The sequence below is a fragment of the Achromobacter sp. UMC46 genome (genome assembly GCF_014170335.1).
Classification (GTDB): Bacteria; Pseudomonadota; Gammaproteobacteria; order Burkholderiales; family Burkholderiaceae_B; genus Achromobacter.
Genome location: NZ_LZZS01000038.1, coordinates 171236 through 226784, shown reverse-complemented (window position 1 = coordinate 226784; position 55549 = coordinate 171236). Strand labels below are relative to the sequence as shown.

54 protein-coding genes and 2 tRNA genes (2 of these 56 cut by a window edge) are annotated in these 55549 nt (G+C 66.3%); 13 read left to right on the top strand and 43 right to left on the bottom strand.

The genetic code is table 11. The features are described 5' to 3' along the window. The 3 genes from A9973_RS28290 to A9973_RS28280 form a co-directional block, all read right to left on the bottom strand. Positions 1 to 687: the 5' portion of an ABC transporter ATP-binding protein gene (locus A9973_RS28290; protein ID WP_183016919.1), read on the bottom strand. It extends 369 nt beyond the left edge of the window; only the first 687 of its 1056 coding nucleotides appear in the window; it begins with the start codon at positions 685 to 687; its stop codon lies beyond the left edge, outside the window. Between the two features lie 149 nt (positions 688 to 836). Continuing rightward, entirely contained in the window at positions 837 to 1634 is a 798-nt protein-coding gene (locus tag A9973_RS28285; protein WP_183016918.1) for a phosphodiesterase, read from the bottom strand. A 30-nt stretch (positions 1635 to 1664) separates the two neighbouring features. Then, complete coding sequence (locus A9973_RS28280) at positions 1665 to 2678, bottom strand: LacI family DNA-binding transcriptional regulator (protein ID WP_183016917.1); 1014 nt, start codon at positions 2676 to 2678, stop codon at positions 1665 to 1667. 321 nt (positions 2679 to 2999) lie between these two features. On the opposite strand from A9973_RS28280, the gene A9973_RS28275 reads away from it, so the two are divergent. Continuing rightward, on the top strand, positions 3000 to 4328 hold the full coding sequence (locus A9973_RS28275) for an amidase (RefSeq protein ID WP_183016916.1): 1329 nt from the start codon (positions 3000 to 3002) through the stop codon (positions 4326 to 4328). A gap of 187 nt (positions 4329 to 4515) precedes the next feature. Here the strand turns inward: A9973_RS28275 and leuA are convergent, their stop codons facing one another. The 3 genes from leuA to A9973_RS28260 form a co-directional block, all read right to left on the bottom strand. After that, positions 4516 to 6228, bottom strand: a complete 1713-nt coding sequence (gene leuA / locus A9973_RS28270) for a 2-isopropylmalate synthase (RefSeq protein WP_183016915.1) — start codon at positions 6226 to 6228, stop codon at positions 4516 to 4518. Between the two features lie 394 nt (positions 6229 to 6622). Beyond that, positions 6623 to 7600, bottom strand: a complete 978-nt coding sequence (locus tag A9973_RS28265; RefSeq protein ID WP_183016914.1) for a tripartite tricarboxylate transporter substrate binding protein — start codon at positions 7598 to 7600, stop codon at positions 6623 to 6625. Positions 7601 to 7783: 183 nt separating this feature from the next. Further along, complete coding sequence (locus tag A9973_RS28260; RefSeq protein ID WP_183016913.1) at positions 7784 to 8431, bottom strand: hypothetical protein; 648 nt, start codon at positions 8429 to 8431, stop codon at positions 7784 to 7786. Between A9973_RS28260 and rpoN the strand changes: the two genes are divergently transcribed. The 4 genes from rpoN (at position 8430) to bfr (ending at position 12252) form a co-directional block, all read left to right on the top strand. Then, positions 8430 to 9875 (top strand): RNA polymerase factor sigma-54, encoded by a 1446-nt coding sequence (rpoN, locus tag A9973_RS28255; RefSeq protein WP_183016912.1) that lies wholly within the window; start codon positions 8430 to 8432, stop codon positions 9873 to 9875. The two genes, A9973_RS28260 and rpoN, sit on opposite strands and share 2 nt — an antisense overlap. Positions 9876 to 9998: 123 nt before the next feature. After that, a complete protein-coding gene (locus tag A9973_RS28250) occupies positions 9999 to 10280 on the top strand; it encodes a bacterioferritin-associated ferredoxin (protein WP_105559369.1) in 282 nt (93 codons plus the stop codon). Between the two features lie 204 nt (positions 10281 to 10484). Further along, complete coding sequence (locus A9973_RS28245) at positions 10485 to 11399, top strand: DMT family transporter (protein WP_183016911.1); 915 nt, start codon at positions 10485 to 10487, stop codon at positions 11397 to 11399. Between the two features lie 376 nt (positions 11400 to 11775). Beyond that, a complete protein-coding gene (bfr, locus tag A9973_RS28240) occupies positions 11776 to 12252 on the top strand; it encodes a bacterioferritin (protein ID WP_183016910.1) in 477 nt (158 codons plus the stop codon). Positions 12253 to 12759: 507 nt separating this feature from the next. On the opposite strand, the gene A9973_RS28235 is transcribed toward bfr, so the two are convergent. The 4 genes from A9973_RS28235 to A9973_RS28220 form a co-directional block, all read right to left on the bottom strand. Then, positions 12760 to 13446 carry a hypothetical protein gene (locus A9973_RS28235; protein ID WP_183016909.1) on the bottom strand — a complete coding sequence of 229 codons (687 nt, stop codon included), beginning with the start codon at positions 13444 to 13446 and terminating at the stop codon, positions 12760 to 12762. A 24-nt stretch (positions 13447 to 13470) separates the two neighbouring features. After that, a complete protein-coding gene (locus tag A9973_RS28230; protein ID WP_183016908.1) occupies positions 13471 to 15078 on the bottom strand; it encodes a peptide chain release factor 3 in 1608 nt (535 codons plus the stop codon). 109 nt (positions 15079 to 15187) lie between these two features. Then, a complete protein-coding gene (locus A9973_RS28225) occupies positions 15188 to 15817 on the bottom strand; it encodes a LysE family translocator (protein WP_183016907.1) in 630 nt (209 codons plus the stop codon). A 59-nt stretch (positions 15818 to 15876) separates the two neighbouring features. Then, a complete protein-coding gene (locus A9973_RS28220; protein ID WP_183016906.1) occupies positions 15877 to 17412 on the bottom strand; it encodes a DEAD/DEAH box helicase in 1536 nt (511 codons plus the stop codon). A gap of 304 nt (positions 17413 to 17716) precedes the next feature. Between A9973_RS28220 and A9973_RS28215 the strand changes: the two genes are divergently transcribed. Further along, positions 17717 to 19189 (top strand): YdgA family protein, encoded by a 1473-nt coding sequence (locus A9973_RS28215; protein ID WP_183016905.1) that lies wholly within the window; start codon positions 17717 to 17719, stop codon positions 19187 to 19189. 80 nt (positions 19190 to 19269) lie between these two features. On the opposite strand, the gene A9973_RS28210 is transcribed toward A9973_RS28215, so the two are convergent. The 8 genes from A9973_RS28210 to A9973_RS28175 all read right to left on the bottom strand — a co-directional run bounded on the left by A9973_RS28210 (position 19270) and on the right by A9973_RS28175 (position 30117). Continuing rightward, positions 19270 to 20478 (bottom strand): amidohydrolase family protein, encoded by a 1209-nt coding sequence (locus tag A9973_RS28210; RefSeq protein ID WP_183016904.1) that lies wholly within the window; start codon positions 20476 to 20478, stop codon positions 19270 to 19272. 25 nt (positions 20479 to 20503) lie between these two features. Further along, positions 20504 to 22234: an ABC transporter ATP-binding protein gene (locus A9973_RS28205; RefSeq protein WP_183016903.1), complete on the bottom strand. Its 1731-nt coding sequence runs from the start codon at positions 22232 to 22234 to the stop codon at positions 20504 to 20506. A 7-nt stretch (positions 22235 to 22241) separates the two neighbouring features. Further along, complete coding sequence (locus A9973_RS28200; RefSeq protein ID WP_183016902.1) at positions 22242 to 23168, bottom strand: ABC transporter permease; 927 nt, start codon at positions 23166 to 23168, stop codon at positions 22242 to 22244. A gap of 10 nt (positions 23169 to 23178) precedes the next feature. After that, positions 23179 to 24150: an ABC transporter permease gene (locus tag A9973_RS28195; protein WP_183016901.1), complete on the bottom strand. Its 972-nt coding sequence runs from the start codon at positions 24148 to 24150 to the stop codon at positions 23179 to 23181. A gap of 158 nt (positions 24151 to 24308) precedes the next feature. Next, positions 24309 to 25916: an ABC transporter substrate-binding protein gene (locus A9973_RS28190; RefSeq protein WP_183016900.1), complete on the bottom strand. Its 1608-nt coding sequence runs from the start codon at positions 25914 to 25916 to the stop codon at positions 24309 to 24311. 355 nt (positions 25917 to 26271) lie between these two features. Further along, positions 26272 to 27660: a GTPase/DUF3482 domain-containing protein gene (locus A9973_RS28185; protein ID WP_183016899.1), complete on the bottom strand. Its 1389-nt coding sequence runs from the start codon at positions 27658 to 27660 to the stop codon at positions 26272 to 26274. After that, positions 27653 to 29125, bottom strand: a complete 1473-nt coding sequence (locus tag A9973_RS28180) for a DUF2868 domain-containing protein (RefSeq protein ID WP_255469326.1) — start codon at positions 29123 to 29125, stop codon at positions 27653 to 27655. Before A9973_RS28180 ends, A9973_RS28185 begins: the two co-directional genes overlap by 8 nt. A 101-nt stretch (positions 29126 to 29226) precedes the next feature. Next, positions 29227 to 30117, bottom strand: coding sequence for a helix-turn-helix domain-containing protein (locus A9973_RS28175; protein WP_183016898.1), 891 nt, complete (start codon positions 30115 to 30117; stop codon positions 29227 to 29229). A gap of 175 nt (positions 30118 to 30292) precedes the next feature. On the opposite strand from A9973_RS28175, the gene A9973_RS28170 reads away from it, so the two are divergent. Further along, entirely contained in the window at positions 30293 to 31186 is an 894-nt protein-coding gene (locus A9973_RS28170) for an EamA family transporter (RefSeq protein WP_183016897.1), read from the top strand. A 15-nt stretch (positions 31187 to 31201) separates the two neighbouring features. Here the strand turns inward: A9973_RS28170 and A9973_RS28165 are convergent, their stop codons facing one another. From A9973_RS28165 to A9973_RS28145, 5 genes are all read right to left on the bottom strand, one after another. Then, positions 31202 to 32398: an aminotransferase class V-fold PLP-dependent enzyme gene (locus A9973_RS28165; protein WP_183016896.1), complete on the bottom strand. Its 1197-nt coding sequence runs from the start codon at positions 32396 to 32398 to the stop codon at positions 31202 to 31204. An 11-nt stretch (positions 32399 to 32409) separates the two neighbouring features. Continuing rightward, complete coding sequence (locus A9973_RS28160; RefSeq protein WP_183016895.1) at positions 32410 to 32883, bottom strand: RidA family protein; 474 nt, start codon at positions 32881 to 32883, stop codon at positions 32410 to 32412. 105 nt (positions 32884 to 32988) lie between these two features. Next, positions 32989 to 33933 (bottom strand): transcriptional regulator GcvA, encoded by a 945-nt coding sequence (gene gcvA / locus A9973_RS28155; protein ID WP_183016894.1) that lies wholly within the window; start codon positions 33931 to 33933, stop codon positions 32989 to 32991. Positions 33934 to 34095: 162 nt separating this feature from the next. Beyond that, a tRNA-Asn gene (locus tag A9973_RS28150) sits at positions 34096 to 34171 on the bottom strand. 66 nt (positions 34172 to 34237) lie between these two features. Continuing rightward, a complete protein-coding gene (locus tag A9973_RS28145) occupies positions 34238 to 35032 on the bottom strand; it encodes an IclR family transcriptional regulator (RefSeq protein ID WP_183016893.1) in 795 nt (264 codons plus the stop codon). A gap of 133 nt (positions 35033 to 35165) precedes the next feature. On the opposite strand from A9973_RS28145, the gene A9973_RS28140 reads away from it, so the two are divergent. The 3 genes from A9973_RS28140 (at position 35166) to A9973_RS28130 (ending at position 39116) form a co-directional block, all read left to right on the top strand. Further along, on the top strand, positions 35166 to 36587 hold the full coding sequence (locus A9973_RS28140) for an amidase (RefSeq protein WP_183016892.1): 1422 nt from the start codon (positions 35166 to 35168) through the stop codon (positions 36585 to 36587). A gap of 30 nt (positions 36588 to 36617) precedes the next feature. Beyond that, the gene (locus A9973_RS28135) at positions 36618 to 37583 is read left to right on the top strand and encodes a tripartite tricarboxylate transporter substrate binding protein (protein WP_183016891.1); all 966 of its coding nucleotides are present in this window, start codon (positions 36618 to 36620) and stop codon (positions 37581 to 37583) included. A 144-nt stretch (positions 37584 to 37727) separates the two neighbouring features. Next, positions 37728 to 39116, top strand: coding sequence for a GntP family permease (locus tag A9973_RS28130; protein WP_183016890.1), 1389 nt, complete (start codon positions 37728 to 37730; stop codon positions 39114 to 39116). An 81-nt stretch (positions 39117 to 39197) separates the two neighbouring features. Here A9973_RS28130 and A9973_RS28125 read toward each other — a convergent pair. The 6 genes from A9973_RS28125 to petA all read right to left on the bottom strand — a co-directional run bounded on the left by A9973_RS28125 (position 39198) and on the right by petA (position 43678). After that, positions 39198 to 39273 (bottom strand) — tRNA-Thr (locus A9973_RS28125). Positions 39274 to 39461: 188 nt separating this feature from the next. Beyond that, positions 39462 to 39911 carry a ClpXP protease specificity-enhancing factor gene (locus A9973_RS28120; RefSeq protein WP_183016889.1) on the bottom strand — a complete coding sequence of 150 codons (450 nt, stop codon included), beginning with the start codon at positions 39909 to 39911 and terminating at the stop codon, positions 39462 to 39464. Positions 39912 to 39924: 13 nt separating this feature from the next. Then, a complete protein-coding gene (locus tag A9973_RS28115; RefSeq protein WP_006388039.1) occupies positions 39925 to 40536 on the bottom strand; it encodes a glutathione S-transferase N-terminal domain-containing protein in 612 nt (203 codons plus the stop codon). A gap of 152 nt (positions 40537 to 40688) precedes the next feature. Further along, positions 40689 to 41549, bottom strand: coding sequence for a cytochrome c1 (locus A9973_RS28110; protein ID WP_183016888.1), 861 nt, complete (start codon positions 41547 to 41549; stop codon positions 40689 to 40691). Between the two features lie 24 nt (positions 41550 to 41573). Further along, positions 41574 to 42962 carry a cytochrome bc complex cytochrome b subunit gene (locus A9973_RS28105; RefSeq protein ID WP_006224519.1) on the bottom strand — a complete coding sequence of 463 codons (1389 nt, stop codon included), beginning with the start codon at positions 42960 to 42962 and terminating at the stop codon, positions 41574 to 41576. Positions 42963 to 43036: 74 nt separating this feature from the next. Continuing rightward, a complete protein-coding gene (gene petA, locus A9973_RS28100; RefSeq protein WP_183016887.1) occupies positions 43037 to 43678 on the bottom strand; it encodes a ubiquinol-cytochrome c reductase iron-sulfur subunit in 642 nt (213 codons plus the stop codon). A 140-nt stretch (positions 43679 to 43818) separates the two neighbouring features. Here petA and mscL point away from each other — a divergent pair, with 140 nt between their 5' ends. After that, complete coding sequence (gene mscL, locus A9973_RS28095; protein WP_175175747.1) at positions 43819 to 44268, top strand: large conductance mechanosensitive channel protein MscL; 450 nt, start codon at positions 43819 to 43821, stop codon at positions 44266 to 44268. Positions 44269 to 44341: 73 nt separating this feature from the next. On the opposite strand, the gene A9973_RS28090 is transcribed toward mscL, so the two are convergent. Next, the gene (locus A9973_RS28090) at positions 44342 to 45103 is read right to left on the bottom strand and encodes an aldolase (protein WP_183016886.1); all 762 of its coding nucleotides are present in this window, start codon (positions 45101 to 45103) and stop codon (positions 44342 to 44344) included. Between the two features lie 141 nt (positions 45104 to 45244). Between A9973_RS28090 and A9973_RS28085 the strand changes: the two genes are divergently transcribed. Then, positions 45245 to 46273: an AraC family transcriptional regulator gene (locus A9973_RS28085; RefSeq protein WP_183016885.1), complete on the top strand. Its 1029-nt coding sequence runs from the start codon at positions 45245 to 45247 to the stop codon at positions 46271 to 46273. A gap of 35 nt (positions 46274 to 46308) precedes the next feature. Here A9973_RS28085 and A9973_RS28080 read toward each other — a convergent pair whose 3' ends face one another. The 3 genes from A9973_RS28080 to A9973_RS28070 form a co-directional block, all read right to left on the bottom strand. Then, positions 46309 to 47640 carry an MFS transporter gene (locus tag A9973_RS28080; protein WP_183016884.1) on the bottom strand — a complete coding sequence of 444 codons (1332 nt, stop codon included), beginning with the start codon at positions 47638 to 47640 and terminating at the stop codon, positions 46309 to 46311. Between the two features lie 68 nt (positions 47641 to 47708). After that, positions 47709 to 48335, bottom strand: coding sequence for a glutathione S-transferase family protein (locus tag A9973_RS28075; protein ID WP_183016883.1), 627 nt, complete (start codon positions 48333 to 48335; stop codon positions 47709 to 47711). 184 nt (positions 48336 to 48519) lie between these two features. Next, positions 48520 to 49296, bottom strand: a complete 777-nt coding sequence (locus A9973_RS28070) for a Nif3-like dinuclear metal center hexameric protein (RefSeq protein ID WP_183016882.1) — start codon at positions 49294 to 49296, stop codon at positions 48520 to 48522. 19 nt (positions 49297 to 49315) lie between these two features. On the opposite strand from A9973_RS28070, the gene A9973_RS28065 reads away from it, so the two are divergent. Further along, positions 49316 to 50482, top strand: a complete 1167-nt coding sequence (locus A9973_RS28065; protein WP_183016881.1) for a trypsin-like peptidase domain-containing protein — start codon at positions 49316 to 49318, stop codon at positions 50480 to 50482. Between the two features lie 4 nt (positions 50483 to 50486). Here A9973_RS28065 and A9973_RS28060 read toward each other — a convergent pair whose 3' ends face one another. From A9973_RS28060 to A9973_RS28015, 10 genes are all read right to left on the bottom strand, one after another. Next, positions 50487 to 50888: a helix-turn-helix domain-containing protein gene (locus A9973_RS28060; protein WP_183016880.1), complete on the bottom strand. Its 402-nt coding sequence runs from the start codon at positions 50886 to 50888 to the stop codon at positions 50487 to 50489. 82 nt (positions 50889 to 50970) lie between these two features. Then, positions 50971 to 51765 (bottom strand): twin-arginine translocase subunit TatC, encoded by a 795-nt coding sequence (tatC, locus tag A9973_RS28055; RefSeq protein WP_183016879.1) that lies wholly within the window; start codon positions 51763 to 51765, stop codon positions 50971 to 50973. Next, on the bottom strand, positions 51762 to 52238 hold the full coding sequence (gene tatB / locus A9973_RS31300; RefSeq protein WP_255469324.1) for a Sec-independent protein translocase protein TatB: 477 nt from the start codon (positions 52236 to 52238) through the stop codon (positions 51762 to 51764). Before tatB ends, tatC begins: the two co-directional genes overlap by 4 nt. 72 nt (positions 52239 to 52310) lie before the next feature. Further along, the gene (gene tatA / locus A9973_RS28045; protein ID WP_006216828.1) at positions 52311 to 52538 is read right to left on the bottom strand and encodes a Sec-independent protein translocase subunit TatA; all 228 of its coding nucleotides are present in this window, start codon (positions 52536 to 52538) and stop codon (positions 52311 to 52313) included. A gap of 14 nt (positions 52539 to 52552) precedes the next feature. Then, positions 52553 to 52921 (bottom strand): histidine triad nucleotide-binding protein, encoded by a 369-nt coding sequence (locus tag A9973_RS28040; protein ID WP_006224531.1) that lies wholly within the window; start codon positions 52919 to 52921, stop codon positions 52553 to 52555. A gap of 16 nt (positions 52922 to 52937) precedes the next feature. Then, positions 52938 to 53288, bottom strand: a complete 351-nt coding sequence (locus A9973_RS28035; protein ID WP_183016878.1) for a phosphoribosyl-ATP diphosphatase — start codon at positions 53286 to 53288, stop codon at positions 52938 to 52940. Beyond that, entirely contained in the window at positions 53285 to 53689 is a 405-nt protein-coding gene (gene hisI, locus A9973_RS28030) for a phosphoribosyl-AMP cyclohydrolase (protein WP_183016877.1), read from the bottom strand. Before hisI ends, A9973_RS28035 begins: the two co-directional genes overlap by 4 nt. 1 nt (position 53690) lies before the next feature. After that, complete coding sequence (gene hisF / locus A9973_RS28025; RefSeq protein WP_183016876.1) at positions 53691 to 54512, bottom strand: imidazole glycerol phosphate synthase subunit HisF; 822 nt, start codon at positions 54510 to 54512, stop codon at positions 53691 to 53693. Beyond that, positions 54509 to 55249: a 1-(5-phosphoribosyl)-5-[(5-phosphoribosylamino)methylideneamino]imidazole-4-carboxamide isomerase gene (gene hisA, locus A9973_RS28020; RefSeq protein ID WP_046805342.1), complete on the bottom strand. Its 741-nt coding sequence runs from the start codon at positions 55247 to 55249 to the stop codon at positions 54509 to 54511. The genes hisF and hisA overlap by 4 nt, the downstream gene beginning before the upstream one ends. A gap of 57 nt (positions 55250 to 55306) precedes the next feature. Continuing rightward, positions 55307 to 55549 carry the 3' portion of an imidazole glycerol phosphate synthase subunit HisH gene (locus A9973_RS28015; RefSeq protein ID WP_183016875.1) on the bottom strand. 456 nt of this gene lie beyond the right edge of the window, so only the last 243 of its 699 coding nucleotides appear in the window; the start codon falls outside the window, past its right edge; its stop codon occupies positions 55307 to 55309.

The window sequence follows — 55549 nt, the reverse complement described above, 5'->3', positions numbered from 1 at the left end:
GAATTCGCTGGCCGGGCGCGCGTACAGGCCGTCGGGCGTGTCGTGTTGTTCGATCTGGCCGCCACGCAGCAGCACCACCTGGTCGGCCATGCTCATGGCTTCGGTCTGGTCGTGCGTCACGTACACCATCGTGATGCCCAGGTCTTGCTGCAGGGCGCGGATCTCGCGCCGCATTTCGTGGCGCAGCTGCGCGTCCAGGTTGGACAGCGGCTCGTCCATCAGGCACACCGGCGCTTCGGAGATCACCGCGCGTCCCAGTGCCACGCGCTGTTGCTGCCCGCCCGACAATTGCGACGGCTTGCGGTCCAGCAGATGGCCCAGGCCCAACAGGCCCGCCACGCGTTGCAGGCGGCGGTCGAAGTCGCGCGCCGGCTCCTTGCGCACCCGCAGCCCGAACAGGATGTTCTCGCGCACCGACAGGTGCGGAAACAGCGCATACGACTGGAACACCATCGAGATGCGGCGCTTGGCCGGCGGCAGGTCGGTCACGTCGCGGTCGCCGATGCGGATCGTGCCCGACGTGGGCGTGTCCAGCCCGGCGATCATGCGCAGCGTGGTCGACTTGCCGCAACCCGACGGGCCCAGCAGCACCGTGAAACTGCCAGCCGGCACAGTGAAGCTCACGCCGTGGATGGCGGCCGCGCCGCCGTACTGCTTGGTGAGGTTATCCAGAACGATGGATGACATGCTGTCTCGACGATCTAATAGTTAGATCCGCATTGTTGCCTGTTATGAAAACCTTTTCATTGTGCAGCGCAAACATGACGGATTCGTGGCAATGCCCGGGGCGCTCAAGCCCCGGCGTACGGGTCAGGCAAAAGATTCAAGCAAGCGATTCAGGCAAACGGATACGGGCCGGGGTATTCCCCGATGACGGCGTGGTGCGTGACCAGGTTCTTGCCTTGCCACCAATGCAGCTGGTAGCCCGGTGGTTCCATGATGTATTGCAGGGTCGGACGCGGCCCCAGCTCCAGCGCCAGCTGGTGTGCGGTGCCGGGACAGGTCGACGCGATCGTGCCGCCGAAGCGCTGGAAGATGGTGCGGTGCAAGTGGCCGCACAGCACGCGCTCCACATTCGGAAACCGCGACACGATGCGTTCCAGCTCGGGCGCGCCGGCCAAAAGGCCGATGGCGTCCATGTGCTCGATGCCGGTCAGAAAAGGCGGATGGTGCATCAGTACCAGCGTCGGCCGGTCGGGCTGTTCGGCCAGCCGCGCGGCCAGCCAGTCCAGGCGGTCCTGGCACAGTTCGCCATGGCTCTTCATCGGCACCACGGTGTCCAGCGCCAGCATGCGCAGCGGATAGGTCTCGACCGCGTACTGGATGAACGGGCCGCTGCCTTGCAGGTACGCGTGGTCGGGGAAGGCGGCGCGTAACTGCGCGCGGTCGTCGTGGTTGCCGGGCAAGAGGAAGTACGGGATCTCCAGCGCTTGCAACTGGTCGCGCAGCGCCTGGTATTCGTGCGGGCGGCCCAGGTCGGTCAGGTCGCCCGTGATCAGCACGCAGTCGGGGCGCGGCGTCAGGGCATTCAGGGCGCGCACGGCCGGGCCCAGGAAGGCCGCCGGATCGATGATGCCGTAGGCCTTGTCGCCCGGGGTACGCATGTGCAGGTCGGTGATTTGTGCGATGAGCATGATGCGGATCAGGAGTCTGGATGGGAAGGATCAGCGGCGCACGGATGCCGCCGTGCCGCCGACCACGATGCAATGCGGCAGCCGGTTCGACTGCGGCGGCTGGCCGTGGATCTGCGCCAGCAGGTTCGAGCAGGCCGTCTGGCCGATGCCGTCGCTAGGCTGCGCCACGGTAGTCAGCGGCGGCGTCAGCAAGGCGCCGAAGCGCATGCCGTCGAAGCCGCAGACCGAGATGTCAGCGGGCACGGACAGGCCGAGCGCCACCAGGTCGGCGATGACGGCGGTGGCCAGCAGGTCGTTGGAGCAGAACAGCGCGGTGGGCGCCTGCTTGCCCCGCAGCGCGGATTTCAGCGCATCGGCGTCGCTGCCGGTGTGGGAACTCATGGCGATATGCTGCACCGCTTCCAGGCCCAGCTTCTTGGCGCAGGCGCGCGCGCCCGCCAGGCGGCGCCGCGCGCGGTCCGACGCGGTCAGCGGGCCCGTCACAAGCGCGATGCGGCGGTGGCCCAGCGAGGCCAGGTGCGCGACCATGTCGCTGGCGGCGGCGCGGTTGTCGACCGAGGCGAACGGGTGCGAACCGGACTCGTTGTAGACCAGCACATATGGCATGCCGGCGCTGTCCAGGTCGTCCAGCGTGGCGCTTTTGTTCACGTCCGCCACCGTCAGGATCAGCCCGTCGACCTGATGGTCCATCAGCCCCTGCACCGCCGCGGATTCCACGGCGGGGTCGTAGCCGGTGGCCGTCAGCATGACGCTGTAGCCGGATTCGCGGGCGCGGCGCTCCGCGCCTTCGAAGCACTCGGCGAACACCGGATTCGACAGCGTGGGCAGGATCAGACCGATGGTGCGGGTGCTGCCCGAACGCAGGCTGCGGCCCACGCGGTTCGGCCGGAAGCCGGCCCGCTTGGCCACGTTGCGGATGTGCGCCAGCGTGTCGGGATGGACGATGTCCGGCTGGTTGAACGCGCGCGAAACCGTCGCCGGGGATACCCCGGCCTTGCGGGCCACTTCGATGATTGAAAAGCGGGGCGACGGGCGCGTTGCCATATCTATATTGCTGTCTGTTTACTGAAAACGATTTCATCTTACAAGACAAATATGACCTTTGTATTGCACGGGTTTGCGCTATGCTGATAACGACGCAACAACACAAAGCCATGGCGCGGCACAGTCGGATTACCCGGGAAAACATGATGTTTTCGGTGTTTTTCCTAATTGACGCGGCGCGCACAATGGCTGGGATCGGTCCGCTGGAACTCGTGGCAAATAGGTCACGGGATCAGCAAGGGCAGACCCTCGGTCAAGGGGACCGGGTGCGTAGTTCAGCTGCCGCGCGTGATGCGCGACTCCGGTAAAGAGGAAAGGATCATGTCTACTGCCTTAAACAGACTTGGCGCGCTTGAAGCCGCGCACAAGCTGCAACGGCGCGAATTGACCGCGGTGCAACTGGTGCGGGCCTGCTTCGCCCGTATCGAGCAACGCGAAAACACCATCCACGCCTGGACGGCGCTGCAGAAGCAGGCGGCGCTGGACCATGCGGCCGTCCTGGACGGCGGCGCGCTGCGCGGCCTGTTGCACGGCCTTCCCATCGGCGTGAAAGACCTGTTCGACACCGTCGACCTGCCCACGCGCTACGGCTCCCCCATCTATGAACGCCACCGTCCCGGCCTGGACGCCGCTTCCGTGGCGCTGTGCCGCGGCGCGGGCGCCGTCGTGGTCGGCAAGACCGTCACCACCGAATTCGCCACCTATCAGGCCGGCCCCACGCGCAACCCCCGCAACGAGGCCTACACGCCGGGCGGCTCGTCCAGCGGCTCGGCCGCCGCGGTGGCCGACGACATGGTGCCCTTCGCGCTGGGTTCGCAAACCGCGGGCTCGATCATCCGGCCCGCGTCGTACTGCGGCATCGTGGGATTCAAGCCCACGTTCGGCGCCGTGCCGCGCGCGGGCGTGAAAAGCCTGGCCGAATCCCTGGATACGGTCGGCGGTTTCGCGCGGTCGGTGCCGGATGTCGCGCTCTTCGCCTCGGTCATGATGCGCGACGCCCGCATGCTGGACCTGGCCTATGACGGCAAGCCGCGCATCGGCATGTGCCGCACGCTGCAATGGCGGCATGCGCAGGCCGAAACCAAGGAAGCCTTCGCGCAAGCCGCCGCCACGCTGTCGCGGGCGGGCGCGCTGGTCCAAGAGGTGCCGCTGCCGTCGCAAGACTGCATGCTGGTGCAACTGCACGCGGACATCATGGCGTTCGAAGCCTCGCAATCGCTGGCCTACGAGCGCCTGGAGCATGCCAGCCAGCTCAGCCCGAAGATCCAGGCGGTGCTGGAAGCCGGCTCGCAGATCACGGCTGAAGAACATATCAAGAACCTGGCCCGCGCCGAGGAATCGCGCGCGCGCGTGAACGGCTGGTTCCAGGATTTCGACGTGGTGCTGGCGCCCAGCGCAGCGGGCGAAGCGCCGTTCGCCGACCTGGGCACGGGCGACCCGCAATTCTCGCGCGCCTGGACCTTGTTCGGCCTGCCTTGCTTGAACCTGCCGTTCGCGACCGGCCCCCAAGGCCTGCCCGTGGGGCTGCAAGTGATCGGGCAGCGCTACGACGACCATCGCACGCTGGCCGTCGCCGCATGGGTCCACGAGCGCCTGCTGGCCGCCAACGCGCCCGATATCGGCGCCTCCGACATGTGGCCCCGGGGCTGATCGCGCGCAGCTAGCCGCCCGCAGCTAGCCGCCCGCCGCCAACCACGCGTCGCAGAATGCAGAAAGCCCGCCAGGTAAGGCGGGCTTTTTCATGGCCGGGCCGCACGGAAAAGCGGTGTGTCTTCCGGGGCGCGCAAGCCCATGTTTCGGGCTTGCGTCAGGCGCTTTCTTTATGCCGGGATGCGGATCACGCGGCCTCGGCGGCTTCCTGCTCGGCCGCCGTGACGGCGCCCGAGTTGATGTGGCGGTTGACGGCGCTCAGCACGGCCTGGAACGAGGCCGTCACGATGTCGCGGTCGATGCCCACGCCGAAGCCCGTGCTGGATTCGCCGACGCGCAATTCCACGTAGGAGGCGGCGCGCGTGTCGGTGCCGGTGCCGATGGCGTGCTCGTGGTAGTCCATGATGCGCACGGGCACGTCCAGCGCGGCCACGAAGGCCGAGATGGCGCCGTCGCCCTTGCCCGTCACGATGCGGCGTTCGCCGTTGTATTCGAGTTCGGCTTCGATGCTGAAGTGCTGGCCTTCGCCGGCCGACGGATTGCCGTCGATGCGGTGGCGGATCAGCTTCCACGGCGTCTTCTGTTCCAGGTATTCGCGGTTGAAGATGGTGTGCACGTCGTCGGCGGTGACTTCGCGGCCGGTCTCGTCCGTCACGCGCTGGATGGCGCGGCTGAATTCGATCTGCAAGCGGCGCGGCAAGACCAGGCCGTGTTCCTGTTCAAGCAGGTACGACACGCCGCCCTTGCCCGATTGGCTGTTCACCCGGATCACGGCATCGTAGCTGCGGCCGAGGTCGGCGGGGTCGATCGGGAGGTACGGCACTTCCCAGACGGCGTCGGCCTGTTGCAGCGCGAAGCCCTTCTTGATGGCGTCCTGGTGCGAACCCGAAAACGCGGTGAAGACCAGGTCGCCGGCGTACGGATGGCGCGGGTGTACCGGCAACTGGTTGCAGTACTCGGCGCAGCGGCGCACTTCGTCGATGTCGGAGAAGTCCAGGCCCGGGTGCACGCCTTGCGTGTAGAGGTTCAGGGCAAGCGTGACCAGGTCGACGTTGCCGGTGCGCTCGCCGCTGCCGAACAGGCAGCCTTCGATGCGGTCGGCGCCGGCCATGACGGCGAATTCGGCGGCGGCAACCGCGGTGCCGCGGTCGTTATGCGGGTGCACGCTCAGCACGATGCTGTCGCGGCGCGCCAGGTTCTTGTGCATCCATTCGATCTGGTCGGCGTACAGGTTGGGGCTGGTTGCTTCGATCGTGGCGGGCAGGTTCAGCACCATCTTGTGGTCGGGCGTGGGCTGCCAGACGTCAGCGACGGCATCCGAGACTTCCAGCGCGAATTCGGGTTCGGTCGTGCTGAACACTTCGGGCGAGTACTCGTAGCTCCACTTGGTTTCCGGACGCTGCGCGGTGTATTGCTTGATCAGGCGCGTGCCGGCCGTGGCGATGCCCTTGATCTCTTCCTTGGACATGTTGAACACGACCTTGCGGAAGGCCGGCGCACACGCGTTGTACATGTGGACGATGGCTTGCTTGGCGCCCGCGGCGGCTTCCACCGTGCGGCTGATCAGGTCTTCGCGCGACTGGGTCAGCACGATGATGGTCACGTCGTCCGGGATGCGCTTTTCGTCGATGAGCTTGCGCACGAAGTCGAAGTCGGTCTGCGAGGCGGACGGGAAGCCCACTTCGATTTCCTTGAAGCCGATCTTCACGAGCTGTTCGAAGAAGCGGACCTTGCGCTCGACGCTCATCGGCTCGATCAGCGCCTGGTTGCCGTCGCGCAAGTCCGTGCTCATCCAGATCGGCGCCTTGGTGATGCGGCGGCTGGGCCAGGTGCGTTCGGAGAAGTCGCGGGTAAAGGGCGCGAAGGGGACGTATTTGGTAGCGGGGTTGGCAAGCATCATGACTACACCTCGATCGGTTTCTTTTGAATCCCGGGAGCACGACTCTCGGCGGCATTTGTGACCGGATGACGGTCTTGTGCCAGGGGTTGCCGTGATTGACCGGCAGGATTCACAAATAAAAGGGGGAAATCGCGTGTGGCAAGCGTGGTTGCCGAGCTACCACGGGGACACTAGGCCCGGCAACCGATCGGTAGGTATAGCGATAGCGCGGCGAACGAGGAGGAGCGAGCGCGCAGGCCGGCAACCGGAGCGGCGGAGCGTCCGGTGGCAATCGCGAGGGAGGTGCGGTGTGCGGCCATAGGTTGCTAGTCAAACATACTTTGCGCGGGAGCGCAAATAAAAAAGCGCCGGAAAAGCGGGGGCGGAATGCCCCAGCGCTTTCTCCGCCGCGTGTCTATTGCGTCTGCATGTGGCCGTTCTTCACGACTTTACCCAGGCGTTCGCGTTCGCTTGCCGCGAATTCCACGAAGCTGGCGCGCGAGCCGCCGCCGGGTTCGATGCTGCTCTGGCGCAACGCGTCTTGCACCTCTTTCGATTGCAGCGACTTTTCGACCGCCGCATTCATCTTGTCCAGCACGTCGGCCGGCGTGCCGGCGGGCGCGAACAGCCCGGCCCAATGGCCGATGCTGATCGCGGGAAAGCCCGCTTCCGCGGTGGTGGGGATGTCCGGCGCGCTGGCCATGCGCTTGTTCCAGGTGGTGGCCAGCGCTTTCAGCTTGCCGCTCTGGATCAACGGCAGCGTCACGATGCTGGCTTCGGACGTGGCGTCGACCTGATTGCCGATCACGGCGGTTACGCCTTCCGAGCCGCTTTTGTAGGCGATCGGCTCGATCGGCAGGCCCGTCGCTTCTTTCATCATTTCCGCCACGAAATGCGGCGTGCTGCCGTTGCCGGCCGTGGAGAAGGTGATGCGGTCGGTCTTGGCCTGTTTCGCGCGTTCGACGAAGTCCTTCAGGTCCTTGGCCGGATTGGAGGGGTTGGCCACGATGACGGACGGCGTGATCGACAGCAGCGCGACGGGCGTCAGCGCCTCGTCCTTGTAGGGCTGGTCCGAGCGGATCAGGCTGTTGGTGACGGTGCCGTTGCTGCCGACAAGGTAGGTGTAGCCGTCCGCGTCGCTGCGCGCGACGTGGGCCGCGCCCACGACGCCGCCTGCGCCGGGGCGGTTTTCGACGATGACGGTCTGGTTCAGGGTCGTGCCCACCGCTTTCGCGATGATGCGCGCGACCAGGTCGTTGGCGCCGCCCGCGCTGAACGGGGCGACGAAGGTGATGGGCTTGTCGGGCCAGGCGGCCAGCGCGGGTGCGGCGGCGAAAGCGGCCGAACAGGCCACCAGCAGGCCGGCGGCATACCGGACGGGGGTACGGAACATGGGTACAACTCCAGGGGCTGGCTGCGCATCCGGCAGGTCTCGGCTGCCGGTAGCGTTTTACTTGTGTGCGCGGCCGCGGTTGCGCGAGCCTGGAGGGGCCAGTATAGGGCGGGCGGGCTGGCAGGCGACTGAAACAAACAGGCCGCCTGTCGGCGGCCTGGCATCTGGAAAGGGGCTTGCCGCCTAGCGGGCGGGGCCGATGCGCGGTTCGACGTAGCGGTCGCCGCGGGTTTCGCCACGGACCTCGGCGCGGGCCGGTTCCCGGCGGCCGTCGTCACGGGGATCGCGGCTGGGGCGGCTGGCGGAACCTTCCAGGATCTGCGCCTGTTCGGCCACCATGGCGATCTTGCCGATGCGATTGTGGCGAATTTCAGACAATGCGCGGCGCAGATCGCCTACTGTGAAGGGCTCTTGGCGGTCGCCCCAGGTCCAGCGCAGCACGCCCAGCGATTCTTCCGACAGGTTCGGCGCCAGGTCGGCCAGCACGTCGGTGCCGACCGGCGTGGCCGCGCCCGAAGCCAGGCTGGCCGAGAACCAGGCCTTGACCGAGAAAAAGACGATCAGCGACCAGATGCCGGCCACGACCCACCAAAGGTACGGATTGACCTTCTGTGCCATGTCCAGGGTCGGCTGACCCAGGGAATGCAGGAAGTCGTAGTTCATGCGTTTGCCGAAGTCGAGTATCCAGGAGGCGACCAGATACCAGAGGACGACGGCGACAGCGATGACTATCGCGCGCACAACGAGTCGGGGAAGCGCCAATTTGAGCAGGGTCTGGCCGATAAGTCGGCAGTCCTGGCGAACGCTTGCGGGCGAAGTCAGATTCATCATGCAAAATATTGTACCTATGACCCGCCCAATTTTAGAACTGCGACCTGGCCAGCATCTGACGCTGACCCCTCAGCTACAACAATCGATACGATTGTTGCAGTTGTCTACGCTCGACCTGGAGGCCGAGATCTCGCAAGTGCTCGCGGACAATCCGCTGCTGGAGCGTGAAGACGAGTCGCCCGCGACCGAGGCGCAAGCCGAATCCGAACGCGAATCTTCGGTGCAGGACGACGAGCCCGCGGCGGAACGCGAGACGCCGGTGGATGAAATGCCGGGTTCGGGCGGGGTCTATTCGGATGAGGATTCCGGCCCGCCCGAGACGGCGCGCCCGGACACCTTGCGTGAACACCTGCTGGGGCAGCTGATGCTGACGCGCGCGGCGCCCCGCGACGTGGTGCTGGCTGCGCTGCTGATCGACGAACTGGACGAGAACGGCTACCTGGGGTCGCCGCTGGACGAGATCCTGGGCTGGCTGCCCGCCGACACGGAACCCGACATCGACGAGTTGCGCGCCGCGCTGTCCTTGCTGCAATCCTTCGATCCCCCCGGCATCGGCGGACGCGACATGGCCGAATGCCTGCTGTTGCAATTGCGCAACCCCGACCTGACACGACTGCCCGAAGCGGCCGATGCCGCCGTCCTGGCGTGCGCCCGGCAGATCTGCGTGCAGCACCTGCCCTTGCTCGCCACCGGCAACGCCGCCCGCCTCTGTGCGGCGCTGGGTTGCGACGAGGCGACGTTCCGCGCGGCCCATTCCCTGATCCTGCGTCTGGAGCCGCGCCCGGGACGCGCCTGGACGGTGCCGGCAGCCGATTACGCGGTGCCGGACGTCATCGTGCGCAAGACCCGGCGCGGATGGCAGGTCACGCTCAACAGCGCCGCCGTGCCGCGGCTGCAGATCAACGGGTTGTATGCGCAGATGCTGGGCAACCAGAAGGAGTCCGCCCACGCGGGCCTGCATTCCCAGTTGCAGCAGGCCAAATGGATGATCCGCAACGTCGAGCAGCGCTTCGACACCATCCTGCGGGTGTCCCAGGCCATCGTCGAACGCCAGACCGCCTTCTTCAGCCAGGGCCCTTCGGCCATGCGGCCGCTGATCCTGAAGGACATCGCGGGTGAGCTCGGATTGCACGAATCGACCATTTCACGGGCCACAACGCAGAAGTACATGCTCACTCCGTTCGGCACGCTGGAGCTCAAGCGCTTCTTCGGCGCGGGCGTATCCACCGACGGCGGCGACGCCACCTCGGCCACGGCGGTGCAGACCTTCATCCGTCAGATGGTCGCGGACGAGAACCGCGCCAAGCCCTTGTCCGACAGCCAGATCATGCAAAAACTGGCCGATCAGGGGATAGTGATCGCCCGCCGGACGGTGGCAAAGTACCGTGAAGCGCTGCGGATAGCCCCCGCGACGCTGCGCAAGGCGCAAGCCTCGGCGCGCTGAAATAAGGGACGAATCTTTAAGAATTCGTCATTTGTTTCAACGGGTTGCACGACAAAAGTCCGTTGCAAATTTATTGGCGCGAGGGGCTTGTCATTCGTCGGATAATTTTCGATAATCATTCGCATGTACATTTGCGTATGTAATGCCATCACCGAACGCCAAGTCCGCGCCAGCGTGGACGGGGGCGCGACGACGCTGTCCGACCTGCAATTCGAGCTGGGCGTAGCCACGTGCTGCGGCTGCTGTGCGGCAACCGCCGCCGAATACCTGCCGGGCGGCCGCTGCTCCAGCGTATGCGACGTCCGTTCCATCGCCGTTCCGGTCAATGCGCCCGCCGCGCTGGTCGAATCGGGCGCGGCTGCCAACCACAGCAGCTTCCCCATCCCGCTGGTCGCCGCAGGTTAAGCATTGACCGTCTTTCCCGGCTCGCTGCCGTTCTGCAGCGGGCCGCGTCGTTTTCTTCCCGCAAGATCCCCCTCGCTTGACTGAATTCCCCTGGCCCGTGCCGCCCCTTGCTGGCGCCGGATGACGGGTTGCGTCCGGCGGTCGGCGCGCGCAGAATGCCTGCTCCACGCGGCATGCGTGGCGCCCTGCTCCCATGGAATCCCGATGAAGGCCATCACGCCTGCCGTTTCCGCCAGCCCGACCGCCAATGGCGCGCCGGGGATCAGCTGGGTGCCAATCGCCGCATTCTGCTTCTTGTGGAGTTCCGCTTTCGCGGCCGCCAAGATCGCGGTGCGGGATTGTCCGCCGCTGACGCTGCTGACGATCCGCTTCCTGATCGCCGGAGCGCTGATGCTGGGAATCGCCGCGGCCAGCCGCCAGGGGAAATGGCCCAGCGGCCGCGACCTGGCGTCGCTGATCCTGCTGGGCGTGTTGAACAATGCGCTGTATCTGGGCCTGAGCTGGACGGGGATGACCACCGTGTCGTCCGCGTTCACCGCCGTCCTGATCAGCACCAATCCCTTGCTGATCGGCGTGCTGGCCGGACCGGTGCTGGGCGAGCGCCTCTCGTGGCGCAAGCTGGCGGGCCTGTGCCTGGGGCTGGCCGGCGTGGCGTTGGTGCTGCGGTCGCGCCTGAGCGGCATGCAGGAAGACATGCACGGCACCTTGCTGGTCACGGGCGGTCTGGTGGCGCTGGTGGCGGGCACCTTGCTCTACAAGCGCCTGAAGCCGTCGGCAGGGCTGTGGGCGTCGACGGGCATCCAGTCGCTGGCTGGCGCAGTTGCGCTGTTGCCGTTCGCGCTGATGAGCGAGAGCCTGGGCGACGCGCGCCTGACCGCCAGCCTGGCGTGGAGCATGGCCTACATGATCGTGGCCGTATCGATGGGCGGCTACTACTTGTGGTTCATGATTCTTGGCCGCGCCAGCGCCACATCGGCCAGCGCGCTGCATTTCCTGATGCCGCCGCTGGGCCTGTTGTTCGGATGGCTCGCGCTGCGCGAACCGGTGTCGTGGCTGGATCTGCTGGGCATCGTTCCGATCGCCTTCGGCATCTGGTTGACCACGCGCAAAGCCGCCTGATCCGCACGCGGCCACAATCGCGTTTCGGGTTGCCGATATGCAACGCTGCGGCGTTGCGGGAATCCGGGCTGGTTTTTCCTGGTGGGCGACGCGTTCGCACGCAGGACGCGCGCGGATATCGAAAGCGATTCCGTCGCATCGCAGGCGCGCATGGCGCATAACGCCTGACTTGTGCCTGCAAGGCATCAAGTACGCATACTCATTCTCATTGGCTTGTCGCTTTCTTGTAGCGGTTCTAAAGCGGTTTACCAAATGCAGCGCAAGGCTAGGCGCGGCCCTCCGGCTGGTGGTAGTCTGCCGGGGTTGCGTACGCGCGGCATCGTGCGCTCCTTTGTCGCGATGCATTTGCGTCGCGCCTGACTGCAAGGAGTCCATTATGAAAGGCGACAAAACCGTCATCCAGTTCTTGAACAAGCAACTGACCAACGAACTGACGGCCATCAACCAATATTTCCTGCATGCCCGCATGCTGAACCATTGGGGCTTCGACAAGCTGGGCAAGCACGAGTACGAAGAATCCATCGGTGAAATGAAGCACGCGGATCGCCTGATCTCGCGCATCTTCATGCTGGATGGCCTGCCCAACCTGCAAGACCTGCATAAGCTGCTGATCGGTGAAGACGTGCCCGAACTGCTGGCCTGTGACCTGAAGCTTGAACAGGCGGCGCATGCCACCGTCGTGGAAGCGATCGCCCACTGCGAATCGGTGCGCGACTACGTCTCGCGCGATCTGTTCCAGGACATCCTGGACGACACCGAAGAGCACATCGACTACCTGGAAACGCAGATCGACCTGATCGACAAGGTCGGCATCCAGAACTACCTGCAAAGCCAGATGTCCGTGCCCGAATAAACATTCCGGCCAAAGCAATGGCGCCCCTCTCGGGGCGCCATTTTTTTTGGCCGCATAGCGTGCGCAGCGTGGGGGCTTCCTTTTGCCGCTGGGCCGCCCCAAGGCAAAAGCGCCCCCTCGGGGGGCAGCAAGCACGCGTAGCGTGCGCAGCGTGGGGGCATTCTTTTGCCGCTGGGCCGCCCCAAGGCAAAAGCGCCCCCTCGGGGGGCAGCAAGCACGCAAAGCGTGCGCAGCGTGGGGGCTTCCTTTTGCCGCTGGGCCGCCCCAAGGCAAAAGCGCCCCCTCGGGGGGGCAGCAAGCACGCAAAGCGTGCGCAGCGTGGGGGCTTCCTTTTGCCGCTGGGCCGCCCCAAGGCAAAAGCGCCCCCTCGGGGGGCAGCAAGCACGCAAAGCGTGCGCAGCGTGGGGGCTTCCTTTTGCCGCTGGGCCGCCCCAAGGCAAAAGCGCCCCCTCGGGGGGCAGCAAGCACGCAAAGCGTGCGCGGCGTGGGGGCCTTTTGTTCTTTCTTTTACTGCGGGCGGGCCGGGCATTCGGCCATGGTGCCCCAGGCGCGGTTCGGCGCACAGTACTTGTTGCGCGCGGCCCACGAGCACGACGGGCGGTCGAAGAAGCCTTGCGAGGCGCATTGGGCCAGCTCGCGCTTGAGGGCGTCTTGCCAGCCGGGGGCGCCGGGGCTAAGCGCCGTATTGGGCGGGGGCGGAGGGGCCTGCACCATTTGCGGGGTGCCATAGCCGCCTGCTTGCGTCTGGCCGCCGTTGATGGCGGTGGAGGTGCCGGGCACCTGCAAGTCCAGCGTGCTGACGTCCGACGTGCCCGAGGGCAGCGGCACTTCGGAGGCGGCTGCGATTTCGCGGGCCTGTTCCGGGGTGATGCGTTCGCGCGAGAGCTTCACGGCGGGGTCGCTGACGGTGTCGAACAGCGACACCGTGTTGACCTGCCATTCCCGGTCGGCGGGCTTGTCGGGCACGCCGAGGGTGCCGTCGATGCGGGGCTGCGGAGGCTGCGCCACATAGGGGCGCCCATTGGCGTCCAGGACGGGCTGCTGCGACGCCGCGGCGTCTTGCCCAGGAGCAGGTGCGGCGGGAGGCGCATGCGCCACCAGCCAGTCACCCAATTGAATGCCGCCCCAGGCCGACGCGCCAAGCGCGATCAGGAGCGTTGCGAATAATAAACGCCAAGACATTGCTACCCTCATCTGCCGTGCGGGACCCGAACGGGCCTACGCCTTGTCCCCGAATACCTTGCCGCCGTGTTCGCGCATTGCATGGAATTTCACTTCGGGATACAGGTCCTCGGCTACGCGCAACTGCGCAGGGGAACTGATCAAAAACGCCGCCGCATCGACCACATCATAGGCGATATGAGCCGCATTGGCATCCATGAACTTGCGCAGCGCCTTGGGGTTTTCAGACGTAATCCAACGTGCCATTGTGTAGCGCGAAGGCAGCATCCGAGCGTCCGCGCCGTACTCCGTCTTGAGGCGGTGGGCGACCACTTCGAACTGCAGCTGGCCGATCGCGCCCAGCAGCAGCGAGCCGCCGGCGGCCTCGGGGCGGAACACCTGAATGGCGCCCTCTTCGCCCAATTGGGTCAGGCCGGTGCGCAGCTGCTTGGTGCGCAGCGGGTCCTTCACTTCGACCGCCTGGAAGAGCTCGGGGGCGAAGAACGGCAGGCCCGTGAATTGCAGCGTTTCGCCTTCGGTCAGCACGTCGCCCAGTTGCAGCACGCCGTGGTTGGGAATGCCGATCACGTCGCCGGCATAGGCCTCGTCCAGCAGCTCGCGCCGCTGCGACAGGAAAGACACCACGTTATTGGGGCGCATTTCCTTGTTGGTGCGGGCGACCTTCAAGCGCATGCCGCGCTCGAAGCGGCCCGAGCTGACGCGCACGAAGGCGACGCGGTCGCGGTGCGCCGGGTCCATGTTGGCCTGCACCTTGAACACCACGCCGGTGAACTTGGGCTCTTCAGGCAGCACTTCGCGCTGCAGTGCCATGCGCGGGCCCGGGGGCGGCGCGTGGTCGACCAGCGCGTCCAGCACTTCCTGCACGCCGAAGTTGTTGATGGCCGAGCCGAAGAACACGGGGGTCTGCTTGCCGGCCAGGAACTGCTCGCGGTCGAAGGCGGGCGCCGCTTCGTTGATGAGTTCGATCTCGCCGCTGGCCTGTTCGAACGCCGAGCCGTAACGGCGGGCGATTTCGGGGTTGGCCAGGCCTTCGATGACGTCATCGTTGTCCGAACGGCGCTCTTGGCCCGGGCGGAACACGCGCATGCGGTCGCGGCGGATATCGAACACGCCGCCGAAGGCCTTGCCCATGCCCACCGGCCACGAGAACGGCACGGCGTCCATGCCCAGGTGGCCTTCGATTTCCGACAGCAGTTCCAGCGGCTCGCGCACTTCGCGGTCCATCTTGTTGATGAACGTGATGATGGGCGTGTTGCGCGCGCGGCAGACCTGCAGCAGGCGGATCGTCTGCGGTTCGACGCCGTTGGCGGCGTCGATCACCATCAGCGCGGCATCCACCGCCGTCAGCACCCGGTAGGTGTCTTCGGAGAAGTCCTGGTGGCCCGGGGTGTCGAGCAGGTTGATGACGCAGTCGCGGTATTCCATCTGCATCACCGAGGACGCCACGGAAATGCCGCGTTGCTTTTCGATTTCCATCCAGTCGGACGAGGCGTGGCGGGACGCTTTGCGCGCCTTGACGCTGCCGGCGATCTGGATCGCGCCTGCGAACAGCAACAGCTTTTCGGTCAGCGTCGTCTTGCCCGCGTCAGGGTGGGAAATGATCGCGAACGTTCGGCGCCGCGCAACTTCTTGAGGGATATTCATGGTCGGAGGATTGTACTTAACGCCGCTTGTTAGGCCGGCGCGGTCCGGCTGCTTGCATGAAAAACGCGGGGCACGCGCCGTTGCCGGCGCGTGCCCCGCGCATGGGGATTCAGGAATGGCGGCGGAACGACGCCAGGAATACGCCGGCCAGGATGAACAGCGACCCGAAGGTGCGGTTCATCCAGCGGATGTGCTTGGCGTCGCGCAGCATGCGCAGCACGCGCGCCGCCAGCAGCGTGTACACGCCCATGGCGACCAGGTCGGTGAAGGCCAGCGTGCCGGCCAGCGCCGCATACTGCGGCGTCAGCGGCAGAGCCGGGTCCACGAACTGCGGCACCACGGCCAGCAGGAACACCGTGCCCTTGGGGTTCATGGTGTTGATCAGGAATCCGCGCATGACGAGATCCCGGATCGAGGCCTGCTTGGGGTCGCCCGCATCCACCGCGACGGGCGCGGCATCCGTGCGGATCTGGCGCACGCCCAGGTAGATCAGGTAGGCCACGCCCAGGTACTTGACCACGTTGAAGGCCATTTCGGACGTGGCCAGCACCGCGCCCAACCCCACGGCCACGACGACGAACTGGAACAGGATGCCCATGATGAGGCCGGCCGTGTTCCAGTAGCCGCGTGCGAAACCGTACTTCAATCCAGAGGACATCGCGGAGATCGCGCCCGCCCCGGGTGAGAACGAAATGGCCCAGGAGGCCAGGAAGAACGTCAACCAGGTGGATAAGGGCATGATGGCGCGGGTCCTTGGATCGCAGGATTCGGGGTGGCGGTGATATTACCTGCTGCGTGTTACTTGCTGCCCAGCAACGCTGCGCGCGGGCCGCCTGCCGGACGGCCCTGGGCCGGGCGGGAAGCCCCTTCCGGACGGCGCTGGCTTTGCTGCGGGCGGCTTTCGCCGCGGCCGGCGTGGGCCGGACGGTCAGCGGGCTTGCCGTCGCGCGGACCGCCATTGCCGCGGCCTTCGCCGCCGGCACGGGCGGGGGCCGGGGCGCGGCCGCCTGCGGCGGCGCGGGGCTGGCCTTGGGCGGGACGCGAACGGCCGGCGCCGGCATTGCCGCCACCGTTGCCGCGGCCGGCGTTGCCGCCACGGCCGCCGCCGCCATTGCGGTTGCCGCCGCGCGGGCTGCGGGCGTCTTCATCGCGTTCCTGGCGCTCGAACGCGGCGGCGCTGGTGGGCGACGGGGTCCAGCCTTCGATGGGCTTGCGCTCGATCGTCTTCTTGATCAGGCGCTCGATGTCCTTCAACAGCTTGATTTCGCTGTTGTCGACCAGCGAGACCGCGGCGCCGGTGGCGCCGGCGCGGCCGGTGCGGCCGATACGGTGGACGTAGTCTTCCGGCACGTTGGGCAGTTCGAAGTTCACGACCTGCGGCAACTGGTCGATGTCCAGGCCGCGGGCGGCGATGTCGGTCGCGACCAGCACCGTTACGGTGCTGTCCTTGAAGCCGGCCAGCGCGCGGGTGCGGGCCGACTGGCTCTTGTTGCCGTGGATCGCGGCGGCGGTCAGGCCGTCCTTGACCAGCTTTTCAGCCAGGCGGTTGGCGCCGTGCTTGGTGCGCGTGAACACCAGCACCTGGTGCCAGCCGCTTTCGCGGATGATGTGGCTGATCAGGTCGCGCTTGTGGTGCTGTTCCACCATGTGCACCGTCTGGGTGACCAGTTCGGTGGCGGTATTGCGCGGAGTGACCGAGACTTCGCCCGGGTTGTTCAGGACGCCGCGCGCCAGCGTGCGGATCTCTTCGGAGAACGTGGCCGAGAACAGCAGGTTCTGGCGTTGCTTGGGCAGCAGTGCGAGAATCTTGCGGATGTCGCGGATGAAGCCCATGTCCAGCATGCGGTCGGCTTCGTCCAGCACCAGGATTTCCACGCCCGACAGGTCTACCGTCTTCTGGCCGCAGTGGTCCAGCAGGCGGCCCGGGGTGGCCACCAGGATGTCCAGCGGCTTGCGCAGCGCGGAGATCTGGGGGTTGATATTGACGCCGCCGAACATCACCATGGACGTCAGCGAGGTGTACTTGCCGTAGGTCTGCACCGATTCCGCGACCTGCGCGGTCAGCTCACGCGTCGGGGTCAGGATCAGGCAGCGGGGGCGGCCGGGCTTGCGCAGTTCCGGCTTCTGCTGCATCAGCAGGTGCAGGATCGGCAGCGTGAAGCCGGCGGTCTTGCCGGTGCCGGTCTGTGCGGCGGCCAGCAGGTCGCCGCCTTTCAGCACTTGCGGAATGGCTTGGGCTTGAATGGGGGTGGGTGCGGTGTAGCCGGTATCGGCAATGGCGCGCAACAGGGAATCAGCCAGCCCGAGGTCGGCAAAAAGGGAAGAGGTAGTCAAAACAACTCCAGCGGCAGCCCGTCGCTCAAGTTGAGAGACTCCAATCCAGGCGGACGAATAAGGAGAAAAGGGAAGCGCCCTGATGGGCGAAGCTTGGCAGCGAAGGGCCTAGCGGACGTGTGCAGATTGGCAAAGCACACGGCGTGATTGTAGCTGATGTGGCTCCGCAGCACCGGTGGAATTTTCGCGATGCAGTATCACCAAGTAACATATTGCATCGCCTATGCACGAAATAAGTGTTTTCCCTAGGCGGCACTCCCTATAATCCGTGCGCTTATATCCATTTGAAGAATAAAGGATCTCTATGAAGAAGTCGGCATTAGTGGGTGTCGTTGTTGTCCTGGGCGCGGTGTGGACCGGCACGGCCTGGTACACGGGCCAGAAGGCCGAGGACTTCGTGAACCAGTCGATCGCGACCGCCAATGACAGCCTGAAGACGTTCAGCGACAAGTGGGGCATCGCCTCCAAGGTCGAACTGGTGTCGTTCGAGCGCGGCGTGTTCTCGTCCACCGCGCGCTACCGTGTGAAGTTCACCCCGCCCGCCGCCGAAGGCAAGCCGGCCGAAGAGCGCGATGTGCTGTTCGTCGAGCACCTGAGCCACGGCCCCCTGCCCCTGTCCAACCTGAAGACCGGCGCCTTCATGCCGGCCATGGTGGCCAGCGACTTCGCGCTGGAAGAGACCCCGGCCGTCAAGGAATGGTTCGCCGCCGCCAAGGGCGCCACGCCGCTGACCGGCCACTACAGCGTCAGCTACGCCAAGAACATCACGGGCAAGTTCAACCTGGCCCCGGTGGAAGTGGCCAAGGGCGACACGAACCTGAGCTTCTCGGGCATGACCGGCAACGTCGAGTACGCCACGGGCACGAAGCACGGCGTGTACGACCTGAAGACGGACAAGCTGGTGCTGTCCGGCCAGTCGGACAACAGCGACATCGTCAGCATGGCCCTGCAGGGCATCACGCTGACCAGCGACATGACGCCGGCGTCCAACGGCATGTACGTGGGCAGCCAGAAGGTGACGTTCAAGGATTGGACGATCACGTCCAAGGAAAAGCCGCCTGTCCAGTTCAAGGACACCACGATCGCCGTCGACGTGACGGAAGCCAATTCGCTCATGGGCGCCAAGATGGCTCTCGACTTTGGCATGATCAACGTGCAGGCCAAGGACATGGCGGGCATGAAGCTGGCCATCGACGTGCAGAAGCTGGACTCCAAGGCGTTCAAGGCGCTGAACGACGTCTACGAAGCCGCTTCGCGCCGCATGGTGCAAAGCAAGGGTGAAGAGCAGTCGCCCCAGTTCACGCCGGAAGAGCAGCAGATCGTCAAGACCAACGTCGAACTGCTGCTGGCCGGCAACCCGACGCTGGCGGTGTCGCCGCTGGAAGTGCGTACGGCCAACGGCACGTCCACGTTCAACCTGAACCTGGATCTGGCCAAGCCGGCTTCGATGGACGGCGCGTTCGCGGATACGCTGACGCAAGCGGTGCGCAAGCTGGACGCCAAGCTGGTGCTGTCCAAGGGCAACCTGACCGACCTGATGGCCATCGAGCCGCAGACGCGCGGCGTGCCGGCCGAGCAAGCCGCGCAGACCGCCAAGGGCCAGGCCGAAATGGTCGGCACCATGGCGGCCGCGATGGGCATGGCCAAGATCGAGAACAACAACATCGTCTCGTACCTGAACTACGCCGACGGCCAGGTCGACTTCAACGGCAAGAAGATGCCGGTCGAGCAGTTCCTGATGATGGTCATGAGCGGCGCGATGGGTGGCGCGCGCTAAGGCGCGGGCACGTCAAGCCACGCAACGGTAAAAGCCGCCGCGCCGATGGGCGCGGCGGCTTTTTTTATTGCCGCAGTGTTTCAGAACGGCAAGGCGCCCGCCGCAAGTTCGCCGTTGCGCAGCACCGCCACATGGAAGCGCCTGTCGGCCGCCTTCAAGATGTCTTGCGTCGGGTCGCCCTGCACCAGCAGCAGGTCGGCGATCTTGCCGTCGGCGACGGCGCCGTGCTGGTCCATGCCCATCAGGTCATGGCCGCGGGACGTGCCGGCGATCAGCGCGTCCACCGGCGTCATGCCGAACTCCACCATGTAGGCCAGCTCCATGGCGTTTTCGCCGTGCAGGTTGAACGGCGTGCCGGCGTCCGTACCCATCGCGATCCGGCCGCCGGCCTTGTAGTACATCTGGAACGATTCGCGGTGGCGCTGTTCCACCGCGCGCGCCTTTTCCACCGCGTAGGCGGGAATGCCGTTGTCGGCGTTGGCGATGATGTTGCGCACCGCGGCGATGGTGGGCACCAGGTACGTCTGGGCCTCCAGCATTTCGCGCAGGCAGTCGTCGTCCATGAAGATGCCGTGCTCGATCGAATCGATGCCGGCGCGCACCGCGTTCAGGATGCCTTGCGTGCCTTGGGCGTGGCTGGCCGTGCTTTTGCGGAAGCGCTTGGCTTCGTGCACGCCCGCCTTCAGTTCGTCGAAGCTGTAGTGCGCGTCCATTGGGCTGACGCCGGGCGTCATGACGCCGCCGGTCGCCATGATCTTCACGAGGTCGCAGCCGGCGTGCACCTGTTCGCGCACCGCCTTCACCACGTCGTCACAGCCGTCGGCGATGCGGCCGATGCGGTTGCCGTGGCCGCCCGTCATGCAGATGATGCGTCCCGACGCCTTGATGGTGGGGCCGGGGAACACGCCGCGCGCGATCGCGTCGCGCACGCCGAATTCCAGATAGTCTTTGCCGCCGCAGTCGCGCAACGCCGTGACGCCGCCGCGCAGGCTGGCCTGGGCGTTCTCCAGCGCGGTCAGCGTGATCTGGGCAGGGCCCTGTTTGCTCAACTGCGCATTGGGGTCGGCGCCGCCGGTGTAGACCAGGTGGACGTGGCAGTCCGCCAGGCTGGGCATCAGGGTCATGCCGGCCGTGTTGACCCGCGCGCCGGCGTAGCCGTCGAATTCGCCCGCTGGCGCCACGCGTGCCACCCGCTGGCCTTCGACCAGCACGCCGTGGCCCTGCAGCGTCTTGCCTTCGCCGTCGAATACCTGTCCGCCGATGAAGAGGGTCTGTCGTGTCGCCGTCATGTCTCGCTCCGGTTGCGCTCGGGTGTCAGCCTTCCACCACGTCCAGCCCTTCGCGGGACATGGATTGCAGGCGGGGCATCAGGCCAAGCAGGTGTTGGCTATAGGGGTGTTGCGGGTGGTCGAACAGGCTTTCCGTTTCGGCCACTTCCAGCAGTTCGCCGTAGCGCATCACGCCGACGCGGTCGCACATCTGGCGGATCACCGGCAGGTCGTGGCTGATGAACAGCATGGTCAGGCCGAGTTCTTCCTGCAGGTCTTTCAGCAGGTTCAGGATCTGCGCCTGGATGGACACGTCGAGCGCGGAGGTGGGTTCGTCGCAGATCAGGAAGCGCGGGCGCGTGGCCAGTGCGCGGGCGATGCAGATGCGCTGGCGCTGGCCGCCCGAGAACTCGTGCGGGAAGCGCTCGGCCGCCCGGTCGCCCAGGCCCACCACGTCCAGCAGGTCGGCCACGATGCGGCGGGCCTCGGCCTCGCTTGCCGCCAGCTTGTGGAAGCGGATGGGTTCGGCCACGATGTCCAGCACGCGCATGCGCGGGTTGAGCGACGAGAACGGATCCTGGAAGATCATCTGGATCTGGCGCCGGAACGGATTGAGCTGCTTTTCGCCCTTGAGCGCGGTCAGGTCCGTGCCGCCGAACGTGACCGACCCTTCCGATGGCGTGTACAGCCCCGAGATCAGCCGCGCCACGGTGGACTTGCCGGAGCCGGATTCGCCCACCAGTCCGAAGACCTCGCCTTCGCCGATCGAGAAGTTCACGCGCTTGACCGCGTCCAGCGTGCGCTGGTTGCGCTTGAAGAGCGCGCTCTTGAGCACGAAGCGCATGGACAGGTCACGCACCTGCACCAGCGGGCCTTCGGTATGCGCGCCGAAGTCGCGCCGCTGGCCCAGCCAGTGCGTAGCCAGGTCCAGCGGCTGCGACGGCGTCTTCACGTCTTCGATGTAGGTGACCAGCGGAAAGCGCTTGAGCTTGATGTCAGGGCGCGGCACGGCCGAGATCAGGCTGCGGGTGTAGGGGTGGTCGGGGTCACCCAGGATCTTGGCGGTGGGGCCTTGTTCGACGAGCTTGCCGTGATACAGCACCGCCACGCGGTCGGTCACGTCCGCGATCACGCCCATGTCGTGCGTGATGATGATCATGCCGACCTGTTCCTCGCGGCACAGCTTCTTCAGGAGGTCGAGGATCTGCGCCTGGATGGAGACATCCAGCGCGGTGGTGGGTTCGTCGGCGATGATGACTTCGGGCTCGCAGCACAGCGCCAGCGCGATCACCACGCGTTGCCGCATGCCGCCGGAGAACTGGTGCGGGTATTGCTGCACGCGCAGTTCGGGCTGGTCGATGCCGACCTGAACCAGCAACTGCACCGCGCGCTTCTTGGCTTCGGCATGCGACAGGTTCAGATGCACCTGCATGGTTTCGACCAGCTGGCTTTCCACCGTCTGCAAGGGGTCCAGCGAGGTCAGCGGATCCTGGAAGATCATGCCGATGCGGCGTCCGCGCACTTTGCGTTTCTGCGCCGGCGTCAGCGTGTCGATGCGTTCGCCGTTCAGCAGCACCGAGCCGCCAGCCAGCCGCCCGGGCGCTTCCAGCAAGCCGATCACCGCGTTGCCGATGGTGGACTTGCCCGCGCCGGATTCGCCGACCACGCCCAGGATCTCGCCTTTTTCCAGGGACAGCGATACGCCGTCCACTGCCACCAGCGTGCCGCGGCGGCTGGGGAATTCGATGCGGATGTCTTCAATGTTCAACAGGGCCATGACGTCCTCAGCGCAGCTTGGGGTTGAGCGCGTCGCGCAGCCAGTCGCCCAGCAGGTTGACCGATAGCACCAGCGCCACCAGCGCAATGCCGGGGAAGATCGATATCCACCACATGCCCGAGAACAGGTAGCTGTTGCCGATGCGGATCAGCGTGCCCAGCGATGGCGATGTGACCGGCACGCCCACGCCCAGGAACGACAGCGTGGCTTCGGTGATGATGGCGATCGCCAGGTGGATGGTGGCGATCACCAGCACCGGGCCCATGACGTTGGGCAGGATGTGGCGGCGCAGGATGGTGATGGGGCCGATGCCGATGAGGCGCGCGGCCTGCACGTATTCCTTGTTGCGCTCCACCAGGGTCGAGCCGCGCACGGTGCGTGCGTATTGCACCCAGCCCGAGATGCCGATGGCGAAGATCAGCACATACAGCGCCAGCTGGTCGTGCATGTCGCGCGGCAAGAGGCCGCGCGCCACGCCGTCGATCAGCAGCGCGACGAGGATGGCGGGAAACGACAGCTGCACGTCCGCGATGCGCATGATGAAACTGTCGATGCGCCCGCCGGCGTAGCCGCTGATAAGGCCGAGCGTCACGCCCAGCACCATCGAGAACAGCACCGAGGCGAAGCCGACCAGCAGCGATACGCGCGACCCGTACAGCACGGCCGACAGGATGTCGCGGCCCTGGTCATCGGTGCCCAGCAGGAAGTCGGGGCTGCCGCCCTCTTCCCAGGCCGGCGGCGTGTTGGCGTCCATGATGCTGAGCGACGCCAGGTCGAAGGGGTTGTGCGGCGCGACGACGGGCGCGAACAGCGCGCCCAGCAGGATGGCCAGCGTGACGGCCGCCGCCGCGATGGCGCCGGGCGACCGCTTGAAGCTGTGCCACAGGTCGCTATCGGCGGCGCGGGCGAAAAAGGGAGCGATGCGAGCAATCATGTTGAATCCCTTATTTGCTCTGCACGCGCAGACGGGGGTCGACGGCGAAATACAGCAGGTCGACGACCAGATTGATGACGACGAACATGAACGCGATCAGCACCAGATAGGCGGCCATCACCGGGATGTCCACCATGCTGATCGCCTGGATGAACAACAGTCCCATGCCGGGCCACTGGAACACCGTTTCCGTGATGATGGCGAAAGCGATGATCGACCCCAGCTGCAGCCCGGTGATGGTGATGACGGGCACCAGCGTGTTCTTCAAGGCATGGCGGAAATTGATCAGGCGTTCCGGCAGGCCGCGGGCGCGCGCGAACTTGATGAAGTCGGCGCGCAGCACCTCCAGCATCTCGGCGCGCACCAGGCGCATGATGAGCGTCATCTGGAACAGCGCCAGCGTGATGGCCGGCATGATCAGCGCCAGCCAGCCCGACTTGGTCAGGAAGCCGGTCGTCCACCATCCCAGGCTGACGACGTCGCCGCGCCCGAAGCTGGGCAGCCATCGCAGCTGCACGCCGAACACCAGGATCAGCAGGATGCCGATCAGGAACGTGGGCAGGGAGATGCCGGCCAGCGAGATCGCCATGAAGGCCTTGGACAGGATGCCGTGCCGCTTGAGCGCGGTGTAGATGCCCATGGGGATGCCGAGGGCCAGCGCCATCACGGCGGACACGAACGACAGTTCCAGCGTGGCGGGCATGCGCTCTTCAAGCAGTTCGCTGACGGGCCGGCGCTGGCGGTACGAGATGCCGAAATCGCCCTGCACCGCATTGCCGACGAAGCGCGCGAACTGCACCACGAAGGGATCGTCCAGGCCGAGTTCGACGCGCAGCTGCGCGCGTTGTTCAGGCGTGGTGTCCTGGCCGACCATGCTGGCGATCGGGTCGCCCACATAGCGGAACATGGAGAACGCGATCAGCGCCACCGTCAACATCACCAGCACCGACTGGATAAGCCGTTGCGCAATAAAGGAAAGCATTATCGGGTGCCCTCGTTTGCAGATAACGCCGGGCCGCGCGTCCGTTGATGACGGGAAGCGGGGCTGGGCCGGGCGCGCCCGGGCGGATCTCGCCGCCCGGGGCTCACATCGTCAGTCAATCGCCGCAAGGGGTTGCGGCAACGCGCTACGGCAAGGGTTTACGGCAACACCACGTCGCGCAGGTCGAGCACGTCGTCGGCGCGCTGGATGACCTTGATGTTGTCCTTCACGCCCCAGGACATCGGCTGCTGGTGCAGCGGCAGATAGCCGAAGTCCGTGCGCACGATCTCGAAGGCTTCCTTGATCATGGCATTGCGCTTGGTCTGATCGGTTTCGACGCCGATCTTGTTGGTCAGGTCGTCGACCTTTTTGTTGCAGTAGCCGCCCAGGTTGAACTGGCCGGCCGCCGTCTTGGCATCGCGGCAGGCCGCCAGGTTCAGCAGCGCGTTGTGCGCATCGGTAGAGCTGGGCGTCCATCCCAGCATGTACATGCTGGTCTGGTTGCCCGCCTGCAGCAGGATCTTGCCGAAGTACTTGGACTTGGTCTGCGCCAGCAGGTTGATCTTGATGCCGACGCGGGCCAGCATGCCGGCGACCGCCTGGCAGACCTTTTCGTCGTTGACGTAGCGGTCGTTCGGGCAGTCCATCGTGACCGTGAAGCCCTTGGGGTAGCCCGCTTCGGCCAGCAGCTTCTTGGCGCGTTCGGGGTCGGGCTTGTACGGCGCGCCGTAGGAATCGGAATAGCCGTTGATGGCGGTGGCCACCAGCGAGCCCAGCGGCTTGGCCGCGCCGCGCATGATCTTCTCGTTGATGGCCTTGGTGTCGACGGCCAGCACGACGGCTTCGCGCACCTTGGCGTCCTTGAAGGGGTTCTTGCCCTTCACGTCCGAGAACAGCAGTTCGTCGCGGTCCTGGTCCATGCCGATGAAGATGGCGCGCGCTTCCGGCGCGGTCAGCGGCTTGACGCCCTTGGCGTCCTCCAGGCGCTTCCAGTCTTGCACCGGCACGGGCTGCACCAGGTCCATTTCGCCGGAGATCAGCGCGGCCACGCGGGTGGCTTCCTGCGTGATCGGCTGGAAGATGACTTCGTCGACGTTGGTCTTGATGCCCTTGTTCCAGTAGCCGTCATAGCGCTTGAGCACCGTCTTCACGTCGGGCTGGCGCGAGACCAGCATGAAGGGGCCGGTGCCGTTGGCGTTCAGGTTGGCGTAGTTGCCCTGGTTGTCGCCCTTGACGTTGGTGGCCTCGGTGGTCTTGTTCTTCTCGGCCCACGTCTTGCTCATGATGTACAGGAACACCCATTCGCGCGGCAGGATGGGGTTGGGCGTGGGGGTGATGACTTCGATGGTGTAGTCGTCCACCTTCTTGATGTCGGAGGCCTTGGCGCCGTAGCCCTTCATGTCGGAGCCGGGCGTCAGGCTGCGCTTCCACGAAAAGATCACGTCGTCCGCGGTGAAAGGCGAACCGTCATGGAACTTGACGCCCTTGCGCAGCTTGAACACCCATTTGGTCGGCTCGGGGTTTTCCCAGCTTTCGGCCAGCAGCGGGGTGAGTTTCAGATTGCCGTCGTAGCCGGCCAGGGTCTCGTAGATGTTGCCCTGGAAACCCAGCGTGAAGGTTTCGTTCAAGGCCATCGGATCCATCGAGGTGGCGTCGCCTTGATAGGACCAATGGAACGTCTTGGCGGCCGCGCCGGCGCTGAAGGCCAGCGATGCCGCAACAGCAGCCGCCAGCGCAGCTTGCTTCAGGTGGGGAAAAGTACGCATAGCCCTCATGCTCCGTGTGGTGCGCGGATCGCGCGACAGAAGTGACAGGGCCCCGGCCCCATCGGGATCCGGGGCATGGCGTTGCTGCTTACGACGAAAGACGGCGCGGGGACGGGTGGCGCGTGGCGCGGACTGCGCACGGGCCATTGAGGGCGATGCCGGGAATCACTGCCGAAGACTTCGACTTCACGATAGACCCAACCCCTTGTGAATGTCATGGCGGGGACGGACCGCGCCGATGCAGAACGAATCTTATAGATCCATTCGTTTAAGCGTCAATCGGTTTGGATTGGGGTTAGTACTTGCTTGCCGCCGGCGTTGAATGGTGCGTTCAAGGCCTGGGGCGGCGAAGGGGTCAGGCGTCTGGCCGAGGCGTGGCGGCAAGGGTTTGCGCCAACGCGTGGACGATGCGCTTTCTGCGGTCGCTGTCTTCGTAGTGCTTGCCCAGCGCCGACCATTCCGGGCGGCTGCGCGCCTCTTTCAGCGCGTCGGGCAACGGGCCCTTCTGCCAGGCTTCGTCATCCGGAAGGGCTAGTTTCAATGGTTCGCGCGCGGCATGGCCGCGGCGCTCCAGCGCGTCGATCAACTGGCGCTGGCGCAGGGCCAGCAAGCGCAGCACGGCGTCGTCCACGCTGATCTCGCGCCATCCCCGCAGTTTGCCGGCGACGCGCTTGCCCAGCTTTTCGACGCCCTGCCACAATCCGCCGGCGGCCGCGCCGATCAGCATGCCGGTGCCCAGGCTGAGGCCCGCGCTGAACAGGTCCACCGCCGCGCCCGCCATCGCGCCGGCGGCCACGCCCATGCCCACTTGCACGCCCATGTCTTTCAGCGCCTGCGGATGGAACAGGTCCATGCCCCAGCGTTCGCCTTGCAGCGGCAGCGCGTCGTCGGAAATATCGGACGGGCGGAAGTTGTAGAGCGCCAGCAAGGCGTTCACGCAGGTCTGTTCGCGTTGGCGGACCTGATCGCGCAACTGGTTCGACGTGGCGGCCAGCGCGGCCTCGTCGCTGGCGCTGGACAAGTGCAGCGCCGCGACGTCGACAAGCAGGTCGGCCAGCAGTTCGTAGGCGGCGGCGTGGCGCGCGCGGCGTTGCGCGGACAGGCTGCCGGACAGCCGGGCCAGGGCGTCCGCGTGCCGGTCCAGCAGCACGCCCAGTTTGGCGTACAGCTGCTGTTCGCCGTCCAGCGGGGGCGCGACGGTATCGAACTCCACCACCGCGTGCAGGCCCAGCCGCGCCATCGCGCCACGCCACTCGTCGGCGCGGTGGGCGGGCGCGTTCACGAAATTCAGCACCGGCAGCAGGGGCCGGCCGCAAGCGGCCAGGATGGAGAGTTCGTCGCGATGCTTGCCCAGCACGGGGTCGCGGGCGTCGATCACGTACAGCGCGGCGTCGCAGTCCAGCATCTTCGTCAGGACGCGGGCCTCCTGTTCGTAGCGGCCGTGCGCTTCGGGGGTGTCCAGGAAGCGGCGGATGCGGGCCGGGCCGTCCAGCCGTTCCTCGGGGCCGCCCAGCCGTTCCAGGTATTCCAGCAGCGCGATGCTGTCTTCCATCCCCGGCGTGTCGAACCATTCCAGCACGGCGCGGCCTTCCAGGCGCAGCCGCGCGCCTTCGACGTGGCGCGTGGTGCCGGGCCGGTCGGCGACGTCACCGAATGCGGTGTCGCGCGTGAGGGTGCGCAGCAGCGAGGTCTTGCCGGTGTTGGTGTGGCCCACCACCGCGATCTTGATCACGTCGTCAGCCATTGCCGGACTCCAGCCACGCCAGGGGCGCGGTGGGAGTTTGCAGGATGGCGTCGGCGGCCAGGCCCAGAGCCAGCAGCCGTTCGCGCCACAAGGCGGCGCGCGCGCCGGCGCCGGAGGCCGCGTCGGAGCCAGTGCCGGAGCCCGAGTCGGAGGCTGGCGCCGTGATGAGCCAGACGCGAGTCGCCTGCGCGTGGGCGGACAGTTCGGCGATCAGGGACAGGGTGCCGCGGTCGGGCGTCTGGCGGGCGTCGCAGGCGATCAGCAGGCGCGAGGCCGCGGCCTGGGCCAGCGCGTCGAGCACGCGGTTGCGCTCTTCGCGGGTGTCCAGGTTGCCGGCCAGCTGGATGCCCGCAGGGATACCGGCGGGCGGCCAGGCCAGGTCCGCGGGCAATTCCAGACCCAGCAGCACGGGCTGCCCGGCAAGGCCGGCCAGAGAGGGCGCGCCCACGCGGGGTTCGTGCAGCGGGTCCACGGGGCGGTCGATGCCGAGGGATTGGGCCGGGGGTTCAAGGCGGTCGCGCAGCGGCGCAAAGCCGGCCAGCGAGGGGTCGATGCGCAAACGGCGCAGGGCGCGCAGCGCGGCGGCCACGCAGAGTGCGCCCGCCAGCAGGCGCGGCAGGATGCCGTAGGCCACCAATACGCCGATCAGCCACAGCGACCACTGCACCTGCGCGTCGGCGGACAGCGTCTGCGCGCCGTCGCTGGCGCGGATGACGGCGGCGTCCGGCATCGGGAAGCTCAGATGCGCGGGCAGCCAGCCGATGGCCTGCGTCAGCCAGACGAAGGTGTCGGGGGCCAGTAGCGTGGTGGCCCAGATGAAGCGGTAGCTGGCCGTGGACAGCACCGTCAGCAAGGCCGCCAGCGCGGCGCACAGGGCCGTCAGCCACAACAGATGGCTGATGGCCCCGAAGAGCCAGCGCAAGGCGCCTGCGCGCGCCAGGAGGTTCAGGAAGGCCTGCGGCACCAAGGCGCCGTCGGGGCCGCGCGATAGCTTGCGGGTGGCCCACAGCCAGAGACGGCCCAGCCCAGTCACGGCCGATGGCCGGAGAAGAAAGCTGGCCAGCCACAGCAGGAAGGTCAGCGCATGCAGCCCGAGCAAGGCGCCCAGCGCCCAGAGCACGTTGACGGGGCGCGACCCGTCGCCCAGCGCGCCCAGAGCCACGCCGATGCCGGATATCAGGGCCAGCGCGAACAACAGGGCCAGGATGCCGCGCGCGTGGCGGCGCCAGGCATCGACCATCGGGGTGAGGTTTTCGCGCTGCGCCAGCAGGTCGGCGCGCGCCAGGATGCGCGCGGGCAGGCCGGCGTCCAGCTGCCGCACGCGGCGGACGGCGTCGGCGTCGTCCAGTGGGCCCCAGTGTGTTTCGCGCAGGCGGATGAGTTCGGCCAGCCAGTGCGCGCGCAGCGGGTGCGGGGCGGCGGGGCCGGCCAGGAATTCGGAATCGCGAGAGGGCGAAGGCGGCATCGCGTCGGGGCAAGCGCGGTCGGACCGCGGTGTCGGGCCGCTAAGGGCGATGCGCCATTGTAGACCGCGCGGGTCGGGAAACGGGGCCGGACGGGCGCCGTTCAGTGGCGGCGGCGGGCGCTACGGTACTGGCCGGGCGTGACGCCGACGGCGTCGCGGAACACCCGCGACAAGTGGCTGGCGTTGCCGAAGCCGCTGGCCTGCGCGATGCCGGCCAGGTCGCCCTTGCCGGCCGCCAGCAGGCTGCGGGCGTGCGCCAGGCGGCGTCCGCGCACCCAGGCATGCGGCGGTTCGCCGAACGAGGTGTGGAACATGCGCGCGAAATGGTAGGTGGACAGCGCGGCGATGCCCGCCAGCTGGTCCAGCGTCAGGGGCTCGTGCAAGTGCGCATCCACGTAGTCCATGATGCGCCGGCGCACGGCGGGCGCCAGGCCGCCGCGGGCGGGCGGCGTGGCCTTGCGGGCCACGCCCTGGTTCAGCAGATGGTGCAGCACGGTTTCCGCCGCGCTGCTGGCCGCCAGCCGGTCCGCCGGCTGCGCCCAGTCGGTGCCCAGCAACTGGCGGCACACATCGATCAGCGAGTCGTCCTGGATGTAGGTGCGGTCGCGCAGTTCCAGCGTGCGGGGCTCGCAGTCCAGCCGCATGACGGCTTCGCGCGCCAGCCGTTCGGGCGCGATGTACAGGTGCAGGAAATGCACGGTGTCGTTCATGCACCAGCGCGAATAGTGTTCGGCCGGCAGCACGCAGAACTTGCCGGCGCCGCCGTGCAGCGTGTCGTGCCCGACGCGGAACGACTTGTCGCCGCCGTGCAGGTACAGGGACAGCGTGTGGTGGCCGGGCATGTCGTAGCCCAGGGTCTCGTTGGCGCTGCGGCCCCATTGCGAAATGGCCATGCCTTCGCCAAGCGGCGAGGCGCGTTCCAGCGTGGCGGTGGAGCGAGACAGTGTGCGGAAGACGGAGAAATCGGCCGGGGCCGAGGCGATGGTGCCCATAGGACTGGAATGCTACTGCGATCTCGCGCGTGCCGCGTGCGCGACCCCGCAAAAACCGCAAGAACCGGCAATCCCGCAGCGAGGCGGCGGCGCACACTCGCGGCCAATGGATCTGCCGCTTGGCCCGCCGTCCGGCCGGTCCGTATCGCGTCCCCTTTTTTCTGCCCATCGCATCGTGAATCTCTTCCTGTATTTCCTGACCGTCGTCATTTGGGGCACCACCTGGATCGCCATCAAGCTGCAACTGGGCGTGGTGGCCATTCCCGTGTCCATCTTCTACCGCTTCGCGCTGGCCGGCCTGGTGCTGTTCGCCGCCTTGCTGCTGACCCGCAAATTGCAGAAGCTGGACCGGCGCGGCCATTGGCTCTGCGTGGGCCAGGGCCTTTGCCTGTTCTGCCTGAACTTCCTGTGCTTCTACACCGCGACGCAATGGATCCCCAGCGGGCTGGTGTCGGTGGTGTTTTCCGCCGCGACGCTGTGGAACGCGCTGAACGCCCGGCTGTGGTTCGGCACCCGCGTCGCGTCGCGCGTGATGCTGGCCGGAGGGATCGGGTTTTCGGGCCTGGTGCTGCTGTTCTGGCCCGAGCTCGTCAGCCAGCAGGCCAGCCACGAAACGCTGTTGGGGCTGGGCTTTGCATTGCTGGGCACGTTCTGTTTTTCCACCGGCAACATGCTGTCGTCGATGCAGCAGCGCGCGGGCATCCGGCCGCTGACGGGCAACGCCTACAGCATGCTGTACGGCGCGGCGATCCTGCTGACGGGTTGCGTGGCGGCGGGCCTGCCATTCCAGTTTGATTCGTCGCCGTCCTATGTCGGCGCCCTGCTCTACCTGGCCATTCCCGGGTCGGTGATCGGCTTTACCGCCTATCTGACGCTGGTCGGCCGCATGGGGCCGGCGCGCGCCGCCTATTGCACGGTGCTGTTCCCCGTGGTGGCGCTTAGCGTGTCGACGGTGGCCGAGGGCTACCAGTGGACGCCGGCGGCCTTTGCCGGCCTGGCGCTGGTGATGTTCGGCAACCTGCTCGTCTTCACGAAATGGTCCCCGTTCATGCGGCGCGCAGCGGCCTGAGGCCGCTGCCGCGGCCTATCGCGCCAGTTGCCGCAGCGCGCCCAGCAAGCGGGCGGTTTCGTCGCTGCGGGTCAGATAGCTGACCGAGGCGCGTGCGATCTGCGTCAGGCCGCGCGCCTGCATGTCCAGCGGCGTGTAGGGTACGCCGTTGCTGCCGATGGTGATGCCCTCGGCCGCCAGCGCGCGTTGCACCGCGCCCGCGTCGTGGCCGGCCACATTGAAGGACACCAGGCCGGACAATTCCCGGCCTTGATCCAGCACGGTGATGCCCGGGATGGCCGCGAGTTCGGCGCGCAGGGACGTGGCGTTCGCATCAATGGTGGCACGGATGGCGGGAAGCCCGATATCCAGCGCTTCCTGCAGGGCATTGGCCAGGCCGCAGCGCAGCGCCAGCGAGTTCTCGGCGGATTCCAGGCGGGCGGCGTCGGGCCGCAACCGGGGCTGGCCGTCTTCGCCCAGCGGGGCCGAATGGGTGTCCACGAAAGCAGGCGTGAGCGCGTCCAGGAAGTCGCGCCGCACATACAGCAGGCCCGTGCCGCGAGGGCCGCGCAAGGCCTTGCGGCCGGCACCGCTCAAGACATCGCAGCCGATCTCGGCCACATCCACGGGCAGTTGACCCACCGCTTGCGCGGCGTCCACGAAATACGGAATGCCATGCTGCCGCGCCACGTGTCCGACGGCGGCGGCGGGATTGATCAGGCCGCCGTTGGCGGGCAGCCAGGTCAGCGCGATCAGGCGCACGCGCTCGTCCAGCATGCTGGCCAGCGCGTCGGCGTCCACGCAGCCGCTGTCGTCCGACGGGATGGTTTCCAGCACCGCGCCGGCGCGTTCCGCGCGCAGCCGCATGGCCGCCAGATTGCCGCCCCATTCGTGGCGGCCGACCAGGATGCGGTCGCCGGGGCGCCAAGGCGCAAGCGCCGCGAAAGCCGCGCCCCAGCCGGGGGAATTGCCGGTGGTGAGAGCGATCTCTTCCGGTTGCGCGTTCAGCAACCGGGCCGCCAGCGTGCGGGCGTTTTCCGTCAGTTCGCGCGAGGCCACGCCGGCCTCCATCGGACCCTGCGCGGCTTCGCGCTGCAGATGGGCGTAGATCGCTTCCAACGTGCCGGCAGACGGCAACGACGAGCCGGCGTGGTTGAAGTGGACACTGGTTTGCGCGCCGGGCGTGCGGGCGCGCAACGCGTCGATGGCGTCTGGGGTCAGAGGGGCTGGCATGGCAGAGGCGCTCAGGCGGGTGTCAAGGCGATGACGGCTTCGATTTCCACCGACACGCCTTGGGGCAGCGACGCCACGCCGACGGCGCTGCGCGCATGGCGGCCGGCATCGCCGAACACCTCCACCATCAGGTCGGACGCGCCGTTGGCGATGGCGCTCTGGCGGTTGAAGTCGGGCGTGCTGGCCACGAAGACGCCCAGGCGCACGACGCGCGCCACGCGGTCCAGGCGGTCACCGGTGGCGGCGGCGATCTGCGACAGGATGCCCAGGCCGGACAACTTGGCGGCTTCGACGCCATCGGCATCGGACACCTGGTTGCCCAACTGGCCCAGATAGCGCGGCTTGCCGCCCTGGCGCGAGATCTGGCCCGAGATGGTGAGCAGGTTGCCTTCCAGGACGAACGGCACGTAGTTGGCGGCGGGGGCGGCGGCGGCTTCCAGGGCGTAGCCCAGTTCGGCCACGCGGCCGGAGATGGTGCGGGTCATGTCGATTCACCTGCAAAAGGGGTTAGCGAAAAGGGGCAAGCTTTGATGCTATCGGCCGCGGCGGCGCCTGACCAATCAATTCTTGCCTTTTGCGCATGAGTAAAACTAATGCGTGCCGAGGCTGCCGGGGGCCGTGTCCGCGGAGTCCGTCGCTTCCGACGCGGCGCGGGCCAGCCAGTCGTGCAAGGCCTGCGCCGCGGGCGGCAACGCGCCGCGCGGGGCGACGAACCACCAGCCGATGCGGGGATCTTCCAGCACCGTGCCGGGCAAGGCGTCCACCAGCGCGCCGCTGGCCAGGTGCGGAGCGATCAGCCGATGCCGTCCCATGGCCAGGCCCTGGCCGGCCAGCGCGGCCTCGACGACGATGTTGTAGTCGTGCAGGTGCACGGTCTGGGCGCGGCCCAAGTCCATGCCGAAGCGCCGCGACCAGGCGTCCCATTCAAAGGGCTGTTTGGCGTGCGAGGCGAGCAACGGGTGGCGCAACAGGTCGTCCGCCGTGCGCGGACGCTTGCGGCCGGCGACGAGGCCGGGCGCGCACACGACAGACAGCCGTTCGGCCATCAGCAGCCGGGACGCGACGCCGGGCCAGCCGCCGCGCCCATAGCGGATCGCCACGTCCACTTCGCCGCCCGCCACGTCGGCCAGGCCGATGTCGGTTTGCAACTGCAGGTCGATGTCCGGGTGCGCGGCGGCGAACGCCGGCAGGCGCGGGGCCAGCCAGCGCGTGGCGAACGACGCCAGTAATCCGACCTTGAGCGTGGTGCGCGCCGTGTCCGGCGCGCGGATGGCGTCGGTGCCCTGGCGCAGCAATTCAAAGGCGGCATGCACCTGTTCGAAATAGGCCTGCCCCGCGGGCGTCAGCGCCACGGCGCGCGTGCGCCGTTCGAAGAGCGCCACGCCCAGTTCGCTTTCCAGCCGCTGGATGTGATAGCTGACCGCGCTCTGCGTGACGAAAAGCTCTTGGGCCGCCAGCGAAAAGCTCAAGCGCCGCGCCGCCGCTTCGAAGGCGCGCAGAGAGACGAGGGCAGGCAGGGATCGCGTGGAACGCATGGGGGCGGGTGGCGGAAAGCGTCGGGACCGGATGCGCGTCATCCTACGCGTTGTGGACCGCAATGCAAAAAGCCCGCAAACACGTTGCGGGCTTTTTTAAGGGTACTGCGGGTAGTGCTTGTCCTGCTTGCCGTGCGGATGAACATTGCACGGCTGAATTCTTGGCTCCCCGAGCTGGGCTCGAACCAGCGACCTGCGGATTAACAGTCCGTCGCTCTACCGACTGAGCTATCGGGGAACAGGTAGAGGGGCCGAATTATGCACAAAAAATCGGAAGAATGCAAAACGGCCGGAAAAATTTTGTTCAGGCTTGTTGGATCGCCTGCGCCGTGCGGAACAGCTGCGGCACGATATCGCTCAGCAAGCGGTCGATGGGATAGTCGTGGCGCGACGCCCTCACGCTGATCGAGGCCAACGGCGCGTCCCGCGCGTCGCGCAACAGCACTGCCGCGCCCACCTGGTTTTGCAGCACCTGGTCTTCGGTCAGCGCATAGCCGTCTTCGCGGGCCTGACGGACGAGCGCCAGCAAGGCTTCCGGGTCCACCACCGTGCGCGGCGTGAACGCGCGCGGCGGCGCGCGCCGCAGCGCTTCGCGGATCGCGCCGTCGTCCTGCGCAGTCAGCAGCATGCGCCCGCCGCTGTTGCACCAGGCGGGCATGCGGCGGCCCGGCAACATTTCGGCCAGGGTCATTTGCCGGCTGGGCAGGCGCAGCAGATAGATCATGTCGGCGCCGGCCAGCACGCTCATGTGCACCGCCAGGCCGCAGCGGTCGCGCAGCGCCACCAGATGCGGCGCGGCCATGGACACCAGCCGGTCGCTGCGCAGGAAAAAGTAGCTCAGCTCCACGACGCGGGGCCCCAGCCGGTAGCGGCGCGAGGCCGCATCCTTGACCAGGTAGCCCAGGCGCTCCCACGTGTGGATGAAACGCTGCGTGGCGCTTTTTCCCAAACCCGTGATCGTGGCGATATCGGTCAGGCCCAGCGAGTCCGACGCGTCGCGGAACGCGTCCAGCACCCGCATGCCCTTTTCCAGCGACGCGACGAACAGCGGGTCGTCGGCATCGGCGGAGGCGGTAACGGGGGGCGGGGGTGTCGTCATGGAGGTCCGGGCCGGGCGGCGGTCGCGTCAGGGGATAGCGCTAGTTTCCCCGAATTGTCCGGGGGCGGAATACCCACTATAAAGTAGATTATTCAATACTTTATATCGCATAGCAATACATTGCAGCGGCTCTATGACCCAGATTTCCTCTTTATGTGACATGACCGCCGTGGCCCTGCGCACCGACATCTCCGCCGGCCACCTCAGCGCCCGTGACGTGACCGCCGCGCACCTGGCGCGCATCGACGCCTGCAACCCCCACGTGAATGCCATGGTGACGGTGGACGCCGAAGGCGCCCTGGCGCGCGCCGCGCTGGCCGACGAACGCCAGGCGGCCGGCCATCCGCTGGGCCTGCTGCACGGTTTACCAATCGTGCACAAGGATTCGTTCCTGACGGCCGGCATGCGCACTACCTACGGTTCGCCGCTATACCGCGATTTCGTGCCCGAACGCGACAGCCTGATCGTTACCCGCGAGCGCGCGGCGGGGGCGATCACGCTGGGCAAGACCAACTTGCCCGAATTCGGCGCCGGGTCGCAGACCTTCAACGCGGTGTTCGGCGCCACCCGCAATCCCTACGACCTGCGCCTGACCGCCGGCGGCAGCAGCGGCGGCGCCGCCGCGGCGCTGGCCGCCCGCATGGCGCCCTTGGCCGACGGCACGGACATGGGGGGATCGCTGCGCAACCCGGCCTCGTTCTGCAACGTCGTGGGCCTGCGGCCATCGCCGGGGCGCGTCCCGCAATGGCCTACCGCCAGCCCGTACAACGCGTTGACCGTCGCGGGCCCGATGGCGCGCACGGTCGCCGACGTGGCGCTGCTGCTGGCCGCCACGGCAGGGGCCGATGCCCGCGACCCGCTGGCCATCGAGCAGGACCCCGCCCGCTTCCTGGACGGCCTGTCGCGCGATTTCAAGGGCGTGCGCATCGCCTATGCGCCGACCTGGGGCGGCCTGCCCGTGCAAGCCGCGGTGGTGCAGGCGCTGGAGCGCCAGTTGCCGGTCTTCGCGGACCTGGGCGCCCGGGTGGATCCGGCCTGCCCGGACTTCACTGGCGCGGACGCCGCGTTCCAGGCCCTGCGCGGCCAGACCTTCGCGGTGGGGTACGAAGCGGCGTTGCGCGAACACCGCCATCTGCTCAAGGACAGCGTCATCTGGAATATCGAGCTGGGCCTGCAGCAACCGGCCGCCGTCGTCGTGCAGGCCGAGCGCGACCGCGCCGCCCTGTTCGCGCGCATGCATGCCTTCATGCAGAACTACGAATTCCTGATCGGACCGGTCAGCCAGGTGCTGCCGTTCCCGGTCGAGCATGAGACCGTGAGCCGCATCGACGATACGCCGATGCACAACTACATCGACTGGATGCGCTCGGGCTATTACCTGTCGCTGACCGGCCATCCGGCCATCTCGGTGCCCTGTGGCTTCAGCGATGCGGGCTTGCCCGTAGGCATCCAGATCGTCGGCCGCTATCGCCAGGAACATGCGCTGCTGCAACTGGCGCACGCGTTCGAACAAGCCACGCAGTACTGGCGCCAGGCGCCCGTGCTGCCGCACTGACCACCACGCCAACAACACAAGGGGAAAACAATGAACCACGCCGCCGCCCGCGCCCTCGCGCTGTGCGTCCTCGCCGCGACGCCGCTGATGGCCTCGGCGCAGGCCTATCCTGACAAACCGATCACCATGGTGGTGCCGTTCCCGCCTGGCGGATCCACCGACGTCATCGGCCGCCTCTTCGCCGTGAAGCTGGGCGCGCGCCTGGGCCAGACCGTCGTCATTGAAAACAAGCCCGGCGCCAACACCGGCATCGGCGCCGCCGCCGTCGCCCGCGCCGCGCCCGATGGCTACACGCTGATGATCACCGGCGCCCCGACGTTCACGTCGAACCCGCTGCTGTATCCGAACCTGAATTACGACCCGATCAAGAGCTACGAATACGTCGCTGTCGCCGGCAGCACGCCGTTCGTGATCCTGACGAACCCGCAGACCGGCATCGGCACTGTGGCCGACATCACGGCCAAATCGGCCACGCAGTCGCTCAGTTTCGGGTCGTTTGGAAACGGCTCCACCCCGCACATGGCCGGCGAATCGCTGGCTCAGCGCACCGGCGCCAAACTGCTGCACGTGCCCTACCGCGGCAGCGCCCCGGCCATGACCGACCTGATCGGCAACCAGATCCCGCTGTCGATCGACACGCTGGTGGCGGGCCTGCCCCAGATCAAGGCCGGCAAGGTCCGCGCCGTGGCGCTGACGGGCCGTGCGCGCTCGTCCCTGGTGCCCGACGTGCCCACCGTCGCGGAAAGCGGCGTGGCTGGCTACGACTTCGACACCTGGTTCGGCGTCGTCATGCCTAAAGGCACGCCCGCGCCCATCGTCGCCTGGATGTCCAAGGAGATCGAAGCGGTGATGGCGGAACCCGATACGCGCGCCAAGCTGCAGGACCTGGGCTTTGACGCCACCTACCAGGACCCGGCCGCCTTCCGCCGCAAGGTGGAGATGGAACTGGAGCGCAACGCGGCGATCATCAAGGCGGCGGGGATCAAGCCGGATTGACGGGACGGCGGCTCTTGGCGCCTGCTGATCGGGGCGCCAGCCCGCCTTCCCGCCGCTGCCCCGTGCGCGGCAAGTTGTAAGGACGATCCCTTATGATGGCACCCGGAAGGTTCGCGACCTCTCTTGTCTTTTCTGGGTTCACACATGTCTTCGTTCGACATTCAATTGCTGCTTACCGCCCTGGTGAGCGTCCTGGTGCTGGTCGCACTGATTGTTTCGCGCATCCGCATGCATCCGCTGCTGGCGCTCCTGATCGTTTCCATCGGTGTCGGTTTCGCGACGGGCATGGAGCCCGTGGCCATCGTCAAGAACCTGACCGACGGCGCGGGCAAGACCCTGGGCGCGGTCGGCGTGGTGATCGCGCTGGGCGCGATGCTGGGCAAGATTCTGGCGGATTCGGGCACGACCGAGCGACTGGCCAACGCCATCCTGCGCCACACGTCCCCGCGGATGATCCCGTGGGCCATGACGCTGGTGGCGTTCGTCATCGGCATCCCCATGTTCTTCGAAGTGGGCCTGGTGGTGATGCTGCCGCTGATCTTCAGCGTGGCACGCAAGCTGGAAAGCCAGCAGCGCTTCAAGGGGTCGGCCTACGTGTACGTGGGCGTGCCGGTGATTGCCGCCCTGGCGGCCATGCACGGCATGGTGCCGCCGCACCCGGGGCCGCTGACCGCGATCGCCACCTTGAAGACCACGGTCGGCCCGACCATGATCTACGGCTTCATCGCCGCCCTGCCGGCCATGGTCTTCGGCGGTCCGCTGTATGGCGCGTTCATCGCCCCGCGCATGACGACCCGTCCGGACGAGGCCCTGCTTGACCAGTTCACCGCCACCCGCGAAGCCGCCGCCGGCAACGGCGCGCCCAGCGTGGGCCTGGGGATCCTGGCGGCGTTGCTGCCGGCGCTGCTGATGCTGGTGCACGCCGTGGCCGAAATGCTGCTGCCCAAGGGTTCCAGCGGGCTGCATGTGGCCGCCTTCCTGGGCAACCCGGTGGTCGCCATGCTGCTGGGCGTGCTGTTCGCGGCCGTGACGCTGGTGTTCATGCGCCGGGGCGACGCGGAAAAGCTGCGCGAGGCACTGGGCCAGAGCTTGAAGCCCATCGCCGGCATCATGCTGATCATCGCCGGCGGCGGCGCCTTCCAGCAGGTGCTGACCAGCGCCAAGGTCGGCGACGCCATCGTGCATCTGACGCACCAGTTCGCTTTCCCGCCGCTGATCCTGGGCTGGCTGATCGCCATGCTGCTGTCGGTGTCCACCGGGTCGGCCACGGTCGGCATCGTGGGCGCCGCGGGCTTGCTGGCGCCATTGGCGGGCGCCGACCCGTCGTTGAACCTGCCGCTGCTGGCGCTGTCGATCGGTTGCGGTTCGCTGTTCTTCAACTATGCCAACCACGCCGGCTTCTGGATGGTGAAGGAGTCCTTCGGCATGACGATGGGCGAAGCCACCAAGACGATTTCGGTGGTGCAGTCGATTGTGTCCGTGGTGGGCCTGATCATGGTGCTGCTGTTCAACATGCTGCCCCCGCTGGGCTGAACGCCCCAGGGGCCGGATACGGATACGGCCGCCGACATGCAAAAGCCCAACCGTCCGGTTGGGCTTTTTATTGGATATTCCTGGTGCCGGTGAAAGGAATCGAACCCTCGACCTTCTCATTACAAGTGAGCTGCTCTACCAACTGAGCTACACCGGCTCGGCGTGCCGGGGCACGCGCAGGGACTGCATTGTAATGAAAAAACGCCGTCGCCGCGCGGCACGCGGGAACCAGGCGGCACAATGCCCCGCGCGGGCAGGACGGGGGTCCTGCCAGGCACGGAAAACGGGAATCCGTCTGGCTTGCGGGGACATTGCGCCAGGCGCGCCGTCCCCGCATCGCAGCGGCTATTTGACGATGGTCAGGCGCGGACGCTTGGGTTCGTCGTCATCGCCGCCGTCGTCGCCAGGCGCGACCTCGGCGTCGGCGCTTTCAGGCGCGGCGGCATCCGCCACGCCTTGGGCACCCGCTGCCGGCGGTTCGTAGGGCTGCACTTCGAAGCCCATGCCGGCGCCGGTCTCGCGCGCGTAGATGGCGCTGACGGCGCCGATGGGAACGTAGACGTTTTCGGTCACGCCGCTGAAGCGGGCCTGGAATTCGATGAATTCATTGCCCAGCACCAGACGGTTGGTGGCCAGCGTGCCTACGTTCAGTGTGATCTGCCCGTCACGGACATGCGCGACGGGCACCATGGTGTGCTCGTCGACCTGCACGGTGATGTACGGCGTGTAGCCGTTGTCAGTGCACCATTCATGCAGCGCGCGGATCAGATACGGTTTGGTCGAAGTTTCACCCATCACACAACCAGCCTTAACGACGCATCACTTTTTCCGAAGGCGTCAGCGCTTCGATGTAGGCCGGACGCGAGAAGATGCGTTCGGCGTACTTTTGCAGCGGAGCCGCGTTCTTGGGCAGTTCGATGCCGTAATGGTCCAGGCGCCACAAGAGCGGAGCCACGGCCACGTCCAGCATGGAGAACTCTTCGCCCAGCATGTACTTGTTCTTCAGCAGCATGGGAGCCAGCTGGGCCAGACGGTCGCGAATGTTCTGGCGGGCATTGGCCAGCTTCTTCTCGTCCGGCTTGGCGCTGCGGTCTTCCAGCGTCGAGACGTGAACGAACAGTTCTTTCTCGAAGTTGTAGAGGAACAGGCGGGTGCGGGCGCGCATGACCGGGTCGGCGGGCATCAGCTGCGGGTGCGGGAAGCGCTCGTCGATGTACTCGTTGATGATGTTCGACTCGTACAGGACCAGGTCGCGTTCGACCAGAATGGGCACTTGACCGTACGGGTTCATCACCGAGATGTCTTCGGGCTTGTTGTACAGGTCGATGTCGCGGATCTCGAAATCCATACCCTTTTCGAACAACACGAAGCGGCAGCGTTGCGAAAACGGACACGTGGTTCCGGAATAGAGCACCATCATGGTGTAAGTCCTTTATGAAAAACGAAAGGCCAGCGCCTAAATCTAGCAGGCGCTGGCCCCGATTGCCAGGCGGGATAGGCGTACAGCCCTATCCGCCGCTACCGTCCCCTTTTTTAATTGGGGGCGGTTATGTGCCTGGCGGGGCGTTGCGGTTAGCGCACGTGCTTCCAGTACGAAGCGTTCAAGCGCCACGTGACCAGGAAGAACAACAGCAGGAACAACATGACACCGACGCCGATGCGGACGCGTAGCGTCTGGACGGGCTCGGCCATCCAGGACATGAACGCGGTCAGGTCTGCGACGTCGTTGTCGTATGTTGCGACTTGGGCCGGGTTGGCGGCCTTAAATTTGGCATCGAAGGTGGCATGGCCGCGGTAATCAGCTACCGGTTCGGCCTTGACCGTGGAAAAACCTTGAGCATCGTACACCGTCGTGACGCGTTCCCAGTTTTTGGGTGCGCCTTCCTTGGCATCCTTGGCTTCCACTTCATGCATGGCCACGGTCGTCAGCTCGCGCGGACCCTGGAGTTCCCAGAGCGCATGGGGCATGCCCACGGCCGGGAAAACCAGGTTGTTCCAACCGGTGGCGCGCGACGAGTCGCGGTAGAAAGTGCGCAGGTAGGTGTAGATGTAGTCGGCGCCGGACGGGCCGGCGTTGACCGATTTGGCGCGGGCGATCACGGACAAGTCCGGGGGCGTCGTGCCAAACCACTTCTTGGCGTCCTTGGGCGACATGGCGACATTCATCATGTCGCCGACCTTCTCGCCGGTGAACAGCAGGCTTTCCTTGATTTGCTGGTCGGTCAGCCCGATGTCCTTCAGCTTGTTGTAGCGCATCGACGATGCGCTATGACAGTTCAGGCAGTAGTTGACGAACAGCTTGGCGCCGTTTTGCAGCGACGCCATGTCGTTGACGCGATACGGCGCCTTGTCCAGCGGGAACCCGCCTTCTGCGGCGAATGCGGTGGTACACGTGAGCATCAAGGCCACGGCACCAATCAGCTTCTTGATCATGGTTAGTCCGTTATCTGGTGGGGCTCAGTGGGCGTGGAACGTAACGCGCTCAGGCACTTGCTTGAAGGTGCCAAGGCGGCTCCAGACCGGCATCAGGAAGAAGAATGCCAGGTACAGCAGCGTGCCGATTTGCGACGTGATGTTCAACGGCGGACTGGGCGGCTGCGTACCGATGTAGCCGAGCACCAGGAAGTTGACCATGAAGATGCCGTAGATCCACTTGTGCCACGTCGGGCGGTAGCGGATCGACTTGACCGGGGAATGGTCCAGCCACGGCAGGAAGAACAGGATGACGACCGTGCCGCCCATGGCGACCACACCCCAGAACTTGGCGTCGATCACGCGCAGCAGCACGGCCACGACGATCAGGATGCCGGGGATGGCGACGCGCAGGATGCCCTTCAGGTTGCTCTTGACGAGCAACGCGATGGCGCCCAGCACCGATGCGCCTGCCAGCACCCACGTAAATTCGTCGGTGGTGGCGCGCAGCATCGAGTAGAACGGCGTGAAGTACCAGACCGGCGCGATGTGCGGCGGCGTCTTCAGCGAGTCGGCGGGGATGAAGTTGTTGAACTCCAGGAAGTACCCGCCCATTTCCGGCGCGAAGAACACAATGAACGCGAACACGAGCAGGAAGCCCGCCACGCCCATCAGGTCATGCACCGAATAGAACGGGTGGAACGGGATGCCATCCTTGGGCCGGCCGTACTTGTCTTTCGGGCCCTGCTTGATCTCGATGCCGTCCGGGTTGTTCGAGCCGACTTCGTGCAGCGCCACCAGGTGGGCCGCCACCAGGCCGACCAGCACCAGCGGAATCGCGATGACGTGGAAGGCGAAGAAGCGGTTCAGGGTGGCGTCCGACACGACGTAGTCGCCGCGGATCCAGATCGACAGTTCAGGGCCGATGAACGGAATGGCCGCAAACAGGTTCACGATCACCTGGGCGCCCCAATACGACATCTGGCCCCAGGGAAGCAGGTAGCCGAAGAAAGCTTCGGCCATCAGACAGAGGAAGATCGCCACGCCGAAGATCCACACGAGTTCGCGCGGCTTGCGGTAGGAACCGTAAAGCAGCCCGCGCAGCATGTGCAGGTAGACGACGACGAAGAACATCGACGCGCCGGTGGAGTGCATATAGCGCACCAGCCAGCCCCACGGGACCTCGCGCATGATGTATTCGACGGACTGGAACGCGCGTTCGGCGTCCGGCTTGTAATGCATGACCAGGAAAATGCCGGTCACGATCTGCAGCACCAGGACCAATAAGGCCAAAGAGCCAAAGAAATACCAGAAGTTGAAATTCTTCGGTGCGTAGTACTCGGACAGATGGGCTTTCCAGGTGGATGTCACCGGGAAGCGCCGGTCCAGCCAGCCCAACAGGCCTGTCGTCTCGACGGTTTTCTCGCCAGCCATGTAACGGCTCCTTCTCTAATACGTGGCGTATTTGTTTTACTTACGTAATTCGGGAAAAAAGCGCGACGCGAGCGTCAGGCCTTGTTGTCTTCATCGACGCCCACGATGATGCGGGTGTCGCTGAGATATTGGTAAGGCGGTACTTCGAGATTATCGGGAGCAGGCTTGTTCTTGTAGACCCGGCCAGCCAGGTCGAACGTGGAGCCGTGGCACGGACAGAGGAATCCGCCTTGCCAATTGGCGCCCATGCCGCCACCGCCGCCTGTTTCGAAGTGCGAGGTGGGCGAGCAGCCCAGGTGGGTACAGATGCCGACACAGACGAAGAGCTCGGGCTTGCGCGAACGAGCTTCGTTTTCGGCGTATTTGGGCGTGAAGCCCGGCCGCTTGGAATCGGGATCGGCCAGTAAAGGGTCCAGCGTTTTCAGGCTGGCGAGTTGTTCGGGAGAACGGTGAATGATCCACACCGGCTTCCCGCGCCATTCCACTGTCTTCATGGTGCCGACGGGGATGTCGCCGATATCCACTTCTACAGGGGCCCCGGCCGCTCGGGCCTTTTCAGAGGGAGAAAATGTGCTCACAAGCGGCAAAGCCGTTGCGACACCTGCTACGCCACCCACAGCACAGGCGGTGGTAACCCAGAAACGTCGCGAAGGATCAGGTGGCAGGTTGGGATCAACCGCACCGTCATCATCGTGCACCAGCGTATCCTGACTCATCTTCCTATCCTTGTTGATGCGCCCGCTCTACGAGTAGCATCACTTCTGCGGCATCGGGTTCGCGGGAATATGTAACAACATAGCAACCGCGTATTATAGCGCCAGCCCACTGACGGGCGTATCACGAAGGGAGTGCTTTTATGAGCAAAGCAACTGGTTTCGTCAAAGAATTCCGAGATTTCGCCGTAAAAGGCAATGCGGTCGACTTGGCGGTGGGTGTCATCATCGGTGCGGCGTTCGGCCGGATCGTCGACTCGCTCGTCAAAGACATCGTCATGCCGCTTGTCAACTTCATCCTGGGCGGCTCGGTCGATTTTTCGAACAAGTTCCTGGTGCTGTCCATGCCCGCCGGCTACAACGGGCCGATGACGTATGCCGACCTGTCCAAAGCGGGTGCAAACGTCTTCGCATGGGGCAATTTCGTCACCATCATCATCAACTTCGTGTTGCTGGCGTTCGTGATCTTCTGGATGGTCAAGGCCATCTACAAGGCCCGCGCCAAGGCCGAGGAAGCGCCGGCCGCACCGGCCGCAACGCCCGAAGACGTGGCGCTGCTGCGCGAAATCCGCGACCTGCTCAAAAAGCCCTGACCCCACGCCGCCGCAGGCCCGGGATCCGCACGGATCCGGGCCGCTGCGGCGGGCGGACGTTCCCCCCCTTGCTTTATTCCGCGGCCATTTGCCGTTCGACACGGCGCGCGAACATGGCGAAGCTCGCCCGCACGATACTGGGCTTCAACAGGAAGTCGTGCGATTCGGCCGCCAGCGCATCATCCACCGGCTTGACCTCGCCGTATGCGGCGGCCGCCAGCAACTGATTGCGGGCCGCGCGCTCGATCAGCACCGACAGGTACAGCGCCTCTTCCACGCAGGACCCGGCGGCCAGGAAACCATGGTTGGCCAGCAGGATGCAGCGCTTGCCGCCCAGCGCCGCTGAAATGATCTCGCCTTCCTGGTCTGCGATGGGCAGGCCGGGCCATTCCTTCAGATGGGCGCAGTCGTTGTGGAACGGCGTGGCGTCCATGTGCGCGACCACCAGCGGCTGGCCCGTCATCGACAGCGTCGAGACATGGGGCGGGTGCGTGTGGATGATGCATTGCACGTCGGGGCGCTGGCGATAGACCCAGAAATGGAAGCGCACGGCGGGGTTGGGCGTGCCCTCGCCCTCAAGCACTTCCATGTCCTCGTTGATGCGGATGACCGAGCCCGGTTCGATTTCATCGAATGCCCGGGCCATCGGCGTCGTCAGGAACGTGCCGTCCTCCTGGCGCACGGTGATCTGGCCCGCCAGCGTTTCCGAATGGCCTTCGCTGGCGAGGATACGGCAGCTGAGCGCCACTTTTTCTTTCTCGCTCCAATTTCCGAAGTCGAGCTTGTTCGCGGAGCGCGCAAAGAAGGCGTCGGCATGAGATTGTTTTTCCAGCATGGGGTCTCCTTGGGGATAATGGCTCCATTACACGCCCGCCTGCGCCGCCGGCAATTGACCGATCACGAACGCGGGTTGACTCAATGCGACAGGACGGCAGGCGCTTATCGGCCCTAGCCACCCCGAAAGAGAGTTCCGAGCATGCCCAGCGCCAGCCAGACCGTGAATCTTCCCGCCCGGCCCGCCTGTCCCGAGGCGGATCTGAACTTCGCGCCCCGGTTCCGCCCGTTCTACGCGCAGGAGATCGCCGGCTATGAGCGCGAGCTGGACAAGCTGGTCCTGCCGGGAGAGTTCCGGGCGTTGACCGAACAGCCCAGGCTGCAATTGCAGGCCTGTCGCCTGCGCGCGGGTGGGCTGGTGGTCAGCCTGGAGTCCACGCCGATCAGCGTGCACCACCGTGCGGAGCACGCGGCCGATCCGGGCCACGCGGAGTTCCTGGCCAGTTTCGTGATCGCGGGGCATGGCGTCATCGTGCAGAACGAGGCCACCCTGCCGCTGGAACCCGGGGACATTATCTTCCGCACGACGGCGCTGCCGTCCGACATCCGGATGTACACCGATTCGCGGATCGTGGTGGTGAAGGGGCCGCTGTCGCGCCTGCTGGGCGCGCACAGCCTGGCGATGTCGCAGTTCACCGCGCAACGCGGCGTGGCCGTCCTGCCGATGGTGCAGACCGCCCATCGCTGCCTGCACCATGTGTTCTTCGACAAGGCGGAATCCAATCCGACGTCGTCGCTCTTCGCCGAACAGGCGCTGCTGGCGCTGCTGGCCTCGATCTACACCAGCCAGGCGTTGGAGAAGATCCCGGGCGATGCGCGGGCGCCGGCCGACAACTGGCAGGTGCTGGCAAGCTACATCGACGCCCACATCACCGATCCCGAACTGTCGGTGCAGGCGGTGGCCGATGTGCTGCGCGTGACCACGCGCTGGGTGCACCGGCTGTTCAAGACGCGTTCGCTGCAATACGCGAGCTACGTGCGCGAACGCCGCCTGCAACTGGCCCGGGAGGCGCTGGAGGACCCGCGGCGCGCGCACGTCGAGGTCAAGGAGATCGCCGTTTCTTGCGGCTTCCAGCACGCCAGCCATTTCATCCGCCGCTTCCATGAACGCTTCGGCATGTCGCCCGCCTTGTACCGCAAGACGGCCAGAAGCGGCAGCGGCGGCGAGTAGGTCCGCGCCGCCCGCGTGCGGAGGGCTTCGGCGCATCAGCCGCGGCGCAAGTCCTGGGCCGTGGGCTTCATGAGAAACGCCGAGGTGCCGGCGACAACGCCGAGGAAGGCCAGATAGACGCCGACGGGAAGGATGCTGTCGAACTTCTGGACCAGCGTGGCCGAGATCAGCGGCGCCAGGCCGCCGCCGATGGCCGCCGAGAACTGGACCCCGATCGACAGCCCGGAATAGCGCAGCTCGGCCGGGAACTGGGCGCTATAGAGGCTGGACTGGGGCGCGATCATGATCGCGTAGTTGAAGGCCATGGCGACGAAGACGGCAAGGCTGTATGCCACCAGCGAGCCGCTGCCCACCGCCAGGAAAATCGGAATGGCCATGAGCCCCAGGAACATGCCGCCCCAGCCGCAGACGCGGCGCGCGCCGATGCGGTCGGCCAGCACGCCGAACAGCGGGATGGTGAACATCAGCACGCCGGCGCCATAGAGCAAGGCGTGCAGCGCGTCGGCGCGGCTGAAACCCAGCTTGGACACCGCGTAAGACACCGAGAACACCAGGAAGGTGTAGATCAGCGTGACCTCGGCGATCTTGCAGCCGATGCACAGCAAGAGCGATTTGCCGTGCGCGCGCAGCAGTTCGCCCAGGGGCATCTTGTCTTCCAGCGGTTGCCTGGCCTGCGCGCGTTCGCGCTTGACCTGCTCGAACTCGGGCGATTCGTCGATGCCGTGGCGGATGAACAGGCCGACGACGATGAGCACGGCGCTGGCGAGGAACGGCAGGCGCCAGCCCCAGGACAGGAAATCTTCTTCCGGCAGCCGCGTCACCAGCGCGAAGGACCCCACCGACAGCAGGATGCCCAAGGGCGCGCCCACCAGCGGCAGGCTGCCGAAGAACGCCTTCCACTTTGGCGGCGCGTGTTCGACTGCCATCAGCATGGCGCCGCCCATCTCGCCGCCGAATGACAGCCCCTGGCCGACGCGCAGCACGACCAGCAGCACTGCCGCCGAGATGCCGATCTGTTCATAGGTCGGCAGCAGCCCGATCAGCACAGTGCAGATGCCCATCAGCAGCAGGCTCAGCGTCAACATGGACTTGCGGCCGACGCGGTCGCCGAAGTGGCCGAACAGGATGCCGCCGATGGGCCGCGCCAGCATGCCGCTGGCGAACGCGCCAAAGGCCGCCAGCGTGCCGGTCGCCGGATCGAACTGCGGAAAGAAGATCTTGTTGAACACCAGGGCCGCGGCGGTTCCATAGGCGAGGAAGTCGAAGGCTTCGACGGCGGTGCCGATGACGGTCGCGACGGCGACCCGGAACAGGTTGGGTTTCTTGTGTGAGCGGGCAGCGGGCTGCACGGCTGGTATGGCGTCCATGTTTTTTCCTCTTGTCTTGTCGTAGTGGTTTTTTTTGTCGTCGCGCGCGGGGGCTTGGGGCTTGGGGCTCAGGGGCCTGGGGGCACGTAGCCCGGCAACTGCGGGATGCGGTCGCGCCACGCCGCGATGGCGGGATAGGCGGCGATGTCGATGGCGGCTTCCTCGGCCAGCGCCAGGTAGCCGTAGCAGGCGATGTCGGCTACGGTGGGCGCGTCGGTTCCGGCCAGCCACTTGTTGTCCGCAAGGCGCTTGTCCAGGCGTCTCAGGACGCGGTCCGTGCGGGCCTGCATGCCGGGGATGTCGAGCAGCGCTTCGCTTACGCCCAGGTGGTGCGCGGCCTCGGCGTTGCCCACGACGCGCGTCAAGCGCAGCGGCTGCAGGCTGTTCGCGATTTCATTGGCGGATACCGATAGCCACGCGTGCATGGCGCCGATGCGGGGCAGTGGCGCGAGCCACTCGGGGGCGTAGTGGTGCGCAAGGTGCAGCAGGATGGCGTGGCTGTCCCAGATGGCGGTGCCGCCATCGGTCAGCGCAGGGACCTGCTGAAAGGCGCTGACTTGCTCGAACGCCGCAGTCTGGTTCTTGCGGGCCAGCACGTCGACAAACCGGCTTTGGTATTCCTTGCCGATGAGCGCAAGGAAAAGGCGGACCTTGTAGCAGTTGCCGGAGCGCGGATGGTCGTAGAGGGTCAGCATTCAGTGGCTCCGTGTGAAGGAGGCCCGGCCGGAAAGGGACCGGCATCGGGCGACTGAATGGAATGCTAGGGCGGGGGACTCCGGCCAGAATTGACAGGGAGAGAACCGCGATTGACCAGATGCGACGCACAGGCGCCGCTTTGATCGAACCCTCTGGTTTTCCCGGAGCGGTGCGCGGCGCTATTTATGCCGGATTGTCGATGTCGACGAATTCGACTTTGATCCCGAAGTGTTCGGCCACGGCCTGCCCCAGGGCTTCTGCGCCAAAACGCTCGGTCGCGTGGTGGCCGGCGGCGATGAAGCCCACGCCGGTTTCACGCGCCAGATGCACGGTGGATTCCGAGACCTCGCCCGTGATGTAGGCGCTGGCGCCCGCGTCCACGGCGTCGGCCAGCATGCCCTGCGCGCCGCCCGTGCACCACGCCACGCGCGACACGGGCTGATCCGAATCGCCCACGACCAGCGGCTGCCGCCCCAGGCGTTCGGCGACGCGTGCGCCTAGCTGGCCCAGCGTCGTCAGTCCCGCGGCCTCGCCCAGCCAGACCAGGTTGTCCTGGCCACAGGTGTGCGGCGAGCCGTCGTCGCGGCGTTCCGCGGTCAGGCCCAGCACGCGGGCCAGTTGCGCGTTGTTGCCCAACGTCGGGTGCGCATCCAGGGGCAAGTGGTAGGCGTACAGGTTCAGGTCGTTCTTCAGCGCCAGCGCCATGCGCGTGCGGCGCGTGCCGATGATGCGGCGGTCTTCGTTGCGCCACATCCAGCCGTGATGCACCAGCACCGCATCGGCGCCGCGTTCGACCGCCGTGCGCAGCAGGGCTTCGCTGGCGGTCACTCCGGTGATAATGTGTCCGACTTCGGATCGGCCCTCCACTTGCAAGCCGTTGGGGCAGTAGTCCTTGAAGCGGCCGGCTTGCAGGGTGTCGTCCAGCCAGCTGGCCAGCACGTGGGAGTCCACTTTTTTCATTGCTCGTCCTATCAGAATCATGCGCCGATATTGGCTGATCTTCGCTCAGGCCGTCACGGTCTGCCTGGGTATTCTATTCGTGGTCACGACCCTGCGGCCCGACCTGCTGCGTCTGGCGGGCCCGGGGGCCGCGCCGCCGGCCGTTGCGGTCGCCGGGGCGGCGCGCCCGCCAGCGGGCAGCGGCGTGGGGGTGGTGTCCTATGCGGACGGCGTGGCGCGCGCCGCGCCGTCGGTCGTGAACGTCTACACCACCAAGCACGTCAACGTGCCGCTGATCCCGTTGCCCGACGATCCCGTGCTGCGCCAGTTGTTCGGCCAGGTCCCGGGCGTCAGCCGGCGGCAGGCCACGACCAGCCTGGGGTCCGGCGTCATCGTGAACCAGGACGGCCACGTCCTGACGAACTACCACGTCGTGCAGGCGGCGGACGCCATCGAGGTGGCCTTGACCGACGGCCGCCGCGATACCGCCAAGGTCGTGGGCGCGGACCCCGATACCGACCTGGCCGTGTTGAAGCTGAGCACATTGCGCGCCCTGCCCGCCGCCACGCTGGCGGCCGACCGCGGCTTGCGGGTGGGCGATGTGGTGCTGGCGATCGGCAACCCCTTCGGCGTGGGACAGACCACCACCCAGGGCATCGTGTCGGCGCTGGGCCGCAACGGGCTGGGGCTGAACACGTACGAAAACTTCATCCAGACGGACGCCGCGATCAATCCGGGCAACTCGGGGGGGGCGCTGGTGGACGCCGAGGGCAACCTGGTCGGCATCAACACGGCCATCTATTCCGAATCGGGAGGGTCGATGGGCATCGGATTCGCCACGCCCATCGAGATCGCGCGCAAGGTCATGGACGACATCGTCAAGACCGGCGGCGTCAAGCGCGGCTGGCTGGGCGTGGAACCGCAGGACGTCACGCCCGAGCTGGCGCGCGCGTTCGGGCTGGGCGCCGACGCGAAAGGCGCGATCATCGCGGGAGTGATGCGCGACGGTCCGGCGGCGCGCGGTGGCCTGCGCGTGGGCGACATCGTGCAATCGGTCAACGGCAAGCGCATGGCCGATACGGCCCAGTTGCTGGCGGAAGTTGCGCAACAGCCTCCGGGCCAGCGCGCCACCCTGGGCATCCTGCGCGCGGGCAAGCCGCAGGACGTGTCCATCGTGGTGGGCACACGGCCGGGCCAGCCCCGCTAGGGCGTCAAGGCGGGGGCGCGACGCCCTCCACCAAGATCCGCACCATCGACAGCACGGTTTTTTTCGTGCTGTCGGGTTGTTGGCGCAGCAGGGCGCAGATTTCGGCGCAGTACCCGTCGATCGCGGGCGCCGTGGCTGGCATGGCGGGCAGCGTGCCCTCGTTGGCAGGCAAGCCGTGGGGGCCGGGTTCGGTGCCGCTGAGCACGCCGTCGGTCAACCAGGGAACGCTGGTCTCAAGCGCAGTCGCCAGGCGCAGCAGCGTGCCCCGGGACGGCGAGTAGCGGTCTTCGCGGGTAAGGATGCGGTGGATGCAGGATTGCGGCACGCGGGAGATGCGCGCCAGTTGATTCTGGCTGTGGATGCCGCGCCACCGCATCAGGGTGCGCAGCCTTTGGGCAAGCGACATACCTGCAATGTAGGATTGCAGGCAAGTCCGGGCAAGAGTCAATCAGTCCTATCTTGCCCGGCCAGCCGCGCCGGGGGCGTTATCAGTGCCGTTCGGTCAGCGAATCCGCGGCGTCATCGGCCTCTGCCGCGCCCGGCTTGGGCGACACCATGCGGGCGCAGATCAGGCCCACTTCATAGAGCAGGCACAGCGGCACCGCCAGCATGAACTGGCTGACCACGTCGGGCGGCGTGACGACCGCGGCGATGATGAAGGCGCCAACCACGACATAGCCGCGCGCGGAGCGCAGCTTGGACAGTTCGACGATGCCCGTTTTCACCAGCAGCACCACGGCCACGGGCACCTCGAAGGTGATGCCGAAAGCCATGAACATCGTCATGACGAAGCTCAGGTAGGCCTCGATGTCCGGCGCCGGCGTGATGGATTGCGGCGCGAACGTGGCGATGAAGTGGAACACCGTGCGGAACACCACGAAATAGCAGAACGCCATGCCCGCGATGAACAGGAACGTGCTTGAGATGATCAGCGGCAGCGCCAGGCGCTTTTCGTGCCGGTACAGGCCGGGCGCGACAAAGGCCCAGGCCTGGTAAAGCACCACCGGCAGCGCCACGATGAAGGCGGCCATCATCGTGACCTTCACGGGCACCATGAACGGCGTGATGACGCCCGTGGCGATCATGCGGGTGCCTTCGGGCAGCGAAGCCAGCATGGGGGCGGCCAGCACGTCATAGATGGCGGACGCGCCGGGGTAGATGAACAACACGATGAATACGGCCACGACGGCGCCAACGGCGCGCAGCAGGCGGGTGCGCAATTCGACCAGGTGGGAGATGAAGGTCTCTTGCTGGCCTTCTTCTTGAGAGGCGTCCTGGGTCACGTCGGTGTTCCAGAGGGCGTGACGGGCTTGGCGGCGGGCAGGTCCAGATCCAGGCTGTGGTTCTGGCCCGGCGGGGCGATCGTGCGGGCGGGCTCGGCGGCGGCGTTTCCGGCCGAGGCATCCCCGACTGAGGCGTCCCCGACAATGACCGGCGCGACCTTGCCGCTGGCTTCGCGGGCGACTTCGTCGAGTTCCGCGCGGAATTGCTGGACCGGTTCCTGCAGCGAGGCATGCGTGTCGTTCAACGACTGTTGCACGCCCTGCGCGGCGTCTTCCATTTCATTCTTGAACTTGCGCAGTTCGTCGAGCTCGATTTCACGCTGGATATCGGACTTCACGTCATTGACGTAACGCTGCGCGCGCCCAAGCAGGTGGCCGACGGTGCGGGCTACCTTGGGCAGGCGTTCGGGGCCAATGACGATCAAGGCGACGACGCCGATCACCATCAGTTCAGTGAGGCTGACATCAAACATTCGACGGCCGCTCGGGAATTGAAGCAATAAGGGCCGGCCCGTTCAGGGCGGGCCCGGGAGACGAGCCGTGGCTCAGGAGTTGGTCTTTTCCTTGGCCTGCACGTCGATGGTTTCACCGGAAACGCGCTGCTGCGCGATCGGGTCGGCCGGCTTTTCGCCGTTGGCGTCCTTCATGCCTTCCTTGAAACCCTTCACCGCGCCGCCCAGGTCCGAGCCGATGTTGCGCAGTTTCTTGGTGCCGAAAATCAGCGCCACGATGACCAGAACGACCAACCAATGCCAAATGCTGAAACTACCCATGATGTTTCTCCGAATTACGCGGTGGGGGCTACGCGCCCTTTCCAGGGCCGCGAGCCGCCGATGATGTGGAAATGCAAATGCGGGACTTCCTGGCCGCCTTCGACGCCAGAGTTGATCATGATGCGAAATCCACCATCAGGGCCCGGACGGCAACCGTTTTCGGCTGCTAGCCGCGGCGCCAACGACATCATTCTACCCAACCAACCTGCGTCCTCGCCCGTAATATCCTGCATGGATGTGACATGACGTCGAGGGATCAGCAGTAAATGCACCGGTGCGGCCGGATTAATATCGTGGAATGCAACAAAGTCCTCGTCTTCATAGACCTTCTTGGACGGGATGTCGCCAGCGGCGATCTTGCAGAAAAGACAGTTGTCGCTCATTTTCCGGGTTCCGTGGTCAGTCTTTGGGGCGGCTTGCCTTCTCGGCCAGGCCTGACAGGCCCTCGCGGCGGGCCAATTCGGCCAGCACGTCTTCCGGCCGCAGGTTGAAATGCGTCAGCGCGACCAGGCAGTGGAACCACAGGTCGGCCGTTTCGCTGACGATGCGGTCCGGCACGCCGTCTTTGGCGGCCATGACCAGTTCCGTGGCTTCTTCGCCGATCTTCTTCAGGAAGGAATCGGGGCCTTTGGCCAGCAGCTTGGCGGCGTACGACGCCGCGGGGTCGCCGCCGTTTTCGGGGCGACGGGTTTCCAGCGTGTCGGCGATGCGCGCCAGGATATCGGCGGCGCTTGCGGGGTGATCGGTCATTTGTAGATCATTTCCGGGTCTTTGAGCACCGGGTCCACCGTGACCCAGGCTGCCTGGTCGGTCGGGCCTTCCAGGCGGCGGTAGAAGCAGCTGGCGCGCCCGGTGTGGCAGGCGATGCCGCCTTCCTGGTGGATCTTCAGCAGGATGACGTCGCCGTCGCAGTCCAGGCGCAGTTCGTGCACTTCCTGGACGTGGCCGGATTCCTCGCCCTTGCGCCACAGGCGCTGGCGGGAACGCGACCAGTACACCGCGCGGCCGGTGGCGGCGGTTTCGGCCAGCGATTCGCGGTTCATCCAGGCCACCATCATGATCTGGCCGTTGTCGGCGTCTTGGGCGATGGCGGGGATCAGGCCGTTTTCGTCGAATACGACGTCGGCCAACCAGGTGGGTTCAGTGCTCATATCAATCCAACCTTACGGCAATACCTTGTTCGGCCATGAAGCGTTTGCATTCGCCGACGGTGTGCTGGCCGAAGTGGAAGATGCTGGCGGCCAGCACGGCGCTGGCGCGGCCGGTGGTGACGCCATCGGCCAGGTGTTGCAGGTTGCCCACGCCGCCAGAGGCGATGACGGGCACCGGCACGGCATCGGACACGGCGCGGGTCAGCTCCAGGTCGAAGCCCGACTTGGTGCCGTCGCGATCCATGCTGGTGAGCAGGATTTCGCCTGCGCCGTAGGCGGCCATGCGGCGCGCCCAGGCCACGGCGTCCAGCCCGGTGGCCTTGCGGCCGCCGTGCGTGAAGACTTCCCAGCGCGCGGGTTCGCCTGCGGCCGACACGCGGCGCGCGTCGATGGCGACGACCACGCATTGCGAACCGTGGTAGTCGGAGGCGGCGCGTACCAGCTCCGGATTGGCCACGGCGGCGCTGTTGATGCTGATCTTGTCGGCGCCCGCGTTCAAGAGGCGCTGGATGTCGGACACCTGGCGCACGCCGCCGCCCACCGTCAGCGGGATGAAGACCTGCGAGGCCACCTGCTCGATGATGGGCAGGATCAGGTCGCGGCCGTCGCTGGTGGCGGTGATGTCCAGGAACGTGAGTTCGTCGGCGCCCTGCTCGTTGTAGCGGCGGGCGATCTCGACGGGGTCGCCCGCGTCGAGCAGGTTGACGAAGTTCACGCCCTTGACGACGCGGCCGGCGGTGACGTCAAGGCACGGGATGATGCGGCGGGTCAGCGCGCTCTGGGCGGGCGCGCCAGCCCCGGGGGGGCTGTTGGAGGGGGTCATTTTGCCAGTTCGTCGGCGCGGGCCTGGGCTGCCTGGAAATCAAGCGTGCCTTCGTAGATGCTGCGGCCCAGGATGGCGCCTTCGACGCCCTCTTCCTCGACGGCGCACAGGGCTTCGATGTCCTGGATGCCGGCGATGCCGCCCGAGGCGTACACGGGGATGCGCACGTGCTGGGCCAGGCGCACCGTGGCTTCGACGTTCACGCCCGACAGCATGCCGTCGCGGCCGATGTCGGTGTAGATGATGGCCTCGCAGCCGTAATCTTCGAACTTCTTGGCCAGGTCCAGCACGTCGTGGCGGGTCAGCTTGCTCCAGCCGTCGGTGGCGATCTTGCCGTCGCGGGCGTCCAGGCCGACGATGATCTGGCCGGGGAAAGCGCCGCAGGCGTCTTGCAGGAAGCCCGGGTTCTTGACCGCGGCGGTGCCGATGATCACGTAGGAGATGCCGGCGTCAAGGTAGCGCTCGATGGTGTCGAGGTCGCGGATGCCGCCGCCGATCTGGACGGGGATGTCGTCGCCGACGGCTTCCAGGATGGCCTTGATGGGCGCTTCGTTCTTCGGCTTGCCGGCGACGGCGCCGTTCAGGTCGACCAGATGCAGGCGACGCGCGCCCTGGTCGAGCCAGCGGGTGGCCATGGCGGCGGGGTCTTCGGAGAACACCGTTGCATCGTCCAGGTCACCCTGGCGCAGGCGCACGCAGCGCCCGTCTTTAAGATCGATGGCGGGGATCAGCAGCATGGTGGGCAGCAAAAAAGAAAGAGGGGTTGAATGGGCTGGCGCATGTGGGCTCGACGCCTACGGCTGCCAGTCTACAAAATTGCGATACAGGCGCAAACCGTGCTCGGCGCTCTTTTCGGGGTGGAACTGCACCGCGAAAATGTTAGCTGCCGCCACTGCGCAGGTAAAGGCGACACCATAATCGGTTTCACCAACAGTCAGGCCGGAATCGTCCGGGTCGGCGTAGTAACTATGGACGAAATAGAAGTGCGTGTCGTCCGGAATGCCGTCCCAGATAGGATGAGAGCGCGTCTGGCGGAC

Excerpts from the sequence above, each read along its gene's own strand:
- A9973_RS28135 (WP_183016891.1), top strand. The coding sequence starts at position 36,618 with ATGAACCACGCCGCCGCCCGCGCCCTCGCGCTGTGCGTCCTCGCCGCG.
- A9973_RS28110 (WP_183016888.1), bottom strand. The coding sequence starts at position 41,549 with ATGATCAAGAAGCTGATTGGTGCCGTGGCCTTGATGCTCACGTGTACC.
- A9973_RS28230 (WP_183016908.1), bottom strand. The coding sequence starts at position 15,078 with ATGAATATCCCTCAAGAAGTTGCGCGGCGCCGAACGTTCGCGATCATT.
- A9973_RS28260 (WP_183016913.1), bottom strand. The coding sequence starts at position 8,431 with ATGATGAATCTGACTTCGCCCGCAAGCGTTCGCCAGGACTGCCGACTT.
- A9973_RS28250 (WP_105559369.1), top strand. The coding sequence starts at position 9,999 with ATGTACATTTGCGTATGTAATGCCATCACCGAACGCCAAGTCCGCGCC.
- A9973_RS28210 (WP_183016904.1), bottom strand. The coding sequence starts at position 20,478 with ATGACGGCGACACGACAGACCCTCTTCATCGGCGGACAGGTATTCGAC.
- A9973_RS28165 (WP_183016896.1), bottom strand. The coding sequence starts at position 32,398 with ATGCCAGCCCCTCTGACCCCAGACGCCATCGACGCGTTGCGCGCCCGC.
- A9973_RS28185 (WP_183016899.1), bottom strand. The coding sequence starts at position 27,660 with ATGGCTGACGACGTGATCAAGATCGCGGTGGTGGGCCACACCAACACC.
- A9973_RS28280 (WP_183016917.1), bottom strand. The coding sequence starts at position 2,678 with ATGGCAACGCGCCCGTCGCCCCGCTTTTCAATCATCGAAGTGGCCCGC.
- A9973_RS28105 (WP_006224519.1), bottom strand. The coding sequence starts at position 42,962 with ATGGCTGGCGAGAAAACCGTCGAGACGACAGGCCTGTTGGGCTGGCTG.
- A9973_RS28090 (WP_183016886.1), bottom strand. The coding sequence starts at position 45,103 with ATGCTGGAAAAACAATCTCATGCCGACGCCTTCTTTGCGCGCTCCGCG.
- A9973_RS28075 (WP_183016883.1), bottom strand. The coding sequence starts at position 48,335 with ATGCTGACCCTCTACGACCATCCGCGCTCCGGCAACTGCTACAAGGTC.
- A9973_RS28275 (WP_183016916.1), top strand. The coding sequence starts at position 3,000 with ATGTCTACTGCCTTAAACAGACTTGGCGCGCTTGAAGCCGCGCACAAG.
- A9973_RS28190 (WP_183016900.1), bottom strand. The coding sequence starts at position 25,916 with ATGCGTACTTTTCCCCACCTGAAGCAAGCTGCGCTGGCGGCTGCTGTT.
- A9973_RS28070 (WP_183016882.1), bottom strand. The coding sequence starts at position 49,296 with ATGAAAAAAGTGGACTCCCACGTGCTGGCCAGCTGGCTGGACGACACC.
- A9973_RS28120 (WP_183016889.1), bottom strand. The coding sequence starts at position 39,911 with ATGGGTGAAACTTCGACCAAACCGTATCTGATCCGCGCGCTGCATGAA.
- mscL (WP_175175747.1), top strand. The coding sequence starts at position 43,819 with ATGAGCAAAGCAACTGGTTTCGTCAAAGAATTCCGAGATTTCGCCGTA.
- petA (WP_183016887.1), bottom strand. The coding sequence starts at position 43,678 with ATGAGTCAGGATACGCTGGTGCACGATGATGACGGTGCGGTTGATCCC.
- A9973_RS28180 (WP_255469326.1), bottom strand. The coding sequence starts at position 29,125 with ATGCCGCCTTCGCCCTCTCGCGATTCCGAATTCCTGGCCGGCCCCGCC.
- A9973_RS28115 (WP_006388039.1), bottom strand. The coding sequence starts at position 40,536 with ATGATGGTGCTCTATTCCGGAACCACGTGTCCGTTTTCGCAACGCTGC.
- A9973_RS28195 (WP_183016901.1), bottom strand. The coding sequence starts at position 24,150 with ATGCTTTCCTTTATTGCGCAACGGCTTATCCAGTCGGTGCTGGTGATG.
- hisA (WP_046805342.1), bottom strand. The coding sequence starts at position 55,249 with ATGCTGCTGATCCCCGCCATCGATCTTAAAGACGGGCGCTGCGTGCGC.
- A9973_RS28285 (WP_183016918.1), bottom strand. The coding sequence starts at position 1,634 with ATGCTCATCGCACAAATCACCGACCTGCACATGCGTACCCCGGGCGAC.
- A9973_RS28035 (WP_183016878.1), bottom strand. The coding sequence starts at position 53,288 with ATGACCGATCACCCCGCAAGCGCCGCCGATATCCTGGCGCGCATCGCC.
- A9973_RS28145 (WP_183016893.1), bottom strand. The coding sequence starts at position 35,032 with ATGACGACACCCCCGCCCCCCGTTACCGCCTCCGCCGATGCCGACGAC.
- A9973_RS28060 (WP_183016880.1), bottom strand. The coding sequence starts at position 50,888 with ATGTCGCTTGCCCAAAGGCTGCGCACCCTGATGCGGTGGCGCGGCATC.
- A9973_RS28080 (WP_183016884.1), bottom strand. The coding sequence starts at position 47,640 with ATGGACGCCATACCAGCCGTGCAGCCCGCTGCCCGCTCACACAAGAAA.
- gcvA (WP_183016894.1), bottom strand. The coding sequence starts at position 33,933 with ATGCGTTCCACGCGATCCCTGCCTGCCCTCGTCTCTCTGCGCGCCTTC.
- A9973_RS28235 (WP_183016909.1), bottom strand. The coding sequence starts at position 13,446 with ATGAGGGTAGCAATGTCTTGGCGTTTATTATTCGCAACGCTCCTGATC.
- A9973_RS28175 (WP_183016898.1), bottom strand. The coding sequence starts at position 30,117 with ATGGGCACCATCGCCTCGGCCCCGGCCGATTTCTCCGTCTTCCGCACA.
- A9973_RS28205 (WP_183016903.1), bottom strand. The coding sequence starts at position 22,234 with ATGGCCCTGTTGAACATTGAAGACATCCGCATCGAATTCCCCAGCCGC.
- tatB (WP_255469324.1), bottom strand. The coding sequence starts at position 52,238 with ATGTTTGATGTCAGCCTCACTGAACTGATGGTGATCGGCGTCGTCGCC.
- A9973_RS28245 (WP_183016911.1), top strand. The coding sequence starts at position 10,485 with ATGAAGGCCATCACGCCTGCCGTTTCCGCCAGCCCGACCGCCAATGGC.
- A9973_RS28215 (WP_183016905.1), top strand. The coding sequence starts at position 17,717 with ATGAAGAAGTCGGCATTAGTGGGTGTCGTTGTTGTCCTGGGCGCGGTG.
- tatA (WP_006216828.1), bottom strand. The coding sequence starts at position 52,538 with ATGGGTAGTTTCAGCATTTGGCATTGGTTGGTCGTTCTGGTCATCGTG.
- rpoN (WP_183016912.1), top strand. The coding sequence starts at position 8,430 with ATGCAAAATATTGTACCTATGACCCGCCCAATTTTAGAACTGCGACCT.
- A9973_RS28160 (WP_183016895.1), bottom strand. The coding sequence starts at position 32,883 with ATGACCCGCACCATCTCCGGCCGCGTGGCCGAACTGGGCTACGCCCTG.
- leuA (WP_183016915.1), bottom strand. The coding sequence starts at position 6,228 with ATGATGCTTGCCAACCCCGCTACCAAATACGTCCCCTTCGCGCCCTTT.
- A9973_RS28225 (WP_183016907.1), bottom strand. The coding sequence starts at position 15,817 with ATGCCCTTATCCACCTGGTTGACGTTCTTCCTGGCCTCCTGGGCCATT.
- A9973_RS28130 (WP_183016890.1), top strand. The coding sequence starts at position 37,728 with ATGTCTTCGTTCGACATTCAATTGCTGCTTACCGCCCTGGTGAGCGTC.
- A9973_RS28040 (WP_006224531.1), bottom strand. The coding sequence starts at position 52,921 with ATGAGCGACAACTGTCTTTTCTGCAAGATCGCCGCTGGCGACATCCCG.
- hisI (WP_183016877.1), bottom strand. The coding sequence starts at position 53,689 with ATGAGCACTGAACCCACCTGGTTGGCCGACGTCGTATTCGACGAAAAC.
- A9973_RS28265 (WP_183016914.1), bottom strand. The coding sequence starts at position 7,600 with ATGTTCCGTACCCCCGTCCGGTATGCCGCCGGCCTGCTGGTGGCCTGT.
- A9973_RS28200 (WP_183016902.1), bottom strand. The coding sequence starts at position 23,168 with ATGATTGCTCGCATCGCTCCCTTTTTCGCCCGCGCCGCCGATAGCGAC.
- bfr (WP_183016910.1), top strand. The coding sequence starts at position 11,776 with ATGAAAGGCGACAAAACCGTCATCCAGTTCTTGAACAAGCAACTGACC.
- hisF (WP_183016876.1), bottom strand. The coding sequence starts at position 54,512 with ATGACCCCCTCCAACAGCCCCCCCGGGGCTGGCGCGCCCGCCCAGAGC.
- A9973_RS28065 (WP_183016881.1), top strand. The coding sequence starts at position 49,316 with ATGCGCCGATATTGGCTGATCTTCGCTCAGGCCGTCACGGTCTGCCTG.
- A9973_RS28085 (WP_183016885.1), top strand. The coding sequence starts at position 45,245 with ATGCCCAGCGCCAGCCAGACCGTGAATCTTCCCGCCCGGCCCGCCTGT.
- A9973_RS28140 (WP_183016892.1), top strand. The coding sequence starts at position 35,166 with ATGACCCAGATTTCCTCTTTATGTGACATGACCGCCGTGGCCCTGCGC.